This window comes from Streptomyces sp. NPDC059853 (assembly GCF_042731495.1).
Taxonomy (GTDB): Bacteria; Actinomycetota; Actinomycetes; order Streptomycetales; family Streptomycetaceae; genus Streptomyces.
On sequence record NZ_JBHWJL010000010.1, the window covers coordinates 1 to 41,284 of the forward strand.

The following is a 41,284-nucleotide window of genomic DNA, read 5'->3' on the forward strand; positions in this document are numbered from 1 at the left end:
CGCGGGGGGGCGGCCCCGCCCCGGGGGGGGGTACGGGCCCGGCTCCCCCCGCACGGGGCCGTCATCCGGGTCGCCGCCCGGCCGGTGCTCAGGGCGTGGAGGACAACGCCGCGACGAGCTTGCCGACCTTCGGGTCGGGCAGTGCGCGGGCGACATCGGCCTGAGCCAGGACGCCGACGAGCCGTCCGTCGTCCATGACGGGGAGCCGGCGCACCCCGTGCTCGGTCATCGTCGTCAGTACCTCGTCCACGTCGTCGTCGGCCTGGACCGTCACGACCTCGCCCTGGGCGAGGTCGCCCGCCGTGACGGCCGAGGGGTCATCTCCCTGGCCGATCACGCCGATGACGATGTCCCGGTCGGTGATCATGCCGCGGAGCTGGTTGCCCCGGAAGACCGGCAGGGCTCCCACCCCCTGCTCACGCATGGTGGCGGCCGTGATCAGGACGGAGTCGTCGCTGTCGGCGCATACCGGATCGGGCGTCATGATGTCGCGTGCGGTGGTCATGCCATCTCCCTGTCGTTGCGTGTGCGCGTACGGTGGCGGGCGGCTTCCCCGGCCGGGAGCCGGCCCGGGCACGCCGTCCCGCGCGATACCGATGCGGCGGCCGTGCCGCGTACCCCGCCCCGTCGGCGGCGAATCACCCTGCCGGGCAGCGGCACGCGGCACTCCTTCCACCGGCCTGGCGCGGCCGTCAGGTTCCCGGGCCCTGCCGGTACCCCTCGCCGGGCTGCCGCGGGTTCCCGTGCGGCGGGTGGTGCTGCGGGGGCGCGGCGGTGGCCGGGTCCACGGGGGAACCGTGGCGCGAGCCGGACGCGGCGTCCGACGGCTCGTTCTCGCCCCCGGCGGCGGGCTCGGCGCCCGAGGCGAGTTCCTCCAGCCGCGCCGTCAGCACCTGACGGACAGCCGGCCGGTCGGCGTGACTCTCCTCGTGGCGCAGGAGCGTGCGCACCCCCTCGCTGTCCAGGCTGCGGATCCGGTGGGAGAGGGACCCCGCGGGCTGCTGGTCCCAGTCCGGGATCGGCAGGTCTTCGCCGGCGCTCATCTGCTCGCTCCTTTCGTCGGCTGCGAACCAGCGGTGCTGCGGCTGCGCGGCGTGCCGTTCCGTCCGGCGGCGACCGCGAGCCGTACACCGCGGTAGTCCGTCGGCTTGCCACCTGTGCCGGTTTCCAAACGTGACGGCCGGGCAGGACGGAATGCCGGATTCCGGAGACGAGGAAAGGGAACCATCCGCGCCGGAGGGCACGGGACGCTCCGTACGCGCGGCGCTGCGCGGCGGCACCCAGGGGCTGCACGCGGCGACGCGGCGACGTGACGACCGGTCCAGCACCCCGGCCGGGCCGGGGACCGGCCGCCTGCCACCGCGTCCGCTGGGCCTTCCCCGCGCTGTCCGGGCAGCACCGGCGGGGTCCGCCGGACGTACGCCCGACGCGAGGGCGACCGCCCGGCGCCGCTGCGCCACGCCCGTCGATGACCGACGCGCCCCGTGATCACTCCGCGACCGCACTCGGTATGCTGCCCGGGCACAGGAAAAGGACCGGACATCGTGGCGGCGGCAGCCCCCGGGCGACCACGGCGGGTACGCCACCGGCGTCCCCCCGCCCCGCCGGTCGCGGGCGGCCGGTCGGACCGGACACCGCGCCCGGCAGGCGGCGACGCAGCCGGGATTCCGCGGCCTCACCAGCTGGGGGCCGCACCGTGGCGCCACCGTCCTCGGCGGTGCGCGGAGCCACGAGGGGAGGAGAAGGGTGACGGAGGACCAGGACGCCCTGTTCTCGTCGGTGGACGCGCTGCTGCGGCAGGCCGACCCGCTGCCGCCCCCCGGGGAACGGCTGCGGTTGCGCGAGGCCGGCGGCCTGGCCCGTACCGCGGTGGCCGGTGCGCTGGGCGTCTCCGCGCAGACGGTGGCCGCGTGGGAGTCGGGAACCCGCGACCCGCAGGGCGAACGCCGCGCCGGCTACGCCCGGCTGCTGGCCGGCCTGGCGGAGCGCTACCCGGCACCGCCCCCGTCCCCCTCCACACCCCCGGCGCCGGACACCGGCGACGCCACCGCTGCTCCCGCTCCCGCCCCGCGCCCCGCAGCGGGCGTCCCCGAGCAGCCCGCGCCCGCCGAACCGGCCCCGGACGACCGGCGCGACACCGTCGAGGCCGTGGCGTTCGAACCCGACCGGGACCGTGCCGGGCGGCTGGTCACCGGCCCGCCGGAGCCGTGCGTGCTGTGCGGGCAGCCGGTCGGCCACCGCGCCGCCGGACGTCCTCAGCACTGCAACGCCACCTGCGCACCCGGTCTCGTGCTCCAGCCCGCCCCGGCCACGCCCCGGCCCCAGGCGCCCCCGCCCTCCGGCGCGCGGCCCGCCCGTCCCGCGCCCGTGCGGGAGGAGACCACCGGCACGATCGCGCGGAACGTGGCGGCGGCGCTGGAGGACAACGGCGGGGACGTCGACGCCGCCCTCGCCGCCCTGGTGAAGCGCGCCATCCCGGACGCCATGGCGCTGCTGAACTCCACGCGGGTGGGCAGCACCTACGACTTCACCAACTACCTCTCCACCGACGACATCCCGATCCTGAAGAAGCCGGGCCGCAACGACCCGGACCTGATCTGGGAAGGGCGTCCCAAGTGGCGCAACACCCGGGTGGAGAAAGGGCCGGCCCGGACCGTCACCGCGCTGGACGCCAACGGCGCCTACCTGTCGGCCCTCAAGACGCACCTGCCGATCGGGACGCTGCGCCACGCGGCGACGGGGGAGTACGACCGCAAGCGCTCCGGCCTCTATCTGATCACCCCGCCCGTCTGGGAGCACGACGACCTGCCCAGCCCGCTGGGGAACCGGGAGGAACCCGGGCCGCTGTGGGTGACCGATCCGACGCTGCGGCTGCTCATCCGGCTCTCGGGCCCCAAGTACGGGCTGTGCGCGGCCCCGGTGATCCACGAGTCGTGGACGTCCGGCAGTTCGGAGGCGCTGCTGGAGCGGTTCCGGCGGGAGATGGCCACCGCGCGGGACGCGGCGATCGAGGCCGGTGACACCGTCACCCTCGAATACGTGAAGGCGATGTACAGCAAATTCGTCTCCACCATCGGCGAATCCTCCGCCAACCGGGAGATGCGGCGCCCGGACTGGATGCACATCATCCGCTCCCAGGCCTTCGCGAACCTGTGGCTGAAAGCGTGGAAGGCGTACGGCGCCGGGCTGACCGTGGTGCGGATGATGGGCACCGACGAACTGCACCTCATCGGTGACTGGCGCCGTGTGTTCACCGAGGGCCGGAAGCTCACCGACATGAAGCTGAAGGACGAATACCGCATCGGGGGCCGCTGATGGCGGGCCGGTGGGGCACCGGGGCCACTCCGGACAGCGGGTTCGGCGTGTTCGGCGCGCGGGGGGTCGAGGGCTGGCGGGCGCTGGGCCGGGAGATGGACCGTCAGGTCACCGGCATCAAGTCGCCCGTCGGCACCCGGCGCGGGCTGGCCGCCCGGCTGCGGTACCTCACGCGCTCGGCCGCCGGACGGGAGGCGATGCGGCGGGCGGGGATCACCGTCCGGCAGCGGACGATCGACGCCTGGGTCGCCGGGACGCAGCGGCCACGCCCGGCGAACCTGGAGCGGATCGACGCCGCCTACTGGGATCTGCGCCGCCGCAATCTGGGCGTGGAGTGGGCCCGCCGCCTCGCCGTCCGCGGCACCCGGATCGAGATCCATCCGGTCGACCAGACCGATGTCCGCACCGGCCGCGACCGCGACCTGGCGGTGCGGCGGGTCACGGTGCGGGGGCACCGGATCTGGGACGACATCATCGCGGCGTGGATCGCCGGCGACCACGAGATGCTCGACATCGTCTGGGACGAGATCATCACCGACCTCGGCTCCGACTACGACTCCTACAGCTACGTCAGCTCCGTCGGCTTCGGCCTCTGACCCCCGCGTTCCCCCCGTTCCCCGCAGCACCGCCGCCCGTCCCACGGCCGGCGGTGCTGTCCTTTCCGCCCCCGTCCCGCCGCGCCGACCCCGGCTGCCCTGCCCACCACGGCCCCTTGACGCGAGCCAGCTAATCGCATTAGCTTATGGCTAACGTCATTAACCAACCGGGGAGACCATGACCGAATATCTCGCCGTCGACGGCGGCACCCTCGCCTACGACGTGACGGGCTCCGGCCCGCTCGTCGTCCTCGCGCACGGCATGGGCGACAGCCGCGCCGCCTACCGCGCGGTGGTCCCGCGGCTGGTGGCGGCCGGCTACCGGGTCGCCGCGGTGGATCTGCGCGGCTGCGGCGCGTCCGACGCCGTCTGGCCGCAGTGGAGCCGTACCGCCATCGCCGGTGACCTGATCGCCCTGATCCGCCATCTCGGCGGCGGACCGGCGGTGCTCGTCGGCCACTCGATCTCCGGCGGCGCCGCGACCATCGCCGCGGCCCGCGAACCCGCCCTGATCAGCGCGGTGGTCGAGTTGGCGCCGTTCACCCGCAAGCAGTCCGTCCGCCTCGGCGACCTGCGGGTGCGGCGCTTCCGGCGCGGCATGCTGCGACTGCTCGGCGCCGGTGTGTTCGGCAGCCGGACGCTGTGGCGCTCGTACCTCGACATCGCCTACCCCGGCGTCAAGCCCGCCGACTGGCACGAGCGCACCGCCCGCATCGACGCCGCGCTGCGCGAGCCGGGCCGGATGAAAGCCCTGCGGGGCATGGGCCGCACCGCCCCCACCGACGCGGGCGCGCACCTCGCCGCCGTCCGCTGCCCGGTCCTGGTCGTCATGGGCACCCACGATCCGGACTGGGCCGACCCGCACGCCGAGGGCGCGGCGATCGTCGGCGCCCTGCCGCCCGGCCTCGGACGCCTGGAGATGATCGAGGGCGCCGGACACTACCCGCACGACCAGTTCCCCGACCGAGTCGTGGCACTCGTCCTCGACTTCCTCCGCGCGGACGCCGCCCGTGCCTAGGGCAGGACTTGACCCGGCGACCGTGGTCGCGGCCGGTGCCGCCCTCGCCGACGAGGTCGGGTTCGCCCACCTCACGATGGGTCTGCTCGCCGCCCGGCTGGGTGTGCGCACCCCCTCCCTCTACAAACATGTCGGCGGCCAGGAGGACCTCAACCGGCGCATCGCGGCCCTGGCCCTGAGCGAGGCGGCGGACGCCGTCGGCAGCGCCGTCCAGGGCCGGGCCGGCCGCGACGCCCTGGCGGCGGCGGCCCGCGCCTTCCGCGGCTTCGTCCTCGCCCACCCCGGCCGGTACGCCGCCACCATCGGCGTGGAGCCGACCGGCCCGGACGACCCGATGGCCGCCGCGAGCCGCCGGCTGCTGGACGCGTTCGTGGCCGTCCTGCGCGGCTACCGGATCCGGGAAGCCGACGTGGACCACGCGCTGCGCATGCTCCGCAGTCTCTTCCACGGCTTCGCCACCCTCCAGGCGGCCGACGGCTTCCAGTGGAGCGCGGACATCGACGAGAGCTTCACCTGGCTCATCGACTTCGCCGACCGTGGCCTGCGCGCGCGGTGAGAGCTTCCGGCCCGGCCCGCCCGGGCAGGCGGTGGCCACCGAGCGGCCCCGACTGCCGGGCCGGGCCGCGCGCGAGGAGACACCCGCCGCCCGGCAGGAACGGCCGCCCCGCGCCGTCCACCGCGGGCCGCCGCAGTGGCGCGCCCCGAAACGGAGTGTTCCCCGCCCGCCTCCCGGCCGGCTCCGCTTGACCTTGACACCGTGACAAGGCCTTCACTGAACCCAGAAGGAGGCCCCCCATGACCACGCCGAAAGAAGAAACCCGGCCGGACCGCGTCCTGCGCGCGCTGGAGCACCCCAGCCCGTCCACCCGGCTCCGGGCGGCACTGGAGGCCGGAACGGCTCCGGACGACCGGTTCATCGGCCCGCTCGTCGAGCGCTGCGCCGTCGAACCCGAGTTCTCCGTCCGCGAGATGCTGACCTGGGCCCTCACCCGCCACCCGGCGTCCCGGACGGTCCCGGCGCTGGTCGGCGAGGTCCGCTCGCCGCGCCCGCGGGCCAGGAGCCAGGCCCTGCACACCCTGTCCAAGATCGGCGACCGCAGCGCCTGGCCGGCGATCACCCCAGAACTGCTGGCCGACCCGGACGACGACGTGGCCCGCAGCGCCTGGCGGGCCGCCACCGTACTCGTCCCGGCGGGTGAGGAACGCGGACTGGCCGTACTGTTGGCGACACAGCTCGGGCGCGGCCCACACGAGGTCCGGCTGAGCCTCAGCCGGGCGCTGATCGCACTCGGGGAGGCGATGCTTCCCGTACTGGGCGCCGCGACAGCCGACCCCGACCCCGGCGCGCGCGCCCACGCGCTGGCGACCGAACAGCTGTGGCGCGACCCGGAGGCCGGCTTCGCGTACGCCATCGAGGAGGCGAAGCGCGTGGTGGCCCTCGGCGGCGAGGGCCCGGAGGGACGGTAGACGGTGCTCATCGGTGAGGTCGCGCGACGGTCCGGCGTCAGCGCCCGCATGCTCCGCCACTACGAGGCGCTCGGCCTGGTGCGGCCTGCGGGACGTTCCGGCTCCGGCTACCGCGAGTACTCCGCCCAGGACATCCGGCGCATCTTCCACATCGAGAGCCTGCGCTCCCTGGGCCTGTCGCTGCGCGACGTACGGCGGGCACTGGACGACCCCGGCTTCGCGCCCGCCGGACTCGTCGACGACCTCATCCGCCAGTCCCACGAGCGCGTCGCGGCGGAGACGGAACTGCTCACGCGGCTGCGCCGGATCAACGCCGCCGAGCCCGCCGCCTGGCAGGACGTCCTGCGGACCGTCGCCCTCCTGCGGGCCCTGGGGTCACCGCACGCGGGCGCGCGGCAGAGCGCCGTCCTGTCCACCGCGGACGACGCCCCCGTGCCGCTGGACGCTCTGGTCGAGGCCGTACAGAACGAGTCCGACCCGCATGTCGCCGGAGCCCTGCGCTGGGCGCTGGCCCGGGCGGGCGAGGACGGCACCGGACCGCTGGCGGCCGGCCTGCGCTCGCCCGACGCCCAGGTGCGCGTACGGGCCGTGCGCGCCCTCGTCGAGATCCCCGGCGACGCCGCGACCGCCCTGCTGCGGGAGGCTCATGCCGGGCCCGACCTCGCGGTCCGCCGCCACGCGGCGCGGGAACTCGGCGCGCGCGGAGTGACCGACGCGATCCCGACCCTGTGGGACATGGTCGTCGAAGGGGACCACGACACCGACGCCGCCGACGCGCTGAGCGCCCTGGCGGCCGACCCGGCGGTGGCGGACCGGATCACCGCCGGACTCACCGACCGCCTCGCCCGGAACGCCGGCGGGCCACCGGGACGCCGCCGCCTCACCCAGGCGCTCGCGGACATCCCGGGCGCCCCGGCAGCGCGCGCCCTGGCCCGCCTGGCCCGGGACGAGGACCGCGCGGTGGCGCTGACCGCGACCTACCTGCTCCGGCTGCGGGCCGCACGCTAGCCCGCGCCCCGGGCGGCCCCGCGGCATCACCGCCCGACGCGGCAGCGCGGCAGCCCGGCGGGACGGTCACGGGGCGGGCGGGCGGCTTCCCGGGCGGCGTTCCAAGACCTCGGGGCAGCGCCCCGTACCGGAGGTGCGGACACCCCGGCTCCGGCCTCCGCACCGTCCGGTAAGCTGATGATCACCGATCAGACCCAACTCTGCCTGACGCAGAGCTGGCGCGACCGTATGGCGGCCGGACGCTCCCCTCGACGGGTTCCGGTATCTACCGCAGTCCAGCGCAAGAGGACAGCTCTCGGCGTTGCCACGCGCGCGCTACCAGGCCGTAGAAAGGCAAGGGCCGTGGTAGCCACGGTCGCACAGAAGTCGACATCTCCCCGCCCCGGATACGGACAGCTCCTGCGCACCCCCCGTGCCTGGACCTTCCTGCTCCCGGGCTTCGCCGCACGCCAGCCGTTCGGCATGCTCACCCTCTCCATCGTGCTGCTCGTCCAGCACACCACCGGCTCCTACGGCGCCGCCGGGGCCGTCGCCGCCACCACCGGCATCTCCATGGCCGTGAGCGCGCCCCTCGCCGGCCGGCTCACCGACCGCCACGGCCAGCGCGCGGTCCTGGTGCCCGTCACCCTCCTGCACACGCTGTCCGGCCTGACCCTCACCGCGCTCGCCCTCGCCCACGCCCCCCTGTGGACCCTGTTCGCGGTGGCCGTGCCGACCGGCGCCACGGTGCCGCAGATCGGCCCCATGGTGCGCGCCCGCTGGAGCGCCACGCTCAAGAAGTCACCGCTGATGTCCACCGCGGCGGCGTTCGAGTCCGTCACCGACGAGTTCACGTTCGTCGTCGGCCCGCTGCTCGCCACCGCCCTGTGCACCGGCGTGACCCCCGCCGCCGGCCTCGTCGCCGAAGCCTCGCTCACCCTGGTCGGCGGACTGCTGTTCGCGGCGCAACGGCGCTCGCAGCCCCCGGTGACCGGCACGGTACGGAGCCGGGCGCGGCACGAGAGCGCCATCCGGGTCCCCGGCGTCCAGGTGCTGATCGTCGCCTTCTTCGGCATCGGGACCGTGTTCGGCGGCATGCAGGTCTCCCTGGCGGCCTTCACCGAGTCCATCGGCCGGCCCGGCCTCAACGGTGTCCTGTACGGCATCTTCGCCGGGGGCAACATGCTCTCCGGCATCGTGTGCGGCGCGATCGCCTGGCGGTCCGCCCCGCACCACCGGCTGCTCGGCGGCTACACGGCGCTGGCGCTGGCGGCTTCCCTGCTGTGGACCTCCGACTCCGTCCTCGCCCTGGCCGGCCTCGGGCTCCTGGTCGGCGTGTGCATCGCGCCCGCGCTGATCACCGGCTACACCCTGGTCGGCGACATGGTCTCCAGCGGCGCACGGACCGAGGCCTTCACCTGGCTCACCGGAGCGGTCGCGCTCGGCCAGGCGATCGCGGTCACCGCGGCCGGCCAACTGGAGGACGCGTTCCGGGCCGGCGCCGGGTTCCTGGTGCCGATGGCCGGCACGCTGCTCGCCGTGCTCACCCTGGCGGCGTTGCGGTCCCGGCTCACCGTGCGGAACTGACCGCGCGCCCCGGCGGTAGGCTCGCCCGCAACACGACGCGGAGGGCGGAGCGGTGGTGCGGGTCGCGGTGATCGGCGGCGGAATCAGCGGGCTGGCTACGGCCCTTCTGCTCGGCCGGCGGGGCCACCCGGTCACCGTGTTCGAGCAGAACGGCCGCCGATCACCGCGACCCCGGTGCTCAAGCGCCGCAGCACAGGGGGAGGTCACCGCGCACCGCGCCGCACTGGACCACGAACCCGGCCGGCACCACGCCCCCGGCGCACCGTCGCCGTACGACAGAAGACGTCCGTTCGGGGTTCTCCGCAGCGGGTAGTCGCTAGGCTGGGACGTGCACCGGGCGGAGGGAGCGCGCAGATGGACACTGGCGGCGGACCGGAGCCGAGCGTGGCCGACGTGATCGCCATGCAGGACCCCGGCGATCGCGATGCCTGCCGGGCCGAACTCGACGCGGCGACACCGGCCACTTTCCCGAAGGTCTACCGCCGGTGGTGGGCGTACGGGCTGCTCGCCCAGCGCGACGGGCGGGTCGAGCAGTACGTTCAGGCCCACCGGGGTGGCGGCGACTGGCGCGAGATCAGCGCCGCGTGACCGCTCGCTGGGACATCTACACCGACCCGGAACTCGAACGACGCCTCGCGAAGGAAAGCGGCCCGGCCTGGGCGGCGCTGGGCGCCCTGATCACCGAACTGGAGTGGCGCGCCGAACACATCGGGCGGCCCCTGGGCTATCCGTGGCCGCAGGAGATCCGCCGCGCGCCCGTCGAGGACGACGACACGGTGTACGGCGCCATCGAGTACGTCCTGGAATCCCGCACGCGCCGCATCGCCCGCATTCTCGACGTCCGCTGGCTCCCCACCCTGCCCTGAGCCGCCCCCGGCGTCGGCAAGCGGCTCCCCGGCGCCCGCAGCCACCCGGCCCGCCGGTGCTCGTGGTCAGCGGGAAGGCGGTGCCGGTCAGTTCCTCGTGCCGTCCCCTTCGCCACGGCGCGGGGGATCGCGGCCCCCGTGAACGGCGATCCGCCGGTGACCCCCTTCCCTCCCCTCCCGCCGTGGCGCACCTCACACCCCTTCCCTGTCCGATCGGTCAGCCCTGACCGATCGGACAGTTATCGTGGAGGACATGGCCCGACCCGCTACCGCACTGCGCGGTCACATCCTGGAATCGGCGCTGCGCCTCTTCGCGGCGAACGGCTTCCGCGGCACCTCCCTCCAGGACATCGCCTCCGACGCCGGCTGCTCCAAGGCATCGCTCCTCTACCACTTCGCCAGCAAGGACGACCTCCTCGTCGAACTGCTGACCCCGACGGCCGAGGAGATCACCGCACTGCTGGCCCGTCTCGGCGCACTGGAGGGCCCGGACCTGGTCGACGCGGCGGTGACCGGCTACGTGGACATCGCCCTGCGCTTCCGCCGGCAGATGCGGCTCCTCTTCGCGGAGATCGAACGGACCAGTTACGAACCCGTCCTCGGTGTCCCCGACCTGTCGGAGGGCCTGCTCCAGGCCCTCACCGGCCGCTCCCCGGACCCCCGCGCCCGGGTGGCCGCCTGGATGGCGGTCGGCGCCGTCTTCATCACCAGCGCCGGGGACGACGACGTCCCCCACGAGGTCCTGCGCACCGAACTGATCCTCGGCGTGCGGCGCCTCCTCCAGTACACCCCCAGCTGACAACCCTCACGGAAAGGTGCCACTCGATGGCCACCCTGCTGTACCGGCTCGGCCGGTTCTCCTTCCGCGCCCGCGGCCGCATAGCCGCGGCCTGGCTGGTCCTCCTGGCCCTGCTGGGCCTCGGAGCCGTCACACTGATGGGTCCGACGAGCGACGAGTTCTCCATGCCGGGCACCGAGTCGCAGCAGGCACTGGACGACCTCGGCCGCCAGTTCCCCGAGGCCAGCGGCGCCACCGGCACCATCGTCGTCGCCGCCCCCGAGGGCAGCGCCCTCGAACCGGCCGGCCTCGCCCCTGTCCTGCGCGAAGCGGCCGACGTCGACGGCGTCATCGCCGTCATGGACCCCTTCGAGACCGGCGCCGTCTCCCCGGACGGCCGCTACGCCCTGATCCAGCTCCAGTTCGACCGCGGCGCCGACGCGATCACCGACGCCCAGCGGTCCGCCTACGAGGCCGTGGGCGCCGAGGTCGACGACCTGCGGATCGAGCACGGCGGCGAGATCATGGGCGGCGAGGTGGAGGTCGGCTCCACCGAGGCCCTCGGCGTCCTGGTCGCCGCGGTCGTCCTCGTCATCACCTTCGGCTCGCTCGTCGCCGCCGGTATGACCCTCCTCAACGCGCTGATCGGCGTCGGCATCGGCATGGCCGGCCTCTACTCCCTCACCAGCGTGATCGACCTGACCTCCACCGCGCCGATCCTGGCCCTCATGCTGGGCCTGGCCGTGGGCATCGACTACTCGCTGTTCATCACCTCCCGCTACCGCCAGTACCTCGCGGACGGCATCGACCCCGAGGAGGCCGCGGGCCGCGCCACCGGCACCGCCGGATCCGCCGTCGTCTTCGCCGGCGCGACCGTCGTCATCGCCCTCGCCGGACTCTCCGTCGTCGGCATCCCGTTCCTCACCCTCATGGGCCTGGCCGCCGCCGGCACCGTCGCCATCGCCGTCCTGGTCGCCCTCACCCTGCTGCCGGCCTTCCTCTCCTTCGCCGGAGCCAGGGTCCTGCCCCGCAAGCAGCGCGCCACCGGCGGCACCGCCCCCGCCACCGAAGGGTTCGGCTTCACCTGGGGCCGGCTCGTCACCGGCAAGCTGCGGCTGCCGATCCTGATCCTCGCCACCGCCGGACTCGTCGCCCTCACCCTCCCCGCCCAGAACATGCGGCTGGCGCTGCCCGACGCCGGCACCGCCGCCGAGGGCTCGCCCGCCCGCGAGGCGTACGACCTGACCGCCGAAGGGTTCGGCGAGGGCTTCAACGGCCGGCTGATCGCCGTCGTCAACGGCACGGACCCCCAGTCCACCGGCGCCGCCGCCGAAGAAGCGGCCGCCATCATCATGGCGACCGACGGCATCCTCGCCGTCACCCCGCCGCAGCTGAACGCCGAGGGCACCACCGCCCTGCTGACCGTCATCCCCGAAGCAGGACCCACCGACACCGCCACCGAGGACGCCGTCCACACCATCCGCGACCAGGTCGGCGCCATCCAGGGCGCGGACATCGCCCTCACCGGCGTCACCGCCCTCGGCATCGACGTCTCCGAGAAGCTCGCCGACGCCATGCCCGTCTACCTGATCCTGGTGGTGGGTCTTTCCATCCTGCTGCTGATGCTGGTCTTCCGGTCCGTGCTCGTCCCCCTCAAGGCGGCCCTGGGCTTCCTCCTCACCGTGGGCGCGACCTTCGGCATCACCGTGGCGATCTTCCAGGACGGCCACCTCGCGGAACTGGTCGGCGTCGACGTCCCCGGCCCGCTCGTGAGCTTCCTGCCCATCCTGCTCATCGGCATCCTCTTCGGCCTGGCCATGGACTACGAGGTCTTCCTCGTCTCCCGCATGCGCGAGGACTTCGTGCACGGCGCCGACCCGCGGGCCGCCACCGTCAGCGGCATGGGCCACAACGCCCGCGTCGTCACCGCCGCGGCCCTCATCATGACCTCCGTCTTCGGCGGCTTCGTCTTCATGGACGACCCGATCATCAAGTCCATCGGGTTCGCCCTCGCCATCGGCGTGGTCATCGACGCCTTCGTCGTCCGCATGGCCCTGGTCCCCGCCGTGATGTCCCTCCTCGGCCGCGCCGCCTGGTGGCTGCCCGGCCCCGTGGACAAGGCCCTGCCCGACCTCGACATCGAGGGCGAGAAGCTGAACCGGCAACTCGCCGCCGAGCGGCGCAGCGAGGAGACCGTCCCCGCCTGACCCGCACCAGGCCGCCCCACCGGACGGCCCCCCGCACACGAAGGGCCCCCACCCGGGGGCCCTTCCCCGTGCGGCGGCACCGCGCCGCCCTCACAACTGGCGGCGCACCCCGGCCTCCCGCACGACCGGCTCCGTCTGGTGGCCCCAGTCACCGTCCAGCACCCCGGCCCCCGCCGCCCGCCGCCCGGTGGGCAGCACCGTACGCCGGTGCTGATCCTCCACGGCCAGCGCGAACGCCGCGTACACGGCCACCCCGGCCAGCACCAGACCGATCACCCCCGCCGTGTGCTTCCACCCCTCCGCCCCCGTCAGCTCGTACACCCCGGTCGCCGCGAACCGCACCGACGCCACCGCGATGACCCCGGCCACCACCAGCCGCCCCGAACCACCCGCCGTGACCGGCACCCACAGCGCCACCGCCGCCAGCAGCAACAGCAGACCGGCGGCCCCGCTGGTCGCACCCGGCGGCCCGGTCAGCGTGATCAGACCCAGCGCCAGCCACGTACCGGACAGCACCGCCATCCCCGTCGCCACCGCCACGTCCCGGCACAGGAAACCGAACACCGACGCCAGCGACTGCAGCGGAAACACGAACGCCAGCAGCACGAAGGCCACCGGACCGGCCTGCTCCGCGGAGATCCAGTGCACCTGCATCCCGGCCAGTACGAACGTTCCGCCGGCCAGGCCCAGAAAGCCCATCGGCAACGCACTCGCCACCGGCCGCAGATGCACCACCGTCCGGGACGCCTCCACCGGCGCCGCGCCCTCGCCCATCGGGCCCTCCTTCACCTCGCTCGTCCCCGGGCCAGCATGACGAGCCCCGCCCGGGGCCGCCCGGGTAACGCGCTGGCGTGTCCCCAACAGCACCCCATCGCCCCCCGCCACCCCGCCACTAACGTGAACCACCCCCGGTCCGGTCCCACCGGCCACCGGACCACGCAGCACCGACGGCCCCGGGCCGATCGGCGGAGGTAGTCATGCAGTCCTCGGCGGACCGAATCGCTGAACCCTGGGGCCCCCGCACCCCCTACGGACGCCACCAGCCGTGGCCCACCCGCGTGGACACCCACCTCGCCGAGGGCGTGCGCCCCGACACCGTCCAGCACTGGGTGCAGACCGCCTCCCTCCTGCACTCCGCGGGCGACGCCATGGACATCGCCGTGGCCGACGGCCGTATCGCCGGCGTACGCGGCCGGGCCGGCGACCGCGTCAACCGTGGCCGCCTCGGCCCCAAGGACCTCTTCGGCTGGCAGGCCAACGCCTCACCCGACCGGCTGACCCGCCCCCTCGTCCGCGAGGGCGACCGCCTGGTGGAGACCGACTGGGACACCGCCATGGACCGCGTCGTTGCCCGCTCCCGCGCACTGCTCACCGAACGCGGCCCCGGCTCCCTCGGCTTCTACACCACAGGACAGCTGTTCCTGGAGGAGTACTACACCCTCACCGTCCTCGCCCGGGCCGGCATCGGCACCCACCACCTCGACGGCAACACCCGGCTGTGCACCGCCACCGCGGCCGAAGCCCTCAAGGAAACCTTCGGCTCCGACGGACAGCCCGGCAGCTTCGACGACATCGACCACGCCGACGTCATCGCCCTCTTCGGCCACAACATCGCCGAGACCCAGCCCGTCCAGTGGATGCGCATCCTCGACCGGCTGGAGGGCACCGACCCGCCCCGCCTGCTGGCGGTCGACCCCCGCCCCACCCCCATCGCCCGCGCCGCCGCCGTCCACCTCGCCCCCCGCCCCGGCACCAACCTCGCCCTCCTCAACGCCCTCCTGCACGAGACCATCCGCCACCACCGCACCGACCCCGCCTACATCGAGGCCCACACCGTCGGCTACGACGAACTCGCCGCCCGCGTCGCCGACTGCACCCCCCGGTGGGCCGCCGGCATCTGCGACATCCCCGCCGCCCGCATCACCGAGGCAGCCGAACTCCTTGGCACCGCCGACCGGCTGCTGTCCACCGTGCTCCAGGGCGTCTACCAGTCCCACCAGGCCACCGCCGCCGCCGTCCAGATCAACAACCTCCACCTCATCCGCGGCATGCTCGGCAAGCCCGGCGCCGGCATCCTCCAGATGAACGGCCAGCCCACCGCCCAGAACACCCGCGAATGCGGCGCCAACGGCGACCTGCCCGGATTCCGCAACTGGCAGAACGACCGCCACGTCGCCGACCTCGCCGCCCTGTGGAACGTCGAACCCACCACCATCCCGCACTACGCGCCGCCCACCCACGCCCTGCAGATGTTCCGCTACGCCGAACAGGGCTCGATCCGCATGCTCTGGATCAGCGGCACCAACCCCGCCGTCTCCCTGCCCGAACTCGCCCGCATCCGCGCGATCCTCACCCAGCAGCGCCTCTTCGTCGTCGTCCAGGACCTGTTCCGCACCGAGACCGCCCAACTCGCCGACGTCGTCCTCCCGGCCGCCACCTGGGGCGAGAAGACCGGCACCTTCACCAACGCCGACCGCACCGTCCACCTCAGCGACCGCGCCGTCCCGCCCCCCGGCGACGCCAAGCCCGACCTCGACATCTTCCTCGACTACGCCGCCCGGATGGACTTCCGCGACAAGGACGGCGGCCCCCTCATCACCTGGCACGACCCCCAATCCGCGTTCGAGGCATGGAAGCGGTGCAGCGCCGGCCGCCCCTGCGACTACACCGGCCTCACCTACGACAAGCTGCGCGGCGGCAGCGGCATCCAGTGGCCCGTCAACGACCAGGCCCCCGACGGCACCGCCCGCCTCTACACCGACGGCATCGACTGGGCCCACCCCGACGCGTGCGAGAACTACGGCAAGGACCTGGTGACCGGAGCAGCCGTCAGCCCCGTCGAATACCGCTCCCTCAACCCGGACGGCAAAGCGATGCTCAAAGCCGCCGCCTACCTGCCCCCGCACGAGACACCCAGCCAGGAGTACCCCTTCCAGCTGACCACCGGCCGCACCCTCTACCACTTCCACACCCGCACCAAGACCGGCCGCGTCCCCCAGCTGAACCGCGCCGCCCCCGACGTGTGGGTGGAGATCTCCACCCAGGACGCCGAACGGCTCGGCCTCGCCGAAGGCGACCTCGTCGAGGTCCGCACCCCCCGCGGCGCCCTCCAGGGACGGCTGCGCCCCACCGGCCTGCGCCCCGGAGTGCTCTTCGTGCCCTTCCACTACGGCTACTGGGACACCCCGGCCGGGGCCGCCCCCGACGCCACCACACCCGGGCGGGCCGCCAACGAGACCACGATCACCGACTGGGACCCGGCCTCCAAACAGCCCCTGTTCAAAACGGCCGCCGCCGCCCTCACCCGTCTCGCCCCCGGCAACGGAGAACCCGCCCCGGCCCCCACCACCACCGCCTCCGCCCCCACCACCGCCACGGTGCCCGCCACCACCGGCGGCCCGGCGGCCCACGCCACCCAGGACACCGGGGGAGACCACCGGTGAACGGCATCAGGATCGCCCTGCGCACCCTCCACCACGGCGAACGCCACCTCCTCGGCGACCTCACCACTCTCGCCGAGCGCCACCGCACCGAGCACGAGGTCCACCACGTCGCCACCGACGTCGCCACCTGGTCCGAGGAACACCTGCGACGCCTCGCCGACACCGCCCCCCACTACGACCTCGACCTCGCCGGCCCGCCCGAGGAGTCCTCCGACGGCTTCCTCACCACCCTCAGGGAGAAGGCTTCCGAGGCGGTGGGCCGCCGCCCCGAACCCGGCCTGCTGCTCCTGCGCGACCTCCGCGACGTCCACCTGGCCGCCGCCCACAACTCCCTGCACTGGGAGATGCTCGCCCAGGCCGCACAAGCCGCCAAGGACCCCCGCCTGCTCGCCCTCGCCTCCGCCTGCCACCCGCAGACACTGCGGCAGATGCGCTGGACCAACACCATGATCAAGAACCTGTCGCCGCAGATCCTCACCAGCCTCTGACCCCGCGCCGCCCGAAAACCCGTTGCCGCCGGCGGCAGGAATACGGCGATCATGTCCGCATGCGCGTCGGGGTGATCGGACTGAGCAGAGGACTCCATCTGGCCGGCTGGCTGCGGCGGATGGGCGTGACCGTGGCACTGGCCTGCGACCGGGACGCCGCCCGCCGGGATGCGGCACGGGAAGCGCTGCCCGGCACCGTCCTCGTGGACCGGTGGCAGGACCTGCTGGACCACCCGCTGGACGGCGTCGTCCTGGCCAACGACTTCGACGCACACGCGCCGCTCGCCCTCGCCTTCCTCGAACAGGGCGTGCACGTGCTGTCCGAGTGCGCGGCCTGCACCGACGAGAACGAGGGCCGGCAACTCATCGACGCGGCCGAACGATCGAGCGCCACCTACTCCTTCGCCGAGAACTTCGTCCACCACCCGCACATCCGCCTCATCCGGCAGGCCGCCGCCGACGGCGGACTGGGCCGCATCACCCTGATCGAGGCCGACTACCTGCACGGCATGGCGCCCCAGGCCGTCGACGCCCTCATCGGCGACCCCGGCAACTGGCGCGGACGCATCGCCCCCACGGCGTACTGCACCCACACCGTCTCGCCCGTCCTGGCCGTCACGGACGCCTGGCCCGTGGAGGTGACGGCCTTCCCGGTGGACGAGCACCGGCCGCGCGACGCGGTCGTCCTCACCGTCCGGCTGTCCACCGGAGCACTCGCCGTCACCCGCCACGGATTCCTCCAGGGCGAACCCGACAGCCACTGGAGCTGGCTCTCCGCCCGCGGCACCCGGGGGCTCGCCGAATCGGTACGCGCCCCGGAGGAGCGGTCCTGGTCCGTCCGCCTCCGCTCGGAAGCCTGGACCCGCGCCGACGGCGCCGCACACGAGGAGGAACGCGAGGCCCCGCCCCTCACCCTGGCCGGCCGGCCGGTCGCCCGGCGGGACGAGGGAACCGTCCGCATCCTCCAGGGCTTCCGCGCCACCGTGGAAGGGGGTGCGCCGCCCCTGATCCCGGTGCGCCCCGCCGTCGCCGCCTCCCTGGCGGGTGTGGCCGGCGCCCGATCGCTGGAGAACGGCTCACAGCCGGTCCGCGTCCCCGACTGCGCGCCGCCCCGCCCCCACGGTATCGGCCGCACCGGCCGGAAAACCGGGTGACGGGCTGCCCGCTCCCTGCCAGGCTGGTCGCCCATGACGGCCTGTGCGTTGATGCTCATCGGTGGTGGTTCGGGGGTCGGGAAGACGACCGTCGCCTGGGAAGTCTCCGTGCTGCTGAAGGAACGGTCGACGGCGCACTGCCTGATCGAGGGCGACTTCATGGACCAGATCCACCCCGCCCCCGCCGACGACCCGCAGCGGGCGGCCATCACGGAGCGGAACACCGCCGCGGTCTGGGCCAACTACGCGGCTCTCGGACAGCGCCGCCTCATCTACACCAACACCGTGAGCATCCTCGACGGGCCGATGATCCGACGCGCGATGGGCGGCGGGGAGATCCACACCACCCACGTCCTGCTGACCGCCGAGGAATCCACTGTGCGCGCCCGCCTCGCCCGCCGCGAGATCGGCTCCCAGCTCGCCCCGCACGTCGCGTCGAGCCTGCGCAACGCGCGCCTCCTCGACCGCGACGCGCCCACCGGCACCGTCCGCGTTCCCACGGACGACCGTCCGGTCCGCGACATCGCCCACGACGTACTCCGGGCAGCCGGCTGGTAACGAGCCGGACGCGGCCCTCACCGCCACCTGCCGCGCACCCCGGCCCGCGCACACCGGTCAGACGAACGGCCCCACCCGGCTCGCCCCCACCCGCCACCCATGGTGCGCTGGAGACCGGTGCCTCCGATCCGCGGTCCGGTCACCGGCGGCGGCCCGCCGCCCGGGACCGGCCGGACGAACCGGGGTGGAATGTATGGCGGACAGCGACCGGGCGGAGCGGCCGGCCGGACCGGGCCAGGAACACGGCACCGTCGTCCTTGACGTCACCGGCATGCTGCGCGCCTCCCAGCAGAGCACCGTGACCGCCGTCCTCCGCCGCCGGCCCGGCGTCCGGCACGCCGAGGTGAACCCGGTCACGCAGACGGCGACCGTCACCTACGACCCACAGCACACCTCCGTGGCACAACTGCGCCACTGGGTGCGGGAATGCGGCTACCACTGCGCCGGCCAGTCGGTGCCCTCCCACCTCTGCGATCCGCTCATGGAGCCCGGAACGCCGCGGGCACCCGCACCCCGGGACGAGGCCGCGGCACACGAGGCGCACGGCACGGAGCCCGGCATGTCCATGGCGGCCATGGCCGCCGACCTGCGCAACCGGTTCCTGGTCGCCCTGCTGTTCTCGGTCCCCGTCCTGCTGTGGTCACCCATCGCCGAGAACGTCCTCGGCCTGCACCTGCCCGTGCCGTTCGGCCTGCGCCAGGACGTCTGGGCCCTCCTGCTGAGCCTCCCGGTGATCTTCTACTCCTGCACCGTCTTCTTCACCGGAGCCGCGCGGGCGCTGCGGGCCCGCACCCTGGACATGATGGTCCTGGTCTCGGTGGCCGTCGGAGCGGGCTGGCTGTACTCCCTCGCCGTGACCCTCACCGGCGGCGGCGACGTCTTCTACGAGGCGGCCACCGTGCTGGCCGCCTTCGTCCTCCTCGGCCACTGGCTCGAAATGCGCTCCCGCGGCGGCGCCAACGACGCCATCCACGCGCTGCTCGACCTCGCGCCGCCGAAAGCCCTGGTGATCCGCGACGGCCGGCCGGTCGAGGTCGCCACCTCCGAGGTGACCACCGGCGACCTCCTGCTGGTCCGGCCCGGCGCCAGGATCGCCGCGGACGGGACGGTGGTCGCGGGGGAGAGCGACGTCGACGAGTCGATGGTCACCGGCGAGAGCCTGCCGGTGCCCAAGGAACCGGGCAGCACCGTGATCGGCGCCACCGTCAACGCCAACGGCACGCTGCGCGTCCGCGCCACCGCGGTGGGCGCGGACACCGCGCTCGCCCGGATCGTCCAGCTCGTCCAGGAGGCGCAGAACTCCAAGGCCCCCGGACAGCGCCTCGCGGACCGGGCGGCGTTCTGGCTGGTCCTGGTCGCCCTCGTGGGCGGGCTGCTCACCCTCGCGGCCTGGCTGCTGTTCACCGACCGGCCCCTGGGGACCGCCGTACTCTTCGCCATCACCGTCGTCGTCATCACCTGCCCCGACGCGCTGGGGCTCGCCACCCCCACCGCGATCACGGTCGGCACCGGCCTGGGCGCCGCACGGGGCGTGCTGTTCAAGAACGCCGGCGCCCTGGAGCGCGCCGCCCGGATCCGCACCGTCGTCATGGACAAGACCGGCACCCTCACCCGGGGCCGGCCCGAGGTCACCGACATCGTCCCGGCACCCGGCTACGACGAGAGCACCCTGCTACGGCTGACCGCCGCCGTGGAGCGCGAATCCGGCCACCCCCTGGCCGAAGCCGTCGTCCGCCGCGCCGAGCAGCACCACGTCACGGCGCCCGGCGCGCGGCGGTTCTCGAACGTACCGGGCCACGGCGCCGTCGCCGAGGTGGAAGGGCACCGGGTCGTGGTGGGCAACCACCGGCTGGCCGAACGCGAGGGCATCGACCTGACGGAGTACGCCGCACGCCGGGACGAACTGGCCGCTACCGGCCACACCGTGGTCGTCGTCGGCGTCGACGGGCGCGCGGCCGGACTGATCGGCATCGCCGACGCCGTCCGCGACACCTCCGCCGCGGCCGTCACCGCCCTGCACGCGCTGGGCATCGAGGTCGTCATGCTCACCGGCGACCACCACGCCACCGCTCAGCGCATCGCCGACCAGCTGGGCATCGACACCGTGATCGCCGACGTCCTGCCCGAGGACAAGGCGGCACGGATCGCGGAACTCCAGCACCGCGGCCACCGGGTCGCCATGGTGGGCGACGGCATCAACGACGCACCCGCGCTCGCCCGCGCCGATCTCGGCATCGCCATCGGGACCGGCACCGACGTCGCCATCGAAGCCGCCGAACTGGTCCTGATGCGGTCCGACCCCCTCGACGTGCCCACCGCCCTGCGCATCGGCCGGGGCACGGTCCACAAGATGCGGCAGAACCTCGGCTGGGCCATCGGCTACAACGCCCTGGCACTCCCGATCGCCGCCGGCGTCTTCGAACCGCTGACCGGCCTGGTCCTGCGCCCCGAGATCGCCGCACTGGCCATGTCCGGCTCCAGTATCATCGTCGCGCTCAACGCCCTCGCCCTCAAACGCCTGCGGCTGCCGGAGGCTCCCGCACCGGCGGCCGGGGGCTGAGGACGCGCGGCGCACGGACACCACGGCGCCGCCCGCCGCACCCCCCGGCCCCGGCCGTCACTCGCAGAAGACCTGCACCTTGGCCTCCGGGTCGTCGATGTCGATGACCACCTCGTCGAGGTGATCGATCAGCTCCTCCAGATGCTGCGGCTTCAGATCGGCCAGGTCGAACGCCACCCCCGACTTGCTCAGCTCCGCATTCACCCGGGAGACGGCCTGCGGCGGAATGAGACTGGTGAGCCGCACACCGGCCCGCAGCAACTGCAGCGGAATCCGCATGTTGACCCGGCTGCCGCCTTCCTCACCGGCCCCCTCCGGCGCGTCCACCAGCACCCGCAGATACGCGGGCCGGTGGCGCGTACGGGCCGCGGCACCCGGCGCCGTCCCGGGCAACTGCCGTTCCAGGGCGGTGATCAGCCGTTCGGCCTCATCCGCGGTGACTTTGCCCTCGGCCAGCATCTCCAGGATCTGCCGACGCTGTTCGTTCATCGCTGTCCTTCCCCTCCGGCTCATCTCACATCGACCCGCACGTCCGTCGTGCCCTGCTCCACCGCGAACCGGGTACCGGGCAGCGCCCACACCAGCCGCGCGACCCCCGCGAGCGCCCCCAGGGGCCGCACCCGGTGGGCACGGCAGACGATGAGCCCGCCCACCACCGCGAGCAGCAGCACCGGCGACAGCAGGAGCACCACCGGCAGGACGGGCACGAACAGCCGCCGCCGACGCCCGTCGTAACGCCGCCAGCGCACCGTCACCAACTGCGGCATCACCGCGCTCTCTCCAACTCGGCCAGCGCCTCCTCGGCCCCGATCTCCCCGCGCCGCAGCCGCTCCAGGACATCGGACCCGCTCGGCTCCGGGTCGGTGTCCACGAACTCCAGGTGCGAGGCGATCCGTTTCAGCCGGGACTTGACCGTCGGATAGCTCACCCCGAAGATCCGCTCCATCTCCTTGATCGAACCGTGCGACCGGACGAACGCGGCCACGAACACCTGGTCGTCGACGCTGAGCCGCGCCAGCTGCGGCGGCTCGAACTGCCCCTCGATCGCGACGCCACCGGCGAGGCGGACCCGTTCGACCACGAACGGCTGACCCCGCGTCAGGTCCGTCAGCTCCTGCCAGTCCACCCGCGGCCTCCGTGTTCTCGGCAACTCCCCATGGCGCATGTATATCTTGAATTTCTTGAGCCGTCGAGGCAGAAAACTCAAGATTGTTGATTCCCTGTTTTCCTCGCCCGGTGCGCGACGCACGGAGGACCGCCCGCCGGAGAGTCGGCCGGCCCGGTCACCGCAGGTAGGACGCACCGTTCAGATCCAGCACCGCGCCCGAGGACCAGGCCGCCCCCGGCGACGCCAGATACACGATCGCGGCGGCGATCTCCTCCGCCGACGCCACCCTGCCGAACGGGCTCTGCGCCCGCAGCGCCTCCCCCTCGGGACCCGCCAGCTTGGCCTCCTGCCGCTCGGTGGCGACAAAACCGGGCGCCACCGACGTCACCGCGATCCGGTGGGGAGCCAGGGCGACGGCGGCGGACTGCCCGAAGGCGTGCAGGGCGGCCTTGCTCGCCCCGTACGCCGGATGGTCGGGCTCACCGCGGAAAGCGCCGCGCGACCCCACGTTGACGATGCTCCCCGGCATCCCGCGGCCGATCAGCTGATCGGCGAACGCCCAGGTGATGTTGACCGCGCCCAGCAGGTTGGTGCCGATCATCGCCTCCCAGACCCCGCGCCACCGCTCCCAGTCCGCGTCACCGATCCGGTGCGCGTTCTCCGGCTGCGGGGCCACCGCCGCGTTGTTCACCAGCACCTCCAGGCCGCCCAGCGCCCGCGCCGCCTCCTCGACGACGCCCCGCGCGGTGGTCGGGTCGGACAGATCGCCGCCCACGACGGTGTGCCCCTCACCGGCGAGCAGGGCGAGCGTCCGCTCCGCGTCCTCGCGGCGGTGCCCGTAGTGGAGAGCGACGCGATGCCCCGCGGCGGCCAGCGCGACGGCGGTGGCACGTCCGATGCCACGCGAGGCCCCGGTGACGAGTGCTCCGCGGCTGCTGAGATCCGGCACGTTGCGATCCTTCCGGTGCGATGAGGCGCCGCGCCGCGCGGCACCTGCCGCGGGAAGCGGCGACAGCAGCACATCACGGACGCCGGCTGCGCCCCCACCCGGCCCGCACCCGCCCCCACCGGTGGCGGGCCGCCCGGACGGGCCGCGGTCAGATCTTCCGGTCCCGCCCGGCCCCCAGCGCCAGCAGCATCAGCCCGCAGCACACCGCCAGCAGCGCCGCCACCGGCACCGTCCAGCCGCCGGTCGCCTCCCGCAGCACGCCCAGCGTGAAGGGCCCCAGCGCCGCCAGCAGATAGCCCCAGGTCTGCGCCATCCCCGAGAGCCGCGCGGCGGTGTGGGCGGTCCGGGTCCGCAGCACCATCAGCGTCAGAGCCAGCCCCAGCGTGCCGCCCTGGCCGACGCCCAGCAGCACGGCCCACAGCCAGGCACCGCCCACCGGATCGATCAGCAGCCCGGCCGCCCCGGCGGCCAGCAGCCCCGCCGTCACCACGCCCAGCGCCCGCTGGCCGCGCATGCGCCCCGCCAGCACCGGCACCAGCAGGGAGCCCGCCATCTGCACCAGGGTGCTGAACGCGAAGACCAGTCCGGCCTCGGCCTTGTCCATGCCCTGATCGGTCAGGATCGTCGGCAGCCAGGAGATCACCACATAGGCGACCAGGGACTGTCCCCCCATGAACAGCGTGATCTGCCAGGCCAGCGGCAGCGACGTCAGACGCGGCCCGCGCTGCGGCACCGGACGCGGCCCGCGCGCCATGGGCGCCGCACCGCGCCGGGCGAGGACCACCTGGGGCAGCCACAGCAGCGCGGAGACCGCGGCCAGCAGCGACCACGAAACGAACGGCCCCTGCCAGCCGCCCAGCGCCCGCTCCAGCGGCACCGCCGTGGCCGAGGACACCGTCGCCCCCAGGATCATGGTCGTCGAGTACAGCGCGGTCATCGGCGCGGCCCGGTCGGGGAAGTCCCGCTTGATGAGCCCCGGCATCAGCACATTCAGCAGCGCGATCGCCGTCCCCACCAGGACACCCCCGGCGAACAGCGCGATCACCGGCGGCGCCACGCGCACCGCGATGCCGCCGCACAGCAGCACCAGCGCCCCGAAGAGCACCGTCTCCGTCCCCCTGCGCGCCGCGAGCCCCGGCGCCACGAGCGAGCCCAGGCCCATGAACACCAGCGGCACGGTGGTGATCAGACCGCCCACGGTGGCCGACAACCCGAAGTGGTCCCCGATGTCGGTGAGCAGCGGAGAGACACCGGCCACCGCCACCCGCATGTTGAGCGCGGCCAGCACGATGCCGAGCAGCACCAGCCCGCGGTGGGGGAGGGGCGCCCGCGCGGGAGCCGCGGCGGGCCGTGTCGGGGCGGGGAGGTCCTTACCGGCATCGATCAGGGGTATGCCGGGCCGTGCGTGTGACAAGGTGCGTCACCTTTCCGTTCTGCGCTTGCTGTCGGTGCCGCCCCGGTCGGGCGCACCGGGCCGGATCACTCCTCGGCCAGCAATTCCTCGACCTGCCGGAGCGGTCGCTCCAGCAGCGTCCGGGCCGCCGCCTCCGCCGCCGCGGGATCTCCGCAGGCGATGGCATCCAGCAGCACCCGATGGTCGGCATGGTTCACCCGGGCCATCTCCCGGTCCGCGAGGGCGGTCACCAGCGCCTCGCGGACGCTCCCGGCGAACCAGTCGTACAGCGCGGTCAGCGCCGTGTTCCGGGCGGCGTCGACGACGGCGCGGTGGAATTCCACGTCGTGGTCGGCGTACAGCTCCATGTCCTCCGCGCCGGGGCCGCCCTCCCGCCCCAGCCGCTGCTGGGCGTCCAGCGCGGACCGCATCCGCTCCAGATCGGCGGGCCCCCGCCGCAGCGCGGCGAGCCGGGCGGCCTCCGTCTCCAGCGCCGTCCGCAGCTCCAGAACGTCCCGGATCGAACCCCGCTGCACCGCACGCAGGGCGGACGCCGGGTCCGTGACCGAGACCACGAAGGTGCCCTCACCCTGGCGGGAGCGCAGCATGCCGGCGTGCACGAGGACGCGTACGGCCTCCCGGACCGTGTTCCGGCCGACCTGGAGGACCTCCGCGAGGGCGTGCTCGGTGGGCAGCCGGTCCCCGACACCCCACTCGCCCGCCGCCAGCTGCGCGCGCAGCTGATCGACGACCGAGTCGACCAGCGACTGCCGTCCAGCGGCATGCAGCGCCATGAACACTCCCGACCGACCGTACAACCGATTGCCCAGTCATCCTACAACCGGATGTTCTCTCTCCCAGCGCCCAGCCACACCTCCCTCAGCGCGGGCGATCGGCCGTCCCCTGCCGCACGACCCCACAGGCCGCCGGGTTCGCCCGGGAAACGGAGGCGGGATCACCTGCCGGACGCGGCGGCCTCCCGCTGTCGACGGCGGATCTCGATGACGCTCCGCCTGAACCGGGGATCGGTAGCCGAATCCGCCGTCGGCGCCGGCAGCCGGACCCGGGAGCCGTCGGTCAGAGTGATGAACACATCGGTGTCCATGACGGGGACGTCCACGATCTCCTCCCAGGGATACCAGCGCCGCCACAGAGGCAGGAGGACGCGGATGCCCCCGGCTTCGAGCCGGGTCCGGGAGAGCGCCCGGTTGAACGCGAAGAGGGTCCAGGCGGTGAAGGTCGGCACCAGGAGCAGCCCGGCCACGATCTGCCGCTCGTCGATCCGCCCGGTGCTCAGCCCTCAGAAGAACGGCACCGATACACTCACCGCGCCGACGGAGAAACTCGCCCCCAGTGCCAGCCACCACCGCAGATTCAACGGACGATAGGTGATCTCCTCCACGGAGAACAACCTACGCGAGGTCACGCCAGGTGCGACACGGGCGAGTTGACCTCAACGGATGCGGACCGGAAACGCAATCCGACACCACCACCCGTCCGGCCGGTCCCCGCGCGCCTCCCCACTAACGTGTCGCGAGCCGCTCCAGCAGAGCGGCGCTCCGCGCCAGCAACGCCCGCTCCTCCGCCGTCAGTTCCGCCTCGATCGCCTGCGCGAGCCATCCCGCCCTGCGCCCACGCTCCGCTTCGAGCGCGGCCCGGCCCGCCTCCGTCAGCTCCACCAGCGACTTGCGGCCGTCCGTCGGGTGTGCCCGGCGCGTGACCAGGTTCTGTTCCATGAGCAGTCCCACGGCCCGGGCCATCGACTGGGGCCGTACCCGCTGATCCGCGGCGAGATCGCTGGTGGTCATGGCGCCCTCCCGGTCCAGGGCGCCGAGCACCGCGACCTGGCCGAGCGGAATGCGGTCCTCGTGCCGGACGCGTCGGGTGAGCTTTCCCATCGCGGTGCGCAGTTCGGCGGCGATGGCGGCGGCTTCCGAGGAGGGCATACGGCACTTTACCCCGTTGGTCAGCATTGCTGCGCACCTGAACTGTACAGCGACACTGCACAGCCAAACTGAACAGCATTGCTGTAGTGTTTTCCGTGCCGGGCCCAGCGCCATCGCCGCCGCAGCCGGGCCACGGCACACGACAACGGGAAGGACCTCCCATGTCCGCACTCGCAGCCGCAACCACCGACACCCCGATCCGCACCGTCACTGCTCGCCGGATCATCGACAGCCGGGGCAACCCGACCGTCGAGGTCGATGTCGTCCTGGAGGACGGATCCCTGGGCCGCGCAGCCGTCCCCTCCGGCGCTTCCACCGGGGCCCGCGAAGCCGTGGAACTGCGCGACAAAGACACCACCCGCTGGCACGGCAAGGGCGTCGACCGCGCGGTGGCCCATGTCAACACCGAGATCGCGGCAGCCGTACGCGGCCGGGACGCGACCGACCAGCAGGGCCTGGACGCCGCACTGATCGCCCTGGACGGCACCCCCACCAAGTCCCGCCTCGGAGCCAACGCGATCCTCGGCGTCTCGCTCGCCACCGCCAAAGCCGCCGCCGCGGCCCACCACCGGCCCCTCTACCGCCACCTCGGCGGCCCCGACGCGCACCTGCTGCCGCTGCCGATGATGAACATCGTCAACGGTGGCGCCCACGCCGACAACCCGCTGGACTTCCAGGAGTTCATGATCGCGCCGGTGGGTGCCGACACCTTCGCCGAGGCCGTCCGCATGGGCAGCGAGATCTTCCACACCCTGCGCCGCGACCTGCTGGCCGCCGGCCACTCCACCGGAGTCGGCGACGAAGGCGGCTTCGCCCCCTCGCTGCGCACCGCCGAAGAAGCACTCGACTTCGTGACAACCGCCATCCAACACACCGGCTACCGCCCCGGTACGGACATCGGCCTGGTCATGGACCCGGCCTCTTCGGAGTTCTACCGCGACGGGATCTACGACTACACGGGCGAAGGAGTACGCCGCACCCCGGCCGAACACATCGACTACCTCGCCCGACTCGTCGACGCCTACCCCATCGTCTCCATCGAGGACCCCATGGCGGAGAACGACCTGGACGGCTGGCGCGAGCTGACCGCCCGCATCGGGGACCGCTGCCAGCTCACCGGCGACGACGTGTTCTGCACCAACGAGACCCTGCTCCGCGAAGGCATCCGCACCGGCGTCGGCAACTCCGTCCTGGTCAAGGTGAACCAGATCGGCACCCTGACCGAGGCGCTCACCGTGGTGGCCACCGCCCACCGGGCGGGCTGGACGGCGGTGATCTCGCACCGCTCCGGCGAGACGGAGGACACCACCATCGCGGATCTCGCGGTGGCGACCGGCTGCGGCCAGATCAAGACCGGCTCGCTCTCCCGCTCCGACCGCACGGCGAAGTACAACCAACTGATCCGGATCGAGGAGGAACTCGGCACCACGGCACACTTCGCCGGCCGCTCCGCACTGCACCGGCCCTAGCCGGCGGTCCGCCGGGAACCACACCCGGGTGGACGACGGCGCAACAGGGAAGCCGGGAGAGAACCGGCGCATGCCGACATGCAGGAAGCGCTGGGCGCGCGAACGCCGTTGGCCCCGATCCTGTCCCGGGTGCCGTGCTGGATCGGCCCGGGCGGACGTAGCGGTCGCGGGGGCCGATGGAGCCGTAGCGACAGGACTGTCCGGATGGATCCGCCGGGCCGTCACAAGCGGGGTACGGCGGCTGATCGACTGGACCTGACGCCGCCCGGCGAGTCCGAGAGAGTACGCCTCCCGGGCAGACGTGCCTCCGTCCGCGGGGGCACCTGCCGTGGCCAGGCCTGTCGATGCTGCCGCCCGACACCTCGCCGAGGCCGGCCCGCGCCCGCCGACCACCGCTCCCGCGTCGTGGCTGGCTTCCTGACGCATGCACTCGCCCCGACGGCAGCCCGGCACAAGACACCGGACCGGCCCGAGCGACACCCTCCGCCGCCCCGGTCGTTGGCCCCGGCATGACCAGGCCCACCGCCCTCGCCACCACCGCCGCGCTGCTCCTGAGCGGAGGATGCGTCGCCGCACCCACCCACCTCGGTCCGGGCCACACCCCCGGTCACAGTGAGCCCGGGCACGCCATCCCGGAGCCCTTCCCCGTGGAGGACCTGACCCCGCCGGCGCCCCGGGAGAACCTGACCCCCGTCTCCCCGCCCGCCCCGCGCCCTGCACCACCCGCTCCCGACCCGCAGCCCGCCCCAGCACCCCGAACGGACCCCGAGCGACGGCACCCGCACCCGAGCCAGCCCTCCGTATCGTCGCCCCCCGCCGGGAACCCCCCGCACGACCCGGCCGGCCTGACGGCCGGCTGCGACCTCCTCCTGGACTCGGCCCCCGACCTCCAGCACTGGTGCCGCGCCCTCTACGGCGGACGATGACAGGAACGTTCAACGGCACGCACCGTCCACCCCCGACCGCCACACCGCCCCCTCGGAGCAACCCACCTACCGAGCCGCGAGGTTGTCACCCGCCTGTATACAGTGAGCCGACCCCGGCCCGCGCGTGGGTGGCCCGGGTTCCGGCCCGCCCTCTGGAGGCCCCATGCCGTACCGAGCCGTACTCCTGGCCCTCTTCCTCATACCGGCGCTCTGGGGAGCCACGAACATCGGAAGCGCTCTCACGGCATCGGACACCGTCGTGTGCCCCGGGGAGAACGTGCGCGGGGGAGAGGAACACCCGGGCCCGATGCGCCCCGGGGACACCGAATGCTCCGTGCTGGACGGCTCGGTCGCCGTGGCGACCCGCAGCTACGAGCAACAACAGCGCGTCCAGGACCTGGAACACCGGCGCGACATCGTCAACGGCGGCCTGCTCCTGACCTACGGCACCGCCGGCACCCTCGCATCCTGGTTCGCCACCCGCCCGCGCACACCCCAGGACTGAGACCCCTGCCCCCTCATCGTCACGCACGGCTAGGGTCCCCAGGACGACGGGTGCACCCGCGTCACGGAGCCCCGAGAAGAGCACCGGTAAGGAGTCAAAGTGCCCATTCTGCTCGGCCTTTCGCTGGTCGTTTGCGGGCTCCGGGTAGCTTTCGATATCAAGGGCGCGGCAGGTCGCATAGCTCTGACAGCGAATCCGCCGCAATTGACAACCCAGCACCCCGCCGCCAGCCGACATCACGTCGGAGCCCTTCGGCTCCCGCAGCTTTCCCCGTAGCTGGTGCGCCACATCCACCGTTGATCCCGGGACTGCGCCGACCCCGCTCGCCCCGATCCTCACACCCACTGGCCACCAGCCGAACGGGTCGACGGGCTGACGGCCTCGACCAGCTTGTCCGACCTGCAGCAGGCCAGCGCGAGACGCGGCTGGAGCCGCAGCGACCGCACCGTCGCTCTCAGGGCGGTCGGTCGGGTCACCAGCGACACCGAGCGTGATCTGGCCGCCAAGGTGGACGAGGTCCCTTCCGGCCTCTGCACGGCTTGAACCGCCGCACACAGGTCCCCAGGTCGCCGCTTCAACGTGCACCCCTTCGCGGACAGGGACCTGCCGGGGCTACTGGCGACCTACGGTCCACGGATCGAATCTCCATGGCCGCTCCCACACCATGGGCGGAGACGCCAGCACTCCCAGCTGCTCCCACCGACACCGAGCGGATGACCCCGACTCAACTCATCACATCAGGCGCTCTCTGAGACTGGAACGGCCCCAGCTTGTCCCTGCTGTGAAGGACGTTGGCAAGACCCGGCCACACTGTCGGGCGCCGCGCGTGTCAGTGGCTGCTGAGAGCATCGAGCCATGACAGAGCACACTGCTTCGATCACTGCCTACTGGGATGCCGCCGCGGATGCCTTCGACGACGAACCCGACCACGGGCTGCGGGCTGACGTCACGCGGACGGCGTGGGCCCGGCTCCTGCTTTCCTGTATGCCGGCGGAGCCGGTCGATGTTCTGGACATCGGCTGCGGGACGGGGTCGCTGTCCTTGCTGCTGGCCGAGGCCGGGCACCAGGTCACGGGCGTCGACCTGTCTCCCCGGATGATTGACCAGGCGCGTACGAAGTTCAGCACGGTCGGCCTGGAAGGCCGTTTCCTGGTGGGCGACGCCATGATGCCCCCGACGGGGTCGCAAAGGTTCGGTGTTGTCCTGTCCCGGCATCTGATATGGACACTGCCCGATCCAGAGGCTGCGCTGCTCGAGTGGGTGACACGCTTGCGCCCGGGAGGACGGCTGGTGTTGGTCGAGGGGCGGTGGCGGGAGGCAGGCCAAAGCGGTGTGCCGTATGTGACCGACGCCGCATCACTGCCGTGGAACGGTGGAATCAGTGCCAAAGACCTGGCCTCGGCCGTCCGCTCATTCGTTACGGACCTGCGGATCGAACCCCTCTCCGCAGTCCCCGACCTGTGGGGCGGCGAGGTGAACGATGAACGCTATGTCCTGGTCGCCCACGTGTGACGTGCTGAAGATGGTCGGCGCACGGCGGCCTCGCGGTCGGCGGCGGGGGCTTGATGATCGCGAGACGATGAGAGTGTGTGGCGGTCACCATCGTGATGCCACCCGGGTGAGGCGGAGAACAGCTCTGCAGCCGCCGTCCACACACCACCCCTGCGGAGGACCACGACCTTGAGGTGCACCATCGCGGGGTGGAGGAACCGTCGCGCCATCTCCAATGGCTCTCTCGGTGAGTGGGTCAAGATTCGGCACCGACGGGAAAAAAGACGAAGCACGAGGTCCAGGCCCGCAAGGCCACCATCCACACCGCCGCCGACCGCATCCGCTCATGGGGCCAGTAGCCGTCATCACCGACAAAGCGCCACTATTTTCGGCCAAGCCCTCTATCGGCGTGTCCATCCCCGCACGAGATGAATACGAGCGGTAACGAGTACGGCAGGCCGAGCGCTACTTCCTGGCCGACCGGGTGGGCGCGGTCACCGACGCCGGCGTCCCCGATTGGTCAGTCCCCGCGTGAGGGGCTCGACCGAGTGAAACCACTCTCGACCGGGTCGGTCCACACCTACAATCTTCCTTAAGCGGGCCCTGCGGGAAGTGATGGGCCAGGGGCTGCCCCCGCTCTCTCGTGGAGTAATGAAGGCGCAAGCGCGGAAAGAGTTGATCACGCAATATCGGGGCGGGCCGATCCGTCGGTGGACGAGCAAAATCGATCACGAGGCAACGCTGCGTATGCGAGTCGACACCTCGGTCCTGCGGCGGATCTGTCGACCACGCATGCCAGATCTGCAAAGGGAACTGCGGCGGGTGCTACAGCACTCGAAGGCTGATGCTCAGGCAGTGTACGAGTACGCTGCAGAGCGCAGCCGCCAGATGACAAAACGGAATCGTGGAGCCATCTGGAACGTGCCCCTGAACCAGGGAGAGACCCGCACAGGTCGCCTGGAGTTCGGCGTCTCCACTTACCTGGAATGGTGCGTCCATTTGGGCAATGCGCGGGAAACCCTTCAGGGCTACTCGAAAGAGAAGAGCTGAACCGGATGAGCTCGCGGGACAGGGTATTTCTGATGGCGTAACCGAAGAACGCACATCACCCGGGGAAGCTGGGCGATTACCGGGGGAACGTGTCGAGCGGGAGGTTCGCCGTCGTTGGCGGGGAGTAACAGAAAGCCCATCCGGAGCCCGCACGGCGCCTCGCCGCCCCGGACTTTCACGATCTTGGTCCCAGTGCCCCCACAGTCCGGTCCATGCGGCAAACACCCCCCATACGCTGCGCGTTGGGGATCGAACGCCCCATACTGATAACCCGGCCCGAACGGAGGTCGCCCGGTGGAGTCTCGGTTCTACTTGTACATCAGCGAGGCCAAGGTGGACATGCTGCTGGCCCAGTCGAGCCGTCCGAAGGCGGACACCCGCACGACCGAGGTCGGCTTCGACGTGAAGATCGTCAAGGGGAGCCGACGCACGGAGACGGCTTCCGGCGAGAGCACGCACAAACGGCTGGAGAAGGTCCTGAAACGGCTCGGCAAGGAAGGGAAGATCGGAACGGTCGACGCTCCCGGACCGTACTTCCGGGGGCGGCTGTCCATGCGGTGGAGCGGCGACGAGTCGATGGTGCTGTTCGGCGGGCAGACGGGCCGGACCGTCGTCGCGCTCGGCGGCTCCACGAAACACGCGCAGGCCACCGAGCCGGGCGACACGGCCGTCCCACCGCTTGCGAGATCCCTTCTGCCCTCCCTGCTCGACGGACTCGTCCCGGACCCCCGGTTCGACGCCCTGTTCGGTGCGGAACCCGCACCCAACGACACCCTCCTGCGGGCCGTACGCGAAGCCGTCGGCGCGATACGCGGGCCCGCGCAGCCCGTGGAGTTCGTCGCGAAACGCCTGCTGCACGGCACCGACGTCCTGCTGGGCTCACCCCTCTATGTGGCCGACGCGGGCTGAGACCGTCCGGCTGACGGCCGGCGGACCGCAGCGGGCCTGGGACCTGGACGCACCGGCCGCACTGACGGCCGGCCGCGACGCGGACTGCGAAATCCGGGCACCGGCCGACGACCGCCGTGTCTCCCGCCACCACTGTGTCTTCACCGCCGACCCGCCCGCCATCACAGTCCGCGACCTCGGCAGCCGCAACGGCACGTACGTCAACGGCGCGCGGATCGACTCGGCCGTACGCCTGGCCGATGGCGACGAGGTGCGCATCGGCGGCATGACCGTGCACGTCTTCGTCAGTGGCGGGCTGATCGGGGACTACCTCGTCGTACGTGAACTCGGCCGCGGCGCCCAGGGAGTGGTGTATCTCGCGCGGCACAGGGACAGCGGCGGCGAAGTCGCGCTGAAGGTGCTGCGCGGGGTGCGGCCGGAGTCGGTGCACGGGTTTCTGCGGGAGATCCGGACCTGCAGGGGCCTGAGCCATCCGCATCTCGTCGGGTTCAAGGGAGCCGGGGCCGACGGCAAGCGGTTTTTCCTGGCCTCCGAGTACTGCGACGGCGGGAGCCTGGCGCAGTGGGAAGGGTCCACGGATGCGGGGGAGGCCGTCAGGATCATCGGGGAGGCCCTGGAAGGGCTCGACCATATGCACACCGGCACGGCGGAACCTCTTGTGCACCGGGACCTCAGCCCACGCAATATCCTGCTGACCGGACCTCAGTCCACCGCGAAGATTGCTGACTTCGGGCTCGCCAAGGCGTACGAACGGGCTGGGCTGTCCGGCTACACCGATACCGGGGCGCTGGGCGGCGGCGTCGAGTTCATGCCGAGGTCGCAGGTCGTCAACTACAAGTACGCCACCCCGCCGGTGGACGTCTGGGCTGCGGCCGCCTGCCTGTACTGGCTGCTCACCCGCGCCACGCCCCGCGACTTCCCGCCCGGCACCGACCCGGTCGCCGTCGTACTGCGTGAACCTGCTGCACCGATCCGGGAAAGGGCCAGCGGGCTGCCGCCCCGGCTGGCTAAGCTGATCGACACTGTGCTGGCGGACGAGGACCCGCGACCCGAACGGGCCATGTCGGCACGGGAGTTCGGGCGGGCGCTGAAGGAGGCGCTGTGACGTCGCAGACGTACGCACGGCTGCGCGCCGAGATCGTGGCGGCGCAGCTCGCATGGTGGCCGTTGCCGTACCGCCTGCGCCGTGGGCTGCGCGCGGTGTCCGCCGATCTGTCACCGCTGCGTGTTGGCACGCTGATGGACCCGGTGATCCACAGACGCAGCGACCGCTACGGCCGGGCGGTGGCCGCCCAGCTCGCCGAACTCGCCATAGCGGGGCACATATGGTTCAGCTTCGGCGGCGGATACCTGGGGGAGAAGGGCCTTGAGGTCTCCCGGCATCCGGGGGTACCGCCGGTCAGGGAGGAGGAGCTCCGACTGATGAGGATCGTCCTCGGCGACGAGGAGCGGGCCCGGATCGCCGGCCGGATCCACCGGCGGGCATGGCGAGAACTGGCCCGGCTGCTCCGCCAGGAACTCGACGCCGACCGCCTCGGCCCCTTCGCGCGGGATCGTGCCTTGACATTGGGCATCCTGCGCGACCTGGGCCTGTGGATGGCCGAATATGCCCGCGGGAGACCGCCCTGGGAGGAGAACCCGGCACTCCATCTGGCCGGATACCCCTACGCCGTGCTCTTCGGCCTCGACACGGGTCCCGCGCGCTGGCCGGAACCACCGGATGAACACGTGTTCCTCCCCTCCCTCCTGCCCCAGGCCTGCACGATCGCGCTCAAGAAGTCGCGGCGGAGTCTGCGATGACCTCATACGACGACGGAGAGTCGACCCTCGACGACCCGCACGCCGACCGCCCGGCCCATTGGCCGCCCGGCACCCGCCTCCTGAACACGTACGAAATCACCGCGGCCCCCAGATCCGGCGGCATGGGCGTCGTCCACCCGGCCCACCACCTCGGCTGGAAGACCGCCGTCGCCGTCAAGAGCCCCCACCCGCACCTCCTCGCCGACCGCGACGCCTTCGTCCGCGAGGCCCGCACCTGGGCCGGCCTCGGACTGCACCCCAACATCTGCGCCTGCTACTACGTCCGCACCATCGACGGCTTCCCCCACGTCTTCGCCGAATGGGCCGAGAAGGGCAGCCTGGACCATCACCGGCCGCCACCGCAGGACGTCTCACGGATCCTCGACATCGCGATACAGACCGCTTGGGGCCTGGCATACGCCCACGGGCGAGAGGTGATCCACCGGGACGTCAAACCCGGCAACATCCTCGTGGGCGACCAACGGCAGGTCAAAATAACTGACTTCGGCCTTTCCCAGGCCGGACCCGGCCACCGGGGCACCCGCCTCTACCGCTCACCGGAACAGGCCGCCGGACAGCGGACGGGCCCCGCCACGGACATATGGAGTCTCGCGGTCGTCGTCCTGGAACTGCTCCTGGGCGAGACGACCTGGTACGACGGCCAGGCAGCCGGCAAGGCCCTCACGACCGTGCGGCTCCCCGAAGCGCTCCATGCGCTCCTCGCCCGCTGCCTCGCCCACGACCCCGCCGACCGTCCCGCCGCCATGACGGATGTCGCCGCCGAACTGATCGCCGTACACCACCAGGTGACCGGCAGGCCCTACGGCCACCGGCAGCCCGTCGCCGCCCGGCTGCGCGCCGCCGAACTCAACAACCAGGCCCTCACCCAGCGCGACCTCGGCAGCGGCGACGACGAGGTACGGCGCCTGCTGAGCGAGGCCCTCGACGCCGACCCCCGCCACCCCGAGGCGTCCTACAACCTCGGCATGTTGAACTGGCGGGCGGGCGCGGCCACCCCCACGGAGGTGCTCGGCGAACTGCGATCGGCACTGGAGGCAGGCCGCGGCCTCCCCGCCGTCGCCCGCGCCGAGCACAACGAGCGGGTACGGCGCCTGATGGCGCTGGTCGACGCCGAACGCGGACAGACCACGAGCGCCACCACCATCCCCGTCACCGGCAGTTCCATGGCCTCCGTACTGGCCACGCTGCCGGACGGCGAGCGGCTCCTCGTCGGCCACGACGGCGGCCGGCTCACCCTCCACGACACGGCCACCGGTAACCTCGTGCGCACCTTCCACGGCCACGCCCCGGTCAACATGGTGCGGGTCTCCTCCGACGGGCGGTACGCCATGAGTTCGGGGATGGACCGCGTGGTACGGCTGTGGGACCTGGACACCGGGGACCAGCGGGGTGCGAAGAAGCGGCGGGGCCCGACCGCGTTTCTCACGCTCGCCCCGGACGCGCGGGCCATGGCCTTGCAGCGGTTCGGCGAGGCGCCCGGCCGGGTGCGGATCTGGCGGCTCGACGAGCGGCGGCTGCGGCCGTACATCATCCATCGTTCGGGCGGGATCTCCTCAAGCCCCTTGTTCCTCGGCGAGGACACGGTGCTGGTCGCCGAGGAGGACGGCGCGGTAGTGGTGTGGGACTGGCGGCGGGGTCGGCGGAGCGGAACGTTGTCCGGTCACACCGCCCCGGTGGAGTTGATGGCCGCCGACCGGGCCGGACGGGTCGCGGTCACCGCCGCCGGGGAGGAGGATCCCGACGTCCGGGTCTGGGACGTCCGCACGCGACGCTGCCTGCACCGGCTCGAAGGGCATAATGCGAAGGTGAGCGCGCTCGCCGTCAGCGCCTACGGGCGGCTGGCGCTGACCGGGGACGGCGCGCAGTCGGCGCGGCTGTGGGACCTCGGCACCGGCACCTGTGTGCGGGTGTTGACCGGGCACACCGGAGTCGTCAATGTGGTCGGGTTCGCTGCGGGCCGGGCACTCACCGTCGAACTGGGCGGCCCGGCCCGGGTGTGGGACCTCGTCAGCGGGCGCTGTCTGCACACGTACGACCGGGTGAACACCCTCGGCACGTACTGCGGACTCACCCCGGACGGCCGCTACTTTTTCCAGTCAGGGGTCGGAGAGGTCGTCGTGCGGGACCTGAGCCGGCGCCCGGCCCCCTCCCCGCTCCAGATCTGCCGACCCCGCGAGATCGACACCCTGTTCGATGCCGACACGCGCGGTACGGAACTTGTCGAGCGGGCCGTGCGTGAACGTGACGACGGGAACACCACCGCCGCGCTGGGCCTGCTGCGCGAGGCCCGCTCGCTGCCCGGCCACGAGCGATCACCGGAGGCCATGGCCGCGTGGCGGGAGATGGCTTCCACCACTCGGCCGATCGGATTCCGCGCCGCTTGGCTCAGCCGCCGCCTCGAAACGGGCGACCATGTCATCAGCGATGTACGCACCACCCCTGACGGGCGGCTTGCCCTCACCGGCGGCCACACAGACGGCTCCGTGTGGGTCTGGGACCTGGCCGCCGCCCGCCGCGTGGGACGGCTCGCCGGGCACACCGCACCCGTACTGGCGCTGTGCTTGACACCCGACGGCCGCCGAGTCGTGACCGCGGGCCTGGACCACACCGCACGGGTGTGGGACCTTACCGCATTCACCCACGGCCCGGCGGACCTGAACGCGGACGCCACCTTGACCGGACACTCCAACGCGGTGCAGGCGGTCAGCGTGACACCGGACGGCCGCCACGCCGTGACCGGAGGCAGGGACAGCACAGTACGGGTTTGGGACATCCACACCGGCACCCCCCTCCACACGATGACCGGACACCACGGCCCGGTCAACACGGTATGCGCGACACCCGACGGCCGCCACGCCCTGTCCGCCGGTCTGCTGGACGGGGGCGTCCGCATGTGGGATCTGAGCAGCGGCCGCTGCGTGCGGGTGCCGGAGACCTATTCCAGCGGCGGGCCCACCTCCATGTGCCTCACCTCCGACGGACACCTGATCACGGCCACGTGGCTTGACGATCGGTGGGGCGGCGTACGTGTACGGCACCTGCCCACCGGCCGGTTCCTCCACCGCCTTGGCACGGGCGGCACGAACACAGCCCTGCGCGCGGTGCACTCCGTACCCGTCGGCGGCTTCATCCTCACCGCCGGTTCGGACCACGTTCTACATCTGTGGGACGTGGCGTCGGGCAAGAACGTGGGGCGGCTGGAAGGTCACCGGTGCGACGTGAATGCCGTGCACATGACCGCGGACTGGCAGCACGTCCTGGCGGCGGGTCACGACGGGAACGTCCATATCTGGGATGTCGACTGGGAGTTGGCGGAGCAGAAGCCGGGTTGACGGCGCTGTCCGGGCAGGTGTGTGGGCGGCCATCGGATCCGGTCGACATAGCTGGGGAGGAAGATCACGCACGCGAATGGCGGTTGTGCCCAGAGTGCGATGGACCCGACCGCGGATGGGTTTGGTCCACCCGAGCTTTTGGCCCAAGGCAGCCGGCTCACACACCAATCAGCGAGAAACAGAACACCCGGACACATGTTCCGCTCGCATGAAGCCCCTGCCCTGCCGGCGCCGTGCCGCACGGGATGGTCCGGGTTTTCCCGGCCGACACCGGCCACGGGCGCTGGGACCCCCACCGCGATCGGTGTGAGGCCTGCACGGACACCGCCGCAGCCCGGGCACGGGTGGGCTGCGGTGCCAGGACGGCGAGGCGAGTCCGGTGCCGGCCTGCAGCAGGCCGCGCTCGGGGCACCGCAACAGGGAGGTGTGGTCAGGCGGCGCTGGAGGCCGCCGCCCGGGAGGTGCTGCCCAGCCTCCTGCGTTTCAACGGTCCAGCAGGACGGCCAGCGCCTCACGCAAGTCAGCCGACTCGCGATAATGCACACCCGTCATCCCGAGCCCGACCGCGGCTTCCACATTCTCAAGCCGGTCGTCCACAAACAGACACCGGTCCAGGGCAACCTCCGCCTGGCCAGCCGCGATCTCATAGATCTTCTGGTCCGGCTTGGCCACCCCCACCCGAGCACTACTGATGACATGATCGGCGAAATCTGCGAGCCCCAGCGACACCAGGTCGTCCTCCAGTTCCACGGTCGCATTGGTCACCAGCACCAACGGCACGTGCTTCCGCGCCTGAACAAGCATGTCGACCACGACACCATCGGCACGGAACGGCGCGTTGGCGAGCGCCATCCCCAGCCCGCGCGCCTGGGCCTCGGGCATCTGACCAGCGAGGCCCACCACAATGGACTCCACCCACTGCTCCTTGGTGATCTCGCCGAGGAGCAGTGGGAGGTCTGTCTCCGGCGCGAACGCCACTCTCTCGGTGGTCCCCTCCGCCAGCCCGGCGCCGCGCTCCAGGCTCGCCAGTTCCGTCGTGTCATAGAAGCGGATCACGTTGTCGAGGTCGCACAGCACTGCCTCGAAGGGTCTGCTGAAGAACTTGGAAGCCATCACGGCGCTTGAATAGCACAGCAGCGCGCCATTGATACTTCCGGTTGAGCGAGACAGGCAGTCGTTCAAACCTCCCTCGATCAGGGCACCTCAGGTCAGAGCACGCCTGCCACCACCGAGACGGCCTCGCAGGGAGGCGCGATGATTCAGATCGCCCTCGGCAAGAAGAAGGACGTCGAGCCGAACAGCGATTCCCTCCAGTGCTCGCAGATCCGTTGGAGCGACGGGCTGTCCGACCAGCAGCTCCACGACATCTCCCGCGGCGTCTGGGGCATGCCCGGATCACGCGTCGAACGAGAGCGGTTTGCGGTCATCAACAGCGGCGTGGCTCTGTACACGAGAACGGGAGTCGCCTCTCGACGGTTTCCCAAGTCACCGCGTCACCCTGTCCTTTGATCAATTTCGATGAGTTCGGGAGTCACCGAGCGCCCTGCGCGCATGAACTGTCCGTGACAGAGTGGTGTTGGCGGCTCATCGGATCACGCGGGCAAGCCACTCGCTGAGCGGGTCATGGACCGGATCACAGACAACGACCCTCTGGGCGCCGGAGCCGGCCGGCAGGGCCGTTGTCACAGGCAGCGGATACCTTGCAACTCAGTTCAGAACCAAGGCAGGTTGCAGGAAGGGGAGCGGCCATGGTCGTCGAAGTGGGGTACGCGCAGGCGTGGGACCTGGAGGCTTGTGCGCCCTGGCGGCCGATATCCGCCGAACAGGCCCAGGAGCGGGATGCCGCCAAGCTTCCCTACGTGGTGGTGTACCGGGAGCCGGGCCGGAAGGCTCCGTTGGAAGTCCGGCTCGTCTCCTGGCGGGACCACTACGTCGGGCTGTGGGTCTATGACGCCCAGGGCCGCCGCACCTACGAACTGGACATGCGGCTGCTGGACGACCCGTCGCGGCTGCTGCGCCGGTACTCCGTCGCCTGGCACTACACGAGCCCAAAGATGGCGGAGTTCGACAAGGCATGCCCCCGCATCACCATGGACCTCCTCCCGGACGGGAGGGGCCGACAAACGGAGGAACGGCAAGGGCAAGACGGGGGCTCCCACCTCACCTCGCCCCCACTCCTGGAAGACGAACGCTGGATGGCCCGCCCCGCCTTCGGGCAGTGGCCTCTGCTCTCGGCCCAGATGCACGGGCTCAATGAGCCGCAGGCCTTCGTGACGGCGCAGGTGACCGAGACAGCCGAGCCAGGTGACGCAGACGCCCCCGCCACCTGCTGGCGCCCGCCGCGCCCCGCGCAGCCCGGGCCGATCAGCGAGTTGTTCCGGCCCGGGGTGCGTGTGACCGACGGGTACCACCCCGAGATGACCGTCGTGGAGCCGCGCCGGGTCGGCAGCCTTCGCGTACCCAGCGGGCTGCTGGCCGTCTCCGGCCCGGACACCGACCACGGGAACGGCCCGAGCATCACGGTCCCCGTCCCGCCCGGGGAGTACGTACTCGACGAGGCACGGGTCCGCTTCAGCTACTACTGCGAGTGGCGGGACGCCGAGGTCGCCACCACCCAACCCACGGCCGTCCGTGTGCTCGTCAGCGAGACCCCCGCGGCGACCTGGGAAATGGCTCTCGGCCCGGACGACGATCCCCGGCTGTTCATCGAGAACCAGATAGCCGGCTTCGACACCGACGGCGCCACCGGCTGCTTCGCCGACGCCGGGGCCTGGGAGCCGCTCATCGCGCTCTACGAGCGAGGGCTGATCCGGGGGGAGCCGGACCTGGAGGGGTACGAGGGCATCGACGACGGTTCCATGTTCATGCAGCGCACCTGGGACGAGGCTTCCGGCGGCGAGCTCAGGTCCTTCGCGACGACCGGGGACGGTACCTACCCGGTGTGGGTCGGCCGTTCCGGGGCCGGTGAGGTGGTCGGCGTCGTGGTGTTGGTGGAGGGGATGCCCGAACTGCTCCCGGAGCGGGACGGAAAGCTCACCGATGCGGCCGCCTAGGTGTATTGACCACGAGCGTTGTTGACAGTGGTCACAGTGGTCAGGGGTTGATCAAGGCGAAGACCTCCGGTGTGGTGGAGGTGTCGAGTCTTCACCGCACGGAGGTCTTCATGTCTCACCGTAATGCCCGGCTGACTGTTCATGGCAGGCGGATCCTCGTCGAGCGTGTCCGGGCGGGTCGTCCCGTTGCGCACGTGGCAGCTGAGATGGGCATATCGCGGCCCACGGCCCACAAGTGGGTCCGCCGCTGGCGGGCCGAGGGCGAGGTGGGTCTTGTTGACCGTTCCAGCCGGCCGCGGACGACGCCG

42 protein-coding genes are annotated in these 41,284 nt (G+C 72.3%); 29 read left to right on the forward strand and 13 right to left on the reverse strand.

Features of this window, described 5'->3' with window-relative positions; all coding sequences use genetic code 11:
• Positions 1 to 88 precede the first annotated feature (88 nt).
• Together ACFV5N_RS02105 and ACFV5N_RS02110 are read right to left on the reverse strand one after the other, a co-directional pair.
• Positions 89 to 505 carry a CBS domain-containing protein gene (locus tag ACFV5N_RS02105; RefSeq protein ID WP_385592782.1) on the reverse strand — a complete coding sequence of 139 codons (417 nt, stop codon included), beginning with the start codon at positions 503 to 505 and terminating at the stop codon, positions 89 to 91.
• A 187-nt stretch (positions 506 to 692) separates the two neighbouring features.
• The gene (locus ACFV5N_RS02110; protein ID WP_385592785.1) at positions 693 to 1,043 is read right to left on the reverse strand and encodes a hypothetical protein; all 351 of its coding nucleotides are present in this window, start codon (positions 1,041 to 1,043) and stop codon (positions 693 to 695) included.
• Between the two features lie 703 nt (positions 1,044 to 1,746).
• Between ACFV5N_RS02110 and ACFV5N_RS02115 the strand changes: the two genes are divergently transcribed.
• The 12 genes from ACFV5N_RS02115 to ACFV5N_RS02170 all read left to right on the forward strand — a co-directional run bounded on the left by ACFV5N_RS02115 (position 1,747) and on the right by ACFV5N_RS02170 (position 12,821).
• Entirely contained in the window at positions 1,747 to 3,315 is a 1,569-nt protein-coding gene (locus ACFV5N_RS02115) for a helix-turn-helix domain-containing protein (protein ID WP_385592787.1), read from the forward strand.
• Complete coding sequence (locus tag ACFV5N_RS02120; protein ID WP_385592790.1) at positions 3,315 to 3,911, forward strand: transcriptional regulator; 597 nt, start codon at positions 3,315 to 3,317, stop codon at positions 3,909 to 3,911. The genes ACFV5N_RS02115 and ACFV5N_RS02120 overlap by 1 nt, the downstream gene beginning before the upstream one ends.
• A gap of 178 nt (positions 3,912 to 4,089) precedes the next feature.
• A complete protein-coding gene (locus ACFV5N_RS02125; RefSeq protein WP_385592793.1) occupies positions 4,090 to 4,929 on the forward strand; it encodes an alpha/beta fold hydrolase in 840 nt (279 codons plus the stop codon).
• A gap of 22 nt (positions 4,930 to 4,951) precedes the next feature.
• A complete protein-coding gene (locus ACFV5N_RS02130) occupies positions 4,952 to 5,485 on the forward strand; it encodes a TetR/AcrR family transcriptional regulator (RefSeq protein ID WP_385592877.1) in 534 nt (177 codons plus the stop codon).
• 239 nt (positions 5,486 to 5,724) lie between these two features.
• Positions 5,725 to 6,396 (forward strand): HEAT repeat domain-containing protein, encoded by a 672-nt coding sequence (locus ACFV5N_RS02135; RefSeq protein WP_385592796.1) that lies wholly within the window; start codon positions 5,725 to 5,727, stop codon positions 6,394 to 6,396.
• Positions 6,397 to 6,399: 3 nt separating this feature from the next.
• Positions 6,400 to 7,404: a MerR family transcriptional regulator gene (locus tag ACFV5N_RS02140; RefSeq protein ID WP_385592798.1), complete on the forward strand. Its 1,005-nt coding sequence runs from the start codon at positions 6,400 to 6,402 to the stop codon at positions 7,402 to 7,404.
• A 342-nt stretch (positions 7,405 to 7,746) separates the two neighbouring features.
• Entirely contained in the window at positions 7,747 to 8,970 is a 1,224-nt protein-coding gene (locus ACFV5N_RS02145; protein ID WP_385592801.1) for an MFS transporter, read from the forward strand.
• Positions 8,971 to 9,037: 67 nt separating this feature from the next.
• Positions 9,038 to 9,283 carry an FAD-dependent oxidoreductase gene (locus ACFV5N_RS02150; RefSeq protein ID WP_385592878.1) on the forward strand — a complete coding sequence of 82 codons (246 nt, stop codon included), beginning with the start codon at positions 9,038 to 9,040 and terminating at the stop codon, positions 9,281 to 9,283.
• Between the two features lie 71 nt (positions 9,284 to 9,354).
• Positions 9,355 to 9,558 carry a hypothetical protein gene (locus ACFV5N_RS02155; RefSeq protein WP_385592804.1) on the forward strand — a complete coding sequence of 68 codons (204 nt, stop codon included), beginning with the start codon at positions 9,355 to 9,357 and terminating at the stop codon, positions 9,556 to 9,558.
• Entirely contained in the window at positions 9,555 to 9,836 is a 282-nt protein-coding gene (locus ACFV5N_RS02160) for a hypothetical protein (RefSeq protein WP_385592807.1), read from the forward strand. Before ACFV5N_RS02155 ends, ACFV5N_RS02160 begins: the two co-directional genes overlap by 4 nt.
• 253 nt (positions 9,837 to 10,089) lie before the next feature.
• Entirely contained in the window at positions 10,090 to 10,635 is a 546-nt protein-coding gene (locus ACFV5N_RS02165; protein WP_385592809.1) for a TetR/AcrR family transcriptional regulator, read from the forward strand.
• Positions 10,636 to 10,661: 26 nt separating this feature from the next.
• Complete coding sequence (locus ACFV5N_RS02170; protein WP_385592811.1) at positions 10,662 to 12,821, forward strand: MMPL family transporter; 2,160 nt, start codon at positions 10,662 to 10,664, stop codon at positions 12,819 to 12,821.
• 90 nt (positions 12,822 to 12,911) lie between these two features.
• Here the strand turns inward: ACFV5N_RS02170 and ACFV5N_RS02175 are convergent, their stop codons facing one another.
• On the reverse strand, positions 12,912 to 13,595 hold the full coding sequence (locus tag ACFV5N_RS02175) for a hypothetical protein (RefSeq protein ID WP_385592814.1): 684 nt from the start codon (positions 13,593 to 13,595) through the stop codon (positions 12,912 to 12,914).
• Between the two features lie 203 nt (positions 13,596 to 13,798).
• Between ACFV5N_RS02175 and ACFV5N_RS02180 the strand changes: the two genes are divergently transcribed.
• From ACFV5N_RS02180 to ACFV5N_RS02200, 5 genes are all read left to right on the forward strand, one after another.
• The gene (locus ACFV5N_RS02180) at positions 13,799 to 16,264 is read left to right on the forward strand and encodes a molybdopterin oxidoreductase family protein (RefSeq protein ID WP_385592817.1); all 2,466 of its coding nucleotides are present in this window, start codon (positions 13,799 to 13,801) and stop codon (positions 16,262 to 16,264) included.
• Positions 16,261 to 16,752, forward strand: coding sequence for a hypothetical protein (locus tag ACFV5N_RS02185; protein WP_385592820.1), 492 nt, complete (start codon positions 16,261 to 16,263; stop codon positions 16,750 to 16,752). Before ACFV5N_RS02180 ends, ACFV5N_RS02185 begins: the two co-directional genes overlap by 4 nt.
• A gap of 59 nt (positions 16,753 to 16,811) precedes the next feature.
• Positions 16,812 to 17,906 carry a Gfo/Idh/MocA family protein gene (locus tag ACFV5N_RS02190; RefSeq protein ID WP_385592823.1) on the forward strand — a complete coding sequence of 365 codons (1,095 nt, stop codon included), beginning with the start codon at positions 16,812 to 16,814 and terminating at the stop codon, positions 17,904 to 17,906.
• A 33-nt stretch (positions 17,907 to 17,939) separates the two neighbouring features.
• Positions 17,940 to 18,464 carry a hypothetical protein gene (locus tag ACFV5N_RS02195; RefSeq protein ID WP_385592826.1) on the forward strand — a complete coding sequence of 175 codons (525 nt, stop codon included), beginning with the start codon at positions 17,940 to 17,942 and terminating at the stop codon, positions 18,462 to 18,464.
• A gap of 193 nt (positions 18,465 to 18,657) precedes the next feature.
• Positions 18,658 to 21,024, forward strand: a complete 2,367-nt coding sequence (locus tag ACFV5N_RS02200) for a heavy metal translocating P-type ATPase (RefSeq protein WP_385592828.1) — start codon at positions 18,658 to 18,660, stop codon at positions 21,022 to 21,024.
• A 57-nt stretch (positions 21,025 to 21,081) separates the two neighbouring features.
• On the opposite strand, the gene ACFV5N_RS02205 is transcribed toward ACFV5N_RS02200, so the two are convergent.
• The 8 genes from ACFV5N_RS02205 to ACFV5N_RS02240 form a co-directional block, all read right to left on the reverse strand.
• A complete protein-coding gene (locus ACFV5N_RS02205) occupies positions 21,082 to 21,513 on the reverse strand; it encodes a hypothetical protein (RefSeq protein ID WP_385592831.1) in 432 nt (143 codons plus the stop codon).
• 20 nt (positions 21,514 to 21,533) lie between these two features.
• Positions 21,534 to 21,791, reverse strand: a complete 258-nt coding sequence (locus ACFV5N_RS02210) for a hypothetical protein (protein WP_385592834.1) — start codon at positions 21,789 to 21,791, stop codon at positions 21,534 to 21,536.
• Entirely contained in the window at positions 21,791 to 22,150 is a 360-nt protein-coding gene (locus ACFV5N_RS02215; protein ID WP_385592835.1) for a DUF2089 domain-containing protein, read from the reverse strand. Before ACFV5N_RS02215 ends, ACFV5N_RS02210 begins: the two co-directional genes overlap by 1 nt.
• A 157-nt stretch (positions 22,151 to 22,307) precedes the next feature.
• The gene (locus ACFV5N_RS02220; RefSeq protein ID WP_385592838.1) at positions 22,308 to 23,081 is read right to left on the reverse strand and encodes an SDR family NAD(P)-dependent oxidoreductase; all 774 of its coding nucleotides are present in this window, start codon (positions 23,079 to 23,081) and stop codon (positions 22,308 to 22,310) included.
• Between the two features lie 148 nt (positions 23,082 to 23,229).
• A complete protein-coding gene (locus ACFV5N_RS02225) occupies positions 23,230 to 24,384 on the reverse strand; it encodes a CynX/NimT family MFS transporter (RefSeq protein ID WP_385592839.1) in 1,155 nt (384 codons plus the stop codon).
• Between the two features lie 176 nt (positions 24,385 to 24,560).
• Complete coding sequence (locus ACFV5N_RS02230; protein WP_385592841.1) at positions 24,561 to 25,268, reverse strand: FadR/GntR family transcriptional regulator; 708 nt, start codon at positions 25,266 to 25,268, stop codon at positions 24,561 to 24,563.
• 161 nt (positions 25,269 to 25,429) lie between these two features.
• A complete protein-coding gene (locus ACFV5N_RS02235; RefSeq protein WP_259454103.1) occupies positions 25,430 to 25,738 on the reverse strand; it encodes a PH domain-containing protein in 309 nt (102 codons plus the stop codon).
• A gap of 259 nt (positions 25,739 to 25,997) precedes the next feature.
• Positions 25,998 to 26,420, reverse strand: coding sequence for a MarR family winged helix-turn-helix transcriptional regulator (locus ACFV5N_RS02240; RefSeq protein WP_176129165.1), 423 nt, complete (start codon positions 26,418 to 26,420; stop codon positions 25,998 to 26,000).
• Positions 26,421 to 26,581: 161 nt separating this feature from the next.
• Here ACFV5N_RS02240 and eno point away from each other — a divergent pair, with 161 nt between their 5' ends.
• The 3 genes from eno to ACFV5N_RS02255 all read left to right on the forward strand — a co-directional run bounded on the left by eno (position 26,582) and on the right by ACFV5N_RS02255 (position 29,320).
• Positions 26,582 to 27,889, forward strand: a complete 1,308-nt coding sequence (gene eno / locus ACFV5N_RS02245) for a phosphopyruvate hydratase (RefSeq protein ID WP_385592846.1) — start codon at positions 26,582 to 26,584, stop codon at positions 27,887 to 27,889.
• Positions 27,890 to 28,398: 509 nt separating this feature from the next.
• Complete coding sequence (locus ACFV5N_RS02250; RefSeq protein WP_385592848.1) at positions 28,399 to 28,815, forward strand: hypothetical protein; 417 nt, start codon at positions 28,399 to 28,401, stop codon at positions 28,813 to 28,815.
• A 307-nt stretch (positions 28,816 to 29,122) separates the two neighbouring features.
• Positions 29,123 to 29,320: a hypothetical protein gene (locus tag ACFV5N_RS02255; RefSeq protein WP_385592851.1), complete on the forward strand. Its 198-nt coding sequence runs from the start codon at positions 29,123 to 29,125 to the stop codon at positions 29,318 to 29,320.
• Between the two features lie 335 nt (positions 29,321 to 29,655).
• Here ACFV5N_RS02255 and ACFV5N_RS02260 read toward each other — a convergent pair whose 3' ends face one another.
• On the reverse strand, positions 29,656 to 29,796 hold the full coding sequence (locus ACFV5N_RS02260) for a hypothetical protein (protein ID WP_385592853.1): 141 nt from the start codon (positions 29,794 to 29,796) through the stop codon (positions 29,656 to 29,658).
• Between the two features lie 379 nt (positions 29,797 to 30,175).
• On the opposite strand from ACFV5N_RS02260, the gene ACFV5N_RS02265 reads away from it, so the two are divergent.
• The 6 genes from ACFV5N_RS02265 (at position 30,176) to ACFV5N_RS02290 (ending at position 37,923) form a co-directional block, all read left to right on the forward strand.
• Entirely contained in the window at positions 30,176 to 30,832 is a 657-nt protein-coding gene (locus ACFV5N_RS02265; protein ID WP_385592856.1) for a class I SAM-dependent methyltransferase, read from the forward strand.
• Between the two features lie 630 nt (positions 30,833 to 31,462).
• Positions 31,463 to 31,861, forward strand: a complete 399-nt coding sequence (locus tag ACFV5N_RS02270; RefSeq protein ID WP_385592858.1) for a hypothetical protein — start codon at positions 31,463 to 31,465, stop codon at positions 31,859 to 31,861.
• A 294-nt stretch (positions 31,862 to 32,155) separates the two neighbouring features.
• Positions 32,156 to 32,770, forward strand: coding sequence for a DUF7019 family protein (locus tag ACFV5N_RS02275; protein ID WP_385592861.1), 615 nt, complete (start codon positions 32,156 to 32,158; stop codon positions 32,768 to 32,770).
• On the forward strand, positions 32,751 to 33,875 hold the full coding sequence (locus tag ACFV5N_RS02280) for a protein kinase (RefSeq protein ID WP_385592864.1): 1,125 nt from the start codon (positions 32,751 to 32,753) through the stop codon (positions 33,873 to 33,875). Before ACFV5N_RS02275 ends, ACFV5N_RS02280 begins: the two co-directional genes overlap by 20 nt.
• Positions 33,872 to 34,570: a hypothetical protein gene (locus ACFV5N_RS02285; protein ID WP_385592867.1), complete on the forward strand. Its 699-nt coding sequence runs from the start codon at positions 33,872 to 33,874 to the stop codon at positions 34,568 to 34,570. The genes ACFV5N_RS02280 and ACFV5N_RS02285 overlap by 4 nt, the downstream gene beginning before the upstream one ends.
• Positions 34,567 to 37,923, forward strand: a complete 3,357-nt coding sequence (locus tag ACFV5N_RS02290; RefSeq protein ID WP_385592869.1) for a protein kinase — start codon at positions 34,567 to 34,569, stop codon at positions 37,921 to 37,923. Before ACFV5N_RS02285 ends, ACFV5N_RS02290 begins: the two co-directional genes overlap by 4 nt.
• A gap of 483 nt (positions 37,924 to 38,406) precedes the next feature.
• Here the strand turns inward: ACFV5N_RS02290 and ACFV5N_RS02295 are convergent, their stop codons facing one another.
• Entirely contained in the window at positions 38,407 to 39,036 is a 630-nt protein-coding gene (locus ACFV5N_RS02295) for an HAD-IA family hydrolase (RefSeq protein WP_385592881.1), read from the reverse strand.
• 141 nt (positions 39,037 to 39,177) lie between these two features.
• On the opposite strand from ACFV5N_RS02295, the gene ACFV5N_RS02300 reads away from it, so the two are divergent.
• From ACFV5N_RS02300 to ACFV5N_RS02310, 3 genes are all read left to right on the forward strand, one after another.
• The gene (locus tag ACFV5N_RS02300) at positions 39,178 to 39,432 is read left to right on the forward strand and encodes a hypothetical protein (RefSeq protein ID WP_385592872.1); all 255 of its coding nucleotides are present in this window, start codon (positions 39,178 to 39,180) and stop codon (positions 39,430 to 39,432) included.
• 239 nt (positions 39,433 to 39,671) lie between these two features.
• Positions 39,672 to 40,976, forward strand: a complete 1,305-nt coding sequence (locus tag ACFV5N_RS02305) for a DUF4241 domain-containing protein (RefSeq protein ID WP_385592874.1) — start codon at positions 39,672 to 39,674, stop codon at positions 40,974 to 40,976.
• 110 nt (positions 40,977 to 41,086) lie between these two features.
• The coding region (locus tag ACFV5N_RS02310) for a helix-turn-helix domain-containing protein (protein ID WP_385592884.1) at positions 41,087 to 41,284 on the forward strand (198 nt) is incomplete at its 3' end.

Bases quoted from the DNA above. Each gene is read 5' to 3' on its own strand.
- ACFV5N_RS02105 (WP_385592782.1), bottom strand. From the start codon at position 505: ATGACCACCGCACGCGACATCATGACGCCCGATCCGGTATGCGCCGAC.
- ACFV5N_RS02110 (WP_385592785.1), bottom strand. From the start codon at position 1,043: ATGAGCGCCGGCGAAGACCTGCCGATCCCGGACTGGGACCAGCAGCCC.
- ACFV5N_RS02120 (WP_385592790.1), top strand. From the start codon at position 3,315: ATGGCGGGCCGGTGGGGCACCGGGGCCACTCCGGACAGCGGGTTCGGC.
- ACFV5N_RS02125 (WP_385592793.1), top strand. From the start codon at position 4,090: ATGACCGAATATCTCGCCGTCGACGGCGGCACCCTCGCCTACGACGTG.
- ACFV5N_RS02135 (WP_385592796.1), top strand. From the start codon at position 5,725: ATGACCACGCCGAAAGAAGAAACCCGGCCGGACCGCGTCCTGCGCGCG.
- ACFV5N_RS02165 (WP_385592809.1), top strand. From the start codon at position 10,090: ATGGCCCGACCCGCTACCGCACTGCGCGGTCACATCCTGGAATCGGCG.
- ACFV5N_RS02170 (WP_385592811.1), top strand. From the start codon at position 10,662: ATGGCCACCCTGCTGTACCGGCTCGGCCGGTTCTCCTTCCGCGCCCGC.
- ACFV5N_RS02175 (WP_385592814.1), bottom strand. From the start codon at position 13,595: ATGGGCGAGGGCGCGGCGCCGGTGGAGGCGTCCCGGACGGTGGTGCAT.
- ACFV5N_RS02180 (WP_385592817.1), top strand. From the start codon at position 13,799: ATGCAGTCCTCGGCGGACCGAATCGCTGAACCCTGGGGCCCCCGCACC.
- ACFV5N_RS02190 (WP_385592823.1), top strand. From the start codon at position 16,812: ATGCGCGTCGGGGTGATCGGACTGAGCAGAGGACTCCATCTGGCCGGC.
- ACFV5N_RS02195 (WP_385592826.1), top strand. From the start codon at position 17,940: ATGACGGCCTGTGCGTTGATGCTCATCGGTGGTGGTTCGGGGGTCGGG.
- ACFV5N_RS02200 (WP_385592828.1), top strand. From the start codon at position 18,658: ATGGCGGACAGCGACCGGGCGGAGCGGCCGGCCGGACCGGGCCAGGAA.
- ACFV5N_RS02205 (WP_385592831.1), bottom strand. From the start codon at position 21,513: ATGAACGAACAGCGTCGGCAGATCCTGGAGATGCTGGCCGAGGGCAAA.
- ACFV5N_RS02210 (WP_385592834.1), bottom strand. From the start codon at position 21,791: ATGCCGCAGTTGGTGACGGTGCGCTGGCGGCGTTACGACGGGCGTCGG.
- ACFV5N_RS02230 (WP_385592841.1), bottom strand. From the start codon at position 25,268: ATGGCGCTGCATGCCGCTGGACGGCAGTCGCTGGTCGACTCGGTCGTC.
- ACFV5N_RS02240 (WP_176129165.1), bottom strand. From the start codon at position 26,420: ATGCCCTCCTCGGAAGCCGCCGCCATCGCCGCCGAACTGCGCACCGCG.
- eno (WP_385592846.1), top strand. From the start codon at position 26,582: ATGTCCGCACTCGCAGCCGCAACCACCGACACCCCGATCCGCACCGTC.
- ACFV5N_RS02250 (WP_385592848.1), top strand. From the start codon at position 28,399: ATGACCAGGCCCACCGCCCTCGCCACCACCGCCGCGCTGCTCCTGAGC.
- ACFV5N_RS02255 (WP_385592851.1), top strand. From the start codon at position 29,123: ATGCGCCCCGGGGACACCGAATGCTCCGTGCTGGACGGCTCGGTCGCC.
- ACFV5N_RS02265 (WP_385592856.1), top strand. From the start codon at position 30,176: ATGACAGAGCACACTGCTTCGATCACTGCCTACTGGGATGCCGCCGCG.
- ACFV5N_RS02270 (WP_385592858.1), top strand. From the start codon at position 31,463: ATGAAGGCGCAAGCGCGGAAAGAGTTGATCACGCAATATCGGGGCGGG.
- ACFV5N_RS02280 (WP_385592864.1), top strand. From the start codon at position 32,751: ATGTGGCCGACGCGGGCTGAGACCGTCCGGCTGACGGCCGGCGGACCG.
- ACFV5N_RS02290 (WP_385592869.1), top strand. From the start codon at position 34,567: ATGACCTCATACGACGACGGAGAGTCGACCCTCGACGACCCGCACGCC.
- ACFV5N_RS02295 (WP_385592881.1), bottom strand. From the start codon at position 39,036: ATGGCTTCCAAGTTCTTCAGCAGACCCTTCGAGGCAGTGCTGTGCGAC.
- ACFV5N_RS02300 (WP_385592872.1), top strand. From the start codon at position 39,178: ATGATTCAGATCGCCCTCGGCAAGAAGAAGGACGTCGAGCCGAACAGC.
- ACFV5N_RS02305 (WP_385592874.1), top strand. From the start codon at position 39,672: ATGGTCGTCGAAGTGGGGTACGCGCAGGCGTGGGACCTGGAGGCTTGT.